Genomic DNA, 57,671 nt, shown 5'->3' with positions numbered 1-57,671 from the left:
GGTGACCATGTCCCCCGCCTCGGCCTTCACGCTGCCAAGCGGCGCCTGCAGCAGCAGGAAGTAAGCCACCGCCGAGCACAGCGCCACCACCGCACTGATCATGAACGCCGTGGTGAACGAGCCCGAATACTGGATGCTGAAGCCGGTCACGATCGGCGCGACAGAGCCGGCGATGTAACCGCCGAAGTTCTGGATCGAACCAAACGAGGCCACGCGCTGGCTGTCGACGATGGTGTTGACGATCATCCAGGCGGTTGCGCTGGCCATGTTGATGCTGAACAGCGCCAGGCACAGCAGGATGATGCAGCCGGTCAGGCCGGTGACGAACGACAGCGGCAAGGTGAACAGTGCTGCCAGCACCAGGCCGGTGATGACACTGAACTTGCGGCTGCCCAGCACACTCATGCCACGTTTTACCAGCCAGTCGCAGAAGCGGCCGGCAACGATAGTACCTGCCGCGCCAAAACCGTAGGCCAGCGACACGACCCAGGCGGTCTTGTACAGGTCCAGGCCGTGCTCACGCTCGAAGTAACCCGGCAACCAGGTCAAGTGCAGCCACAGCATGTAGATCACACCCATGAAGCCCAGTACCGCCCCCCAGGTGCTGCGGTGCTTGAACAGGTCGAGCCAGCCGGCAAAGTAAGAAGGCTTCGGCGCGTGCACCGAGGACGCGGGCGCCTGGTGCTCCCCCGGCAGCGGCTTGCCTTCGGCTGCCAGCTCGGCCAGGTATCGCGCCTTGCTTTTGTAGAAGCTCAGCCAGCACACCGCCAGTACCACGCCGATCACGCCTGTAATGATGAACATGCCGCGCCAGCCGAAGTTGACCATGAACAGCGTCAGCAACGGCGGTGCCAGACAGGGACCAAGGCAGGTCGACGACCACACCACGCCGGTTGGCGTGCCGCGTTCGTTGGCATCGAACCACTCCGACAAAGCCTTGGCGGCCGACGGGAACATCGGCGCCTCGCCAATCCCCAGCAATACCCGCAGGCCCATGAAACCGGCAAAACTGCTGACCATGCCGAACGCAGCCTGGGCAACCGACCAGCCCAGCAACGAGGCACCGAGGGCGATCTTGCTGCCCAGGCGGTCGATGATCATGCCCATCGGCAGTTGGGCAAAGGCATAGGCGATGGAAAACGCCGACAACAGAATGCCCATCTGCGAAGGGCTGATCATCATGTCTTTCTGGATGGAGGTGTTGGCGATCGACAGCGCACTGCGGTCCAGGTAGTTGACGATGCCGATCAGCAGCAGGAACACGACGGTGATGCGCTGGTACTTCTTCATAGGGTTCATGTGTCGACCTTTATTATTATTGTTGCCGCGCTGTCAGCGCCTTGGCGATCCCTCGTTGATGCTGCGCCCCTCCCTGGCGCAGCGTGTCGTTCAGGGCCTGCGTGCAGTGGCTGCAACCTCCAGCAAGCCACGCCGGCCGAGGTTGTCGATCAGCGCGCGCAGGCCGAACGCCCATTGCGGTGCCAGGTCGCTGGTGGTCACGCGGTTGCACAAGGTGCCCAGTTGCGGGTTGCTGATGCTCACCACATCGCCCGGCTTGTGGGTAAAGCCGTTGCCCGGCTGGTCGCGGTCCTGCTTGGGCGCGAACAGGGTGCCAAGGAACAGCACCAGGCCGTCGGGGTATTGATGGTTTTCGTTAAGCGTCTGCTGCACCAGGTCTTGGGGGTCGCGGCTGATCTGGCGCATGGAGCTGCGACCCGACAGGACGAAACCGTCTTCACCCTCCACCCGCAGGTCCACCTCGGCAGTGCGAACGTCGTCCAGCCCGAAGCTTTCGTCAAACAGCCGCAGCAGCGGCCCCAATGCAGTGGAGGCGTTGTTGTCCTTGGCTTTGGACAGCAGCAAGGCACTGCGCCCTTCGAAGTCGCGCAGGTTGACGTCGTTGCCGAGCATGGCGCCCTTGATACTGCCATCGCTCGACACCGCCAGCACCACTTCCGGCTCCGGGTTGTTCCAGCTGGACTTGGGGTGGATGCCGATGTCCGCGCCATGGCCAACCGCCGACAGCGGCTGGGCCTTGGTGAATACTTCGGCATCCGGGCCAATGCCCACTTCCAGATATTGCGACCACAGGCCCTGCTCCACCAGCACCTTGCGCAGCGCTTCGGCTTGAGCCGAACCCGGCACGATCTGCGAAAGGTCGGCGCCAATGCGGCTGGCCAAGGTGTCACGGATCGCATCGGCCTTGGCCGGGTCACCCTTGGCCTGCTCTTCCACCACACGCTCCAGCAGGCTGGTGGCGAAGGTCACACCCGCGGCCTTCACCGCCTGAAGGTCGATGGGTGCCAACAGCCATGGCTGGCGCGGGTCGCGCCGGGCGGGGTCGCTGTTGGCCAGTAACGCCGGTAGCGCAATGAGCGGCTCGGCCAACGGCAAGGCACGCAGGTATGCGGCCGGGTCATCCACTTCAAGCAGCGCCGAGACCGTCGCCACATGGCTGCTGATATCGTAGACGGCGCCAGCCTTCACCCGCACCACCGCCGGCCCCTGTTCCGGCAACCAGACGCGCCCTACCCAACTGCCACTGTCGAACACGCTGGCATCAAAACTTAGCGGTAGCGGTTGATGGGTGTTCGATCGATCATCAGTCATCTGTGTACCCTTACTGTGCATCATTGGGAAAATGTCGGCAGTTCCATCAGCCCGGCCAGGCGGTCGAGGTCGGCCATCAACTGCGGCGACAGGCTTACGCCCTGCGCCAGTGCCTGGCGACGCAGGGCAAGGCCGGCTTGCCCGGGCAGGCGTACCGGGCGTTCGGGATCGAGCGGGCGGCTTGCCAGAATCAGGCGGCCAAGGAAGCTGGTTTCGTGGGTGAACGCCTCCAGGCCACCGAAGAAGCGCGGGTCAATGACCACGGCAGTGGCCGAGGCGCCCCACTGGGTGGGTTCGTCCTTGCGTCCATGACCGGCCAGGCCCGAGGTCAGGGCTTCGACCAGCAGCGCCAAGGCGAAGCCTTTGTGACCAAAGGCCTGCCCCCCCAGAGGCAGGATGCTGCCTGGCGGGGTAGTGAAAAAATCGCGCGGGTCGTCACTCAGTTGCCCGTCGTTGCTCAACAGCACCGGGTGCGGCAGGCGGCTGCCGGCATCGCGGCATTGGCCCACCAACCCGAGGGTGACAGTGGACATGCTGACGTCCAGCAGTATCGGCTCGCCCTGGGTCGGTACACCGGCAGCAATCGGGTTGGGGGTGTACACGGGGTCGATACCGCCATGGGCGCAGACCAACGCCACAGACGGGTCCGACGAGTAGACCATGGCCACCAGGCCTTGGTCGGTATAGGGCTTCAGGTAGGCGGCCAGGCAACCTATGTGCGAAGCCCGGCGCACCACGGCGATACCGATGCCCTGCGCGGTTGCACCTTTGGCTGCGCAGTCCAGTGCACGGCTGACGCAGTATGGCCCCAGTACATAGTGGCCATCGAACACGCTGGAAATACCACTGTCCGACACGTGCTCCAGCGCCTGTGCGCGGGCCTTGACCTGCCCGCTGAGGATGCCATCGATGTAACGGCTGACCAGGTTCAGGCCATGGGTGCGGTGCCCGAGCAGTTCGCCTTCGAGCAGCACCCGGGTGACCACTTGGGCGACTTCGCTATCGGCACCGGCTTTTACGAACAGTTGCTCGACAAAGGCGGTTAGCGCTTGCACGTTGTAACGTGTGGGTTGGGTCATTACGGTTGCCTCGAAAATGGGACGGGAGCGGACGATCAGGTCACGGCGCCAATCTGCCAGGGCACGAATTCGTTCTGCCCATAGCCGTGCTGTTCGCTCTTGCTGCGCGCCCCGGAGGCAATGCGCAGCATCTGATCGAAGATGTACGCACCCCGCTCCTCGATGCTGGTGGAGCCATCGGCAATGCCACCGCAATTGACGTCCATGTCTTCTTGCTGGTGCTCGAACACCCGGTTGTTGGTAGCCAACTTGATCGACGGCGCGGGGGCACAGCCGTAAGCCGAGCCTCGACCGGTGGTGAAGGCGATCAGGTTGGCCCCGCCGGCCACCTGGCCGGTGGCCGAGACCGGGTCGTAGCCGGGGGTGTCCATGAACACCAGGCCTTGTGCGCGCACGGCTTCGGCATACTGATACACGTCGACCAGGTTGCTGGAACCCGCCTTGGCCACCGCGCCCAAGGATTTCTCGAGGATGGTGGTCAGCCCGCCTGCCTTGTTACCGGCCGAAGGGTTGTTGTTCAGTTCGGCGTTCATGCGCTGGCAGTAGTCTTCCCACCAGCGAATGCGCGCCACCAGCTTCTCACCCACCTCACGGCTGACTGCGCGGCGCGTCAGCAAGTGCTCGGCGCCGTAGATTTCCGGGGTTTCGGAAAGGATCGCGGTACCACCGGCGGCCACCAAGCGGTCAACCGCATTGCCCAGTGCGGGGTTGGCGGTAATCCCCGAGTAGCCATCGGAGCCGCCGCATTGCAGGCCGACTACCAGATGCTGTGCGCTGACCGGTTGACGCCTCACCTGGTTGGCCTCGGCCAGCAGGCTGCGAACCTGCTCGATGCCTGCCGCGATGGTTTTCGAGGTGCCACCGATGCCTTGGATCGTGAAGGCACGCAACTGTGCGCTGGCCTGCAGGCCCTGGGTTTCCAGCAGGCTTTCAATCTGGTTGGTTTCGCAGCCCAGGCCGATGATCAGCACGGCAGCGAAGTTGGGATGCACGGCGTACCCGGCCAGGGTTCGGCGCAGCAGGCCAAGGGCTTCGCCGCTGGGGTCCACGGCGCAGCCGGCACCGTGGGTCAGGGCCACCACCCCGTCGATGTTCGGGTAATCGGCAAGCGCTTCGGGGTGGATGTCGCGGCGGAAATGGTCGGCCACCGCCCGGGCTACCGTGGCCGAGCAGTTCACCGACGTGAGAATACCGATGTAGTTGCGGGTAGCGACCCGGCCATCGGCGCGCACAATGCCTTGGAACTGCGCTGCGCTGCCCGGCTGGCTGCGGGTATCGACACCGAAGGCATAGTCGCGGGCAAAGTCACCCATCTGGACGTTGTGCACATGCACATGGTCGCCGGCATCGATGGCCTGCGATGCAAAACCGATGATCTGGCCGTACCGGCGCAGCGGCTGGCCCTGCTCCACACGAACCGTGGCGAGCTTGTGGCCCGAGGGGATAGGCTGGCGCACGGTAATCGCCTCGGCCTCCAGGCGCAGGCCTTGCGGCAGCGGCTGACGGGCGATCAGTACATTGTCCAGCGGGTTCAGGCGGATGACGGCAGGGTCACCGGATTTGGCAATCAGTTGCATGGGACCTCTCAGGGCGGTGCGGCTGACTTCTTGTTATGGCTGTGGCCACTTTAAGAAGCCTTGCGTGGCATTCCCAATGAGATGATCCGATCAAGCGATAACCTGAGGTTATCGCAAGAGGATTTCAGCACCTGATTATCAATCACCTGTGAGGCCATGAGGGCTGCGCTACACGGCCTCGGGGCTATCTCTATAAGGCCCTGCGACGCTGCGCACCCTCCAGCAGGATCTCGACAAACGCCCCAGCCGAAGCGCTCAGCGGTTCCTCCTTACGGGTGACCACACCATACTCCAGCGCAGGTACATGCAAGGGGCTGCGCAGCTCCTTGAATTGCCCGCTGGCCAGCTGTGCGGCAACCATCGAGCGCGGCAACATGGCAATCATAGGTGCCGATTGCAGCAGCTGCAGGAACATCGGCATGGAGATGGTCTCGACACTGTCGGCAGGCGTGGCGATACCGGCCACCCGGAACGCCTGCTCCAGGCGGTTGCGGATCGGCGTGCCCACCGGGTACAGCACCCACGGCCAGTCGCCTAGCGCTTCAAGGGGTGTGCTGTCGAGCTGGTTGAGCGGGTGCTCGCTGTTCACTACCAGGCTGAAAGGTTCGGGCTCCAAGGGCTGGAAGTCGAACAGCTGGCTGAAGCGTTCCTCAGTAAAGCGGCCGATCATGATGTCCAGCTTGTTCTGCTCAAGCATGGCCAGCAGGTGATCGCTGGAGTGCTCCACCACTTCAATCGACAGTAACGGGCTGCGCGCCTTGATGGCGGCGATGGCCTGCGGCAGAACCAATGCAGTCGCGGCAAAGATACCGCCAACACGAATAAAGCCGTGCCCGCCGTTGCGCAGGCGGTTGACCTGGTCGACGAACTGCTGCGACTCGGCCAGCGCACCCTGAGCGTAACGCACCACGTACTCGCCCAGTTCGGTAGGTGGCATGCTGCGCGGCAAGCGCTCGAACAGGGCGAAGCCGAACTGCTCCTCAAGGTCGCGCAGCATCTTGCTCAGGGCCGGCTGGCTAAGGTTCATGCGGGTTGCGGTTGCATGCATGTTGCGCGTGCGCGCCAGGGTGTCGATCAGCACCAGGTGCTTGTAGCGAATCCAGTTGCAAAAGCTGGAATGGGTCATGTCCGGCGGCATAGACGCAGGGCCTCATGCTGGGTGAAGGTCATTGCGCCCGCAAGTAGCGCAGCAAAGTATCGAGGGCAACCGAGTGGGGCCGTGAACGCAAGGTGAGTACACCGAGGTTGGCCATGGCCAGCGGCAGTTCCACCGGCAGGATGGCGACCATCCCATAGCGGGCATAGTGCTCGGCTACGTCATTGGGCACCACTGCAATCATTTCAGAGGCTTCGAGCATGGCCGTGGTTGCCAGGATCGAGGCGGTTTCGACGATGTCCAGCGACTGCACCATGCCGCCGGCCTGCAGCGCGCTTTCGACGCGGCGGCGCATCGGGCTGCCGATGGGGTGCAGGATCCAGGTCAGGCTCACCAGGTCTGCCAGCTGCAACCCGGTGGCGCGGGCCAAGGGGTGGCCTGCGCGGGCAATCACGCGCATCTGCTCACCCCCTTCGAACAGCTCGATGTTCAGCGCCTGGCTGTCGCTCTGGTCCGGCAGGCGCCCCACCACCATGTCGAAGTCACCGCGCAGCAAGGCGGGCAGCAAGGTATCGCTGGTACCGACTTCCAGGGCGATGCGTACCTTGGGGTGGTCGTGCTTGTAAGCCAGTATCGCCTTGGTCAGCACGCCCGGCACCGGCCCCATGACGCTGCCCACGCGCACCAGGCCCAAGGCCCCGCGCGCCAGCTCGGCGATTTGCGCCTGGGCATGCTCGAACTCATGCAACGCGTTCTGTGCGTAGCGGATCATCACCTCGCCGTACAGCGTTGCTTGCATGCCCCTTGGCAAACGCTCGAACAACCGTACGCCAAGACGCTCCTCCAGTTGTTGCAGCAACAGGCTGGCCGCCGGTTGCGTGGTGTGCATCGCTGCCGCAGCGCGGCGCAGGTTGCCAAATTCGCCCAAGGCATTGAGCAGCGTGATCTGCCGGCTGGAGATTTTCAGTGCGCCAAGGCTGGCAGGCGCCTGGGCGTTATCGGGCGGCAAGCGAGACATATCGAATCCGGTATCGCTGATTAAGATTTGGCGATTATGCCTGTATCGCTCGACAACCTACAGTCAGCGCTCCCAGTGCTTGAACAGAACAAGAGCCGACCATGAGCATTCGTATTACCCACCTCAGCGTACGTGACATCCGTTTCCCCACTTCACTGTCGCTGGATGGCTCAGACGCCATGAACAGCGCCCCCGACTATTCTGCGGCCTATGTGGTGCTGCACACCGACGCCGAGGCCCTCGAAGGCCACGGCCTGACGTTCACCATCGGCCGAGGCAACGAGATATGCGCGGCCGCGGTGCAGTCACTGGCGCCCTTGATCGTCGGCCTCACCCTCGATGAAATCACCGCCGACATGGGTGGTTTCTGGCACCGCTTTACCGTCAGCGACAGCCAGCTGCGCTGGCTGGGCCCGGAAAAGGGCGTGATCCACCTGGCCACGGCCGCCATCATCAACGCCGTGTGGGACCTGTGGGCCAAGCACGAAGGCAAGCCCGTATGGAAACTGCTGGCCGACATGACGCCGGAGCAACTGGTGCGCTGCCTGGACTTCAGCTATGTCACCGACGTGCTCACCCCCGAAGAAGCCATTGCCCTGCTGCGCCGCCAGGCGCCAGGCAAAGCCCAGCGCGAGGCACAGATGCTGCGTGAAGGCTACCCCGGCTACACCACCGCGCCAGGCTGGTTGGGCTACAACGAAGAAAAAATGCGCAAACTGGCCCGCGAGGCCGTGGAAGATGGCTGGACCCACATCAAGCAGAAGATCGGCGCCGACCTGGAAGAAGACATTCGCCGTGCCACTATCCTGCGCGACGAAATCGGCTGGGAGCGCACCCTGATGATGGATGCCAACCAGGTGTGGGGGGTCGAGGAGTCGATCGCCAACATGCGCCGCCTGGCCGCCTTCGAACCGTTGTGGATCGAAGAACCGACCAGTCCGGACGACATTCTCGGCCACGCCACCATTCGCCAACGCATCGCGCCGATTGGCGTGGCCACCGGTGAACATTGCCACAACCGTGTCATGTTCAAGCAAATGTTCCAGGCCGGTGCGCTGGACTTCTGCCAGCTGGACGCTGCCCGCCTGGGCGGCCTGAACGAGGTGCTGATCGTGCTGCTGATGGCGGCCAAGTACGACGTACCGGTGTGCCCGCACGGGGGTGGCGTCGGGCTGTGCGAATATGTGCAGAACATCGCCCTGTTCGACTACATCGCAGTGTCTGCCTCGCTGCACAACCGGGTGCTGGAGTACGTCGACCACCTGCACGAGCACTTCATCGACCCGGTGGTGATCCGCCGCGGGCGCTACATGCCGCCACAACGCCCGGGCTACAGCATCGAAATGCACGCTGAAACCCTGGAGCGCTACCAGTACCCCAACGGCGCCGTGTGGCTCGACATCAACCGCTCCTGACCCACAGACCTTGGCGTGTCGCGGTTACGCGGCACGCCACCAGCACATTTCACGGGGAAAAAAACAATGACAACCCTCACCCGTGCAGCGGCTTCGGCCCCTGCCGCCACCACAGAGCAGCGCCTGAACGGCCTGCTGTTACGCAAATTGATGCCACTGCTCATCGTCGTCTATGTGATGAGCTTTCTTGACCGCACCAACATCGCCTTGGCGAAAGCCAGCATGGGCATCGACCTGGGCTTGTCGGCAGCGGCGTACGGCCTGGGTGCCGGCCTGTTCTTTCTCACCTATGCGCTGGCCGAAGTACCCAGCAACCTGATCATGCATCGGGTGGGCGCGCGCTTCTGGATCACCCGCATCATGATTACGTGGGGTTTGCTTTCGGCGGGCATGGCCTTCGTCCAGGGTGAAACCTCGTTCTACATCATGCGCCTGTTGCTGGGCGTAGCCGAAGCGGGCCTGTTCCCCGGAGTCATGTTGTACCTGACCTATTGGTTCGACCGCGAACAGCGCGCCCGTGCTACGGGGTATTTCCTGCTGGGCGTGTGCCTGGCCAATATCCTCAGCGGGCCACTGGGCGGTGCCCTGCTGGAAATGGACGGCGTACTCGGCTGGCACGGCTGGCAATGGCTGTTCGTGCTCGAGGGCCTGCCTGCCGTGGCCCTGGCCTTGGTGGTGTGGAAGAAGTTGCCGGACGGCCCCGCGTCGGCGCCCTGGCTGTCGGCCGCCGATGCCAACGATATCGAACGCCGCCTGGCTGCGGAGCGGGCTGCCGCGCCACAGCAAAGCAAGTTGGGGCAGATGTTCCGCGACCGGCAGATCTGGCTGGCGATCGTGGTGTACTTCGTGCACCAGATCACCATCTACACGGTGATTTTCTTCTTGCCGGGCATCATCGGCACATACGCTGCGCTATCGCCTTTCCAGGTCGGCCTGCTGACCGCGGTGCCATGGGTTGCCGCCGCCATCGGTGCCGCCACCTTCCCACGGCTGGCCACCTCACCACGCCGCTGCCGCACCTTGCTGTTCTTCGGCCTGCTGACCATGGCGGCCGGGCTGCTGCTGGCCTCGCTGGCCAACTCGTTCGTTGGCCTGATCGGGTTCTCCCTGACAGCGCTGATGCTGTTCGTGGTGCAATCGATCATCTTCGTCTTCCCCTCCAGCCGCCTGAGCGGCAATGCGCTGGCGGCCGGCCTGGCCTTCGTTACCACCTGTGGCCTGTTTGGCGGTTTCGTCGGGCCTTCGGTAATGGGGCTCATCGAGCAGACCACCGGCAGCACCCGCAATGGTTTGTGGATCATTGCTGCGTTGCTGGCAGTGGCGGCACTGGTCAGCACCCGCCTGCGCCAGGGGCAGGAGCAACACTGAGCAATACGCACGCTTGCACCGCCTGCAAGCGCAGCCTTGTGCTGCACTTGCAGGCACTTCGATCTCAATGTGAGAGGCGGACACGGCGCCGGCAGCCTTGCTCCAGCGCCCGCGCCAAACGCTCCACTGCTTGGCGCAGGTCGTCCGGCAGCCCGCCCGGCCACATCAACGCCAGGTATTGCGGGTAACGCCCCTGCAGGCAGAACTGCTCGCCCGGCAGTGCACGCAACGCTGAACCTGCCAAGGCTACGGCAACACGCTCCCATACCAGCGGCTGGCGAAAGCAAACCCACAGCATGTGCCCACCTTGCGGCATCTCAAACCTCACCTGTTGGCCAAATTGCAGCGCAAGCACATGCGCCAGGCCGTGAGTTCGCCTTTGCAGGTCTGTGCGCAGGTGTACCAGTTGTACGTCCATTTCCCCCTTGCCGAACATGTGCGCAAGCGCCTGCAGACGCAGTGGCGCGAGCCGAAACGCGCGTTCGGCAAACGCCTTGGCCAGCACGGTGTCTTTGCTCAACAAATAGGCATACGGTGCTTCGGCCCCGACCGTGGACTCGAACGCGCCCATCACCAGCAGCCAGCGCGGGTCGACCCAGTCGCGCAGGCGCTTTTTCGGTGGCCCGTTGTAACAGAGCTCACTGTCCAGATCGTTTTCCAACAACCAAACAGGGTGCTGGCCTAGCAACAGACCAAGCTGTTGCTGATAGTACGGTGAAACCAGCCGCCCTTGCGGCATGCCCAGGCACGATGGCATGACCAACATCTTTACAGGCTCGCTCCCTAGCAGCGTGGCCAAGGTGTGCAGGTCCGGATTACCACGGGCATCCGGTGGCACCTCCAGCACACGCATGCCTGCACGTGTCAGGGCGCGCAGCACTTGTCGGCAACAGGGTGAATGCACCAGCACGGTACCGCCCTGCAAGGCCAGCGCCGCCATCAGCGTCTCCAGCAACGCCGGCACATCAGGTGCCAGTTGCACGTCATCGCGACACCAGTACTGGCTGGAAGAACGGGTATAGCGTTCTGCCAATGCACTGCGCAGGCGGGTGCTGCCAAGCGCCCCCCAGGGCTCCACGCCGCGGTCACGCTGGCGGGCGAAACGCCGTTCGTGGCCAAACAGGGCACGCTCCAGCAGCGGTTGCACGGGGGGTGGCAGACAGGGCGTGGTCACGGCTTGCACTTTGCCAGCGTGTTGTACGTAATAACCTGACCTCGGCAAGCAGCGTACGCGGCCCTCCTCTTCCAGCAGGCTGTAGGCGCTCTGCACCGTTGCCAACGACACCCGCAGCCGTCGGGACAGTGTGCGCAGTGACGGTAAGCGGCATGGGCCACCGCTTGCCGCCTGATCGATCATGGCTTCCAGGTAGCGATATACCTGGCGATACGCGAACTCGCCGGGGGCCACTCGCCCCATCAGGACAACCCCGCAAAGCCGCGCCGCAGCCCCAACGCCTGCCGAGGCATCAACCTCAAGTGCACGTCGCGGCGAGCCAGGTTGTTCATCAGGCGCCAGGCGGTCAGCGGCAGTTGCCCACTATAAATCGCCCGCAACTGCACCAGCGGCAAGCCACTGGTGTTCACCAGCCAGGCTTTCACCGCATCAGGGCAGGGTTTGCCCTGCAACGCCCTGTGTAGGTACGGCAACGCCACCAACATATCGGCATGCCGGCATTGCAGGAAACGTTCGAGGTTCTTCCCTTGCCGGGCAAAAGGGCTGAATAGCAAGCACACCAGCTGCGTCTGATTGAGGCCGTAGGTTTTGCCGAGTTGCGACTGATGCATTTCGTGTTGCTTGCTACCACCCGACTGCCCGGCCAGGCGCAGCGCGGGGCGGCTGGACTGGGGGTCCAGGCTGCGTGCATGCAGCTCGTGCAACTGTGCCGTGGCTTGCGGATCGACGAATGCCGACAGTGGCCAGGCACCCGGGGCGTTCTCGATACTACAACCCAGCATGCTATCAAGCGGCTGTGCTTCGACTACGTACGGTAGCAGGTCATCGAGGGCTATCAGCCGCACCATCTCCCTTTCCGATGCGCCGCCCAATGCCGGCTGGCGATTGGGGGCGCCCCCGACAACCCCATGCAACCGGCCCAGACCTTGGGCCAGCAACGCCAGGCACTGGTACATCGCATACGGGCCGTGCTCGCCGGACAGGCGCAGGTTACGCCGGGCCCATGCCAGGTATCGGCGCCGCTGGGCACCGGGTATGGCGGTGACCAATGCATCGGCAGGTGCCTGTGCCTGCAGCGCAAAACCTATAGCCCCCGCCAGCTCCAGGTGCAGACGGCAACCCAGCAAGGCTTCAGGCCTGGCGTCGACCAAGTGGCCGAACATCAACAAAGCGTCTTTCGCCAGTGCCCAACGCTCGGGCCTGGCCGAGGGCTGGCGACGAAACGGCACCACTGCGTCACCCTCGATCATCTGCAACTGCACCCGGGGGTCATCCTGCATGAACAGTGCGCTGAAGCTACGCTCGTGCGCGTCCAGCCTGGCGCTGTCCGCAACCGGCAAGCTGACCACCAGCACCCGCAGCTGGAAGGTTACCGGCGCACGCAGGGCAATACTCAATTGTGCGGCACGCAGCATCGCCAACAGCCTGGCACTGTGGCGATCGCTGCCCTGCAACACCTGCAAGCGGAAGGTACCGATATACTCGAGCCCACCCGCCGCAACCACCAGCCGTTGTATCAACAGTTGCAAAGAAGCACGCTGCGCCTGTGACATGTGGTTCAGCAAGCGTTCAAGCACTTGTTCGTAGACGTAATGCATTGCCTGGTCGTGAATAGCTGTCACGAAATCACCTCGCCCACTTCATTCAGCCGACACATGCCGAGCCCACTGCATTGAGCTTGAACCTGCGCCAAACTTACCCAGAAGAAATTTCCTACAATCAAATGGAAGTAATGACGTAACCCTTCACTGTCGCCAAGCCATCGAGAAAAGCCCTCCACGACAATGACCTATCGCTAACACACATCGCCCTGGCCTAGGCATAGCCATGCTCATTTCACGCTCCTTGCGCAAACTACTACCGAGCCATTATCGAGGGATGCAGAGCGAATTGAAGATACAGATCGCGGTAAAAAAACCATTCACCAGAAGCACAAGCGCACATTGAAGCGCATGGCGAATGCGTTCAAGCCAGATTATTTGGCGGAATATTTCCGACAATTAGAAAACATCCCACTTAGATGTAGTAATTTTTATATTTATTTGTAGGAACGTTCCTATTTTTAATGTTTCAACCCCACCCCGCAGACACAAAAAAACCCGGGGCTCACCCGGGTTTTCCAGTAACGCATGCAACCGTCAGTGTTGTGCCATGTCCAGCACCACCCGCCCACCGCACGGGCATTGGTCCATGTAGCGATGCGCCTCTACCACCTGCTCGAACGGGTACACCTTGATGATCTGCGGTGTCAGCAACTGGTCGGCGGTAAACTGGTTGATGTCGCGCAAGGCGCGCTGCAATGCCACCTGGTCCTGGCTGATGCCAAGCTCTGGCTTGCCGGTGAAGTTGCCGATGCAATGCACATAGAACTGGATGTTCTTCTGGAAAGCCGCGCACGCCGGGAACGGCGTTTGATTACCGCCTTGCAGGCCATACAGCACCAGGCTGCCACGCGGTGCCAGCACGTCGCCCAGCAGCGACATCTGCGGGCCACCCATGCCATCGAGAACCATGTCTACGCCGCGACCTTCGGTATACTTGCCAACCTGCAGCAGCAAGTCCTGCTCTTCGGTGACAATCACTTTGTCGGCGCCCAGGCTCAGCAGGTACTCACGCTGTTCCGCTTCCTTGGTGGCCGCAAACACTTTCAGCCCCAACGCCTTGCCAAGCTGCACGAAGGCGGGGCCGGCGCAATGGCTGGCATCGGTGACCAGCGCAGTCTGCCCGGTCTTGGCCCGCGCCAGGTCGACGTAGGCAAAATAGGCGATCAACAGCGGCGTATAATGCACGCTGGCCTCGATCGGGGTGAGTACATCCGGGTAGCGGGTAATGGCTGAACGCGGGAGCACAATGACATCACCATACACCGGGTGGTCGTTGGCACTGGTAGCCGGGAAGCTGGCAACCCGATCACCGACGGCAATGTCTTCTACCCCTTCACCGATCGCCGTCACCACCCCGGCCATTTCGTGGCCGATCCCCGCAGGCAGCCGTGCCTGGGACGGCGCCAGGTTCTGGCGCCAAAGCACGTCATACCAGCTGACGCCAACCGCCTCGACGCGGATCTGAACCTCGTCGGCAGCGGGTGACGGTTCGGCCTGCTCCTCGCAACGGAGCACATCGGCAGCGCCGAACTTGTGGAAACGGATCATGCGGGACATCGCATACCTCGCCTTTGTGAACCTCTAATTACCACTGACTCTATCCGGGCTTTACCGGTTAGACCATCAGCGGTCATTAATAGTCGACATGCTTGTCATCGATTGGGCACCTCACTTTCCCTGCAATTGGTCCCCCTAAACCCGTGCAGGGTAACAGCCTTTGGCCTTAAGATTCACCCCTGCCCCACTTTAGGCGAAGCGCACCGATGAATCGAAACGACCTGCGTCGCGTAGACCTCAACCTGCTGATCGTGTTCGAAACGCTGATGCACGAGCGCAGCGTGACCCGTGCCGCGGAAAAACTGTTCCTCGGCCAACCGGCCATCAGCGCGGCCTTGTCGCGCCTGCGCAACCTGTTCGACGACCCGCTGTTCGTGCGCACCGGCCGCAGCATGGAACCCTCTGCGCGGGCGCACGAGATCTTCGCCCTGCTGTCGCCGGCGCTGGACTCCATTTCCACGGCGGTCAGCCGCGCAGCCGAGTTCGACCCCGCCACCAGCAATGCCGTCTTCCGCATCGGCCTGTCGGACGACGCCGAGTTCGCCCTGCTGCCACAGTTGCTCAAGCGCATTCGCGCGGAAGCGCCTGGTATCGTGCTGGTGGTGCGAAGGGTCAATTACCTGCTGATGCCTACGTTGCTGGCTTCGGGCGAGATTTCGGTGGGCGTCAGCTACACCAGCGAACTGCCGGCCAACGCCAAGCGAAAAGTACTGCGCCGCAGCATGCCGAAACTGCTGCGGGCCGACAGCGTGCCCGGCAGCATCACCCTGGACGACTTCTGTGCCCGACCGCATGCACTGGTGTCGTTTGCCGGTGACCTTTCCGGGTTTATCGACGAAGCGTTGGAAGAAATTGGTCGCAAGCGCCATGTGGTGCTGGCGGTGCCGCAGTTCAACGGGCTGGGGAGCTTGCTGGCGGGCACGGATATCGTGGCGACGGTGCCGGACTACACGGCCGATGCACTGACTGCGGCGGGAGGGTTGCGTGCCGAGGACTTGCCGATACCCGTGCGCAGTTTCGAACTGCACATGGCTTGGCGTGGAGCGCAGGATAATGACCCGGCGGAAAGGTGGTTGCGGTCGAGGATACAGATGTTCTTCGGGGATCCCGATAGCTTGTGACTGACTTCCATCTAGATCCGTAAATAGCAATAAAATCAGTGTCTTAACTTGATTTTACGTCCAAGGCCGTCCGTCGTATTCCGCTCCTTTCCAATGCACCTGCGGGTATATTTTTGGGTACTTTTCCTGTTTCGAAAAAAAGTACCCGCACATGACGACTTCCCTCCCCACACCTGCATTGCGGCGTAAGCTCAGCGACGCCTTCTTGCGTACCATTGCTGAACCCGGCAAGTACGCTGACGGCGAGGTACCCGGTCTTTACCTGCATGTTCAGGCCTCGCAGAAGTCGAACAAGCCTGCCGCAAAATACTGGCGGATGAGGTATCGCCTGAACGGCAAGGAAAACGTGTACGCGATCGGCCGTTATCCCGACATTGGCTTGAAAGACGCCCGCGACTTGGCCCGAGCCGCGCGCCAGAACGTAGCTCAACACGTCGCCCCGCTGAAGGCCAAACGCAAGAAAATCGCCGATCAGTTACTTAATGAAGAACGCACATTCAGTTACGTCGCCGAACAGTGGCTGGCCTTCAAGTCGCACGACCTCGTGAGCAAATCCCTCGCGGGCTTTCGCGGCGCTTTGAGCAATCACATCTTGCCCACGATCGGCAACATTCCCGTCAGCGAGATCAAACTGGACCACATCATCGAGATCATCGCTACCCTGCGCCGAGCACGCACACTGGCCATGGCCAAGCGCGTGCGTACCATCATCCGTGCCGTACTCGGTTTCGCTGAGGGTCGTGGCTGGGTGGAGCGTAACGTGGCCCTGAGCAACACCGAAGAGCTCAAGGTTCGCCATGTGGTGACCAGTAATCCAGCGATCGAACGACCAGCCGATTTGGGTCACCTTCTGCTTCGTCTGGATGAGCTCAGCCCCAGCAGTGTGAGCACTGCGATGCGCTTGCTGGTCATGCTGCCGGTTCGCCCCGGCGAGCTGGTGAAAATGCGTTGGGAAGACATCGATCTGGTCAGCGCCGACTGGCGCTATGTAGTAGGGAAAACACGCCATCTGGATAAGAGCAAACACATCGTGCCACTGCCGGAGCAAGCCCTTGTGCTGTTGCGTGAACTACATGAACGGCGGGTGGTGGATGAAGCGGGGAATGGCTGGGTCTTTGTATCGCCGGTCTACCCAGGCTATCCAGTTGACGCCACATCCCTGGCCAAGGCCTACCAGCGGATCTGGCCGGAATACCGCATCACTGCGCATGGTTTCCGCGCCACCTACCGTACTATCGCTCACGAGCATTTGGGTATCGATCCGATTGTGCTGGAGTTGTCGTTATCGCACCGCATGCCAGGTGCACTGGGTTCCGTGTATGCCCGCGCGCAATTGCTGCCGCAGCGTCGGGAGGCCGCACAGCATTGGGCGGACTACCTCGATCGGCTTCGAAAAAATTCCAAAGATACTGCAGCAGAATAGTTGTCGGAAAAGTACAGATCCTACTTGCACTTCCTTCTTGTCATGATCACAACAACTGCCTCTTCAGATAGGGCCAACTCAATATCGTGAACATGGCGGAGCACTCGATATCCGAACTCACGCGACTTAGCCAGCCGGTAAAAATAAAGTTATAACAATCAATAAGATAAAAATTGAGTTCGAAAGCAGCGAAGTCCGCCAAATAGCGCTCCAACGACTTCTGAATCGCCCCTGATTTCCTAGACACTCTCCAAGCTCTGAAAATAGCGTTTCTCATACTCTACTGGCGACAGCTGCATAGCACTGCCGTGTCGGCATTTAGGCTTATAAAACATCTCGATGTAATCGAAAATATCACTCCGGGCTTCGTCACGCGTTGCGTAGATCTTTCGTCGGATTCGCTCCCGCTTCAAAAGCTGGAAAAAGCTCTCGGCTATGGCATTGTCGTGGCAGTTTCCCCGTCGGCTCGTGCTGCTGACCACATTTTTGGCCTTAAGGAAGCTTTGCCAATCTGAGCTACTGAACTGACTGCCTTGGTCTGAGTGAATCATCACTTGCTGCTGTGGCTTGCGTCGCCAAACGGCCATCAACATCGCGTCGATAGCAAGGTCGCTGCACATCCTCGGCTTCATTGACCAACCAATCACTTGGCGAGAAAACAGATCCAGCACTACCGCCAGATACAGCCATCCTTCATAGGTGCGAATGTATATGATGTCTGTCACCCAGACCTTGTTCGGCTCGCTGACCTTGAACTGCCGGGCAAGGTGGTTGGGCGAGGCCAGGTTGGTTTTCCGCCATAAAACCTAGGACGACGGCGATAGCCCGTTTGCGAACGCAACCCCTCTGCCTGCATCAAACGACCGACTCGATTTCGCCCGCATGTCTCTCCCAGTTCACGCAGGTCACCATGAATTTTGCGGTAGCCGTACACACCTCCGCTTTCGAGCCAAGCCTGTTTGATCAAGCCAAGCAGACGATGATCTTCTTTTGCTCGGGTAGATTGAGGCTCGGCCAGCCAGGCGTAGTAGCCGCTGGGATGCACCTTGAGGGTTTGGCAAAGGCGCCGCACCGGGTAATCCGTCGAGTGCTTCTTGATGAAGGCGTACTTCAGCCGCACTCCTTGGCAAAGTACGCGGCGGCCTTCTTTAAGATGTCTCACTCTTCCGTCACGCGCTTGAGTTCAGCGCGCAGCTTACGCAGCTCAGCCTGCTGATCATCGTCTTGCTGACGCTGTTCTTGGGGTTTGCTGTATAGCTTGATCCAAGCGTAGAGGCTGTGAACGTTGTGAACGGACATGCCCGGGCGCTGGGCAACATCGGCGACAGGCTTGCCTTTCTCGGTCACTTGCTTGACCGCTTCGATCTTGAATTCTTCAGGGTAACGCTGACGACTCATGGCACCTCCTATTTGGGCCTCATTATGAGGCTTGGAGATGTCTAGGAAACCAAGGGCGATTCATAACGCAGTGACACCGAAACCTTTGACTGTCTCGATGCAAATGCGTGCGTCAAACAAGAGAACCCATCGGGCGTGCATCTGGGCCAACATTCAGCCTGCGGTTAGCACCTTTCTCAGCGACTGAGTACACAACTCTACCGGCTGGCTGATGCTTCGCTTTCGGCATTGAATGCAACCACTGCGATCTGTAGCGAAGGCTCGAAAGGTATCGCGACAAGGTTCGTACGTTCTACGCCAACAAGTGCAAACTCGTCTACGATCGTGACGCCCTGCCCTTGCTTCACCAAGTTGACGGCCAAGCTGTACCGATTGGTTTCCAACGCAGCAACCTTGGTGAGCAAGCAAGAAGGCTCGCCAGGATAATGGGTGGACAGGGCAGCGCCAACGTGTTTGGGGAAGCGGATAGCTTCAGCCTCACCGCAGCTGCGTTTGCCAATGCATTCATTATCAATGCACTCGATCATGATGACGGAGTGGAAAACGATGGGAAGGGCATGGGGCACCCCGGCGCCACGCTCATGGCCACCGCTATCGCAGCGTTGGACGCGAATCCCAAGCAGGTAACCGAGTCGGCTCTCTTGGCGGGACTGGTAGCAGGCTTCGAAGTCAACAACCGCTTGATCCATTCACTGCGCCCAGTGCAGATAGTTTCAATAAAGCGTACGGCGTCGCAAAACACCAAGCCATCGGTGCCGCTGTGGTGTATGGCCGAATCAGCGGTTTCGATGAGGAACTGATGCACCACGCAGCGGATGGTGGGCTCCGATAGATTCGATGCCGAGGTCCTGACCGCCAACCAGGCGCGATTGTGGAGATCGAGAATGACGCTGGAGTGTGCATCCGTCACGCCCTTGCAATGCCCTGCGGCAGCGCCTCACGCCCGATTTCAGATGCAACGATCATCGAGAAGGCACGCCGTAATCTTGAGGGAAACGCCGAAGACCCAGACAGGTTTTTAACTACTTTTTGAAGGGTATTCCGGAGGGCGACTACCCCCTGAGATCCAAGTCGCTAATTGGCTCTGCCTGCCGCCGCTGACCCAAAGCTCGCCTGGTAAAAACCATGAGGTGTTCAACTGCTTCTGCCCGCGTTTCGGGCAGAAGCGTACAGAGCACTAAACATGGAGGTGATGAAAAAACCAGCGACCGTGATTTACCCCCAAAAACTATTCGAACGACACCGAGCGTTTTTGATAGCCGGAATGACCCATCAAGTAAACAGCGCCACCCCTGGCGCTGCACTCAGGATACTGTGATAGGCGCGCCCTCTGACCCTGGAGCGCCGGAACCCTTGATAATTTTATACAACCCATCAACTCTCAACTGCTCAGCAGTATTTGAAGGGAACAGCAAGGTAATGCTGACGTACATGACGAAGTTAATGCCCAAGGCCACCACACCAGAAGTCAGCCCCTCTAACAGCGGCACTGAGACTGGGTAGTACCACTGCAACATGCCAGCGACTATAAAGCCCGTAATCATTGAGCAGACTGCAGCAGGGGCTGTCCCGCGCTTCCAGAAGATACCCAGGAACACAGTAGGCGCAAGTTGAACGATACCCTGGTAGGAAATCATCGCCAGGATAATAAGGTGGCTCGACTCAGTGGTGGCAACTGCAAAGGCCGCCGCGAGAAGGGTCAGTAACGCTACCGCCACCTGGCCAACGCGCTTGTTTTCAACCCGGTGCTGCCTGATTACACCTACGATGTCGTTGGCAGTTTGCGCACCAAGTGCTTGAAGATTCGCGCCTACGTTACCCATTGTCGCGGCAACCACACAGATGCCGGCCAACGTGACGACCAGCACGCCTCCAATTTTTGCAGCGATGAACCACACCGCATCCGGAGCCTCCTGAACACCTGGCAACGAAGACGCACAGAGGGCAAGCAAGGTAACGGAAGTACCGAAAATCAGCAGTATTGGCGCCGCCTGCATCGCGGAGCGCTGGATGGTATTTGTACTTCGTGAGGCAAAGAGCCGAACAAAAATGTCTGGCCAACACCAACCACCCAGTGCACCTGTTAAAATCAATGAAAACAAGTAGAGCGGCCCAAGATCGCTACCAGGCCCTGGGATGGTAAAAAGCCGAGTGCTGGACGCATCCAGGCCGTAACCATTTGTGACCAGCCAGACAAGAAGGCCCAGCGCAATCATCGTACCCACCAGGTAGGCAGCAATCCCCTGCACCATGTCACTGATGATGACACCTCGTGCCCCAAATCTGATTGTCCAAATTTGGCGAGCAGCAATCAGTCCGACACCGATGAATACTGCGGTCCCTGCCCCCACGGCACCGAATGACAAATGGGTGAATACCAAGGTCAAAGACTGCATCCCTAAAACAATCCAAGGGAATGAGGCAATGATACCGATAGTAGCAGCCACTACACGTACGGCCTTCGAGTTGTAGCGCAACCCCAGCAAATCGGCCTGTGTTCTCAAGTCGAATGCCTTACCCCACGTATGCACCGGCCTGGCGAGCAGAAACATCAAGACAACTGCCAATAGCGAATAGGGAACGTAGTAAAACCCCATGATCCCCGATGATGCCGAAAAACCCGCAAAAGAGATGAAAATCGTGCCTGGAAGCCAGGTATTCACAAAGGCCATCGTCGAATAGAAGCTCCCGAAAGAACGTCCCCCCGTCGCATAGTCACTAAAATTTCCCGCACCGGAAACTTTATGGCTGCGCTCTAGCGCATAGACAATTATCAAGAAAAACAGGAAAACCCCACCGTAGCCAATAAGCATTTGCATTTTATTGTGCCTCACGGTTTGAGCATGCCGATATCAACGGCAGGGACACGGCTACAAACAAGCTAGCCCCCAGAAAGTAGCCAAGCGCGTGCTCAGCCACCCCATCACCGAAATACCAGTGAAGCGGAGGTGCTAGAATAATCAAACCATCAATCAACACGATGACATTTAAAAGCGACTTTCGAGAAAATAACCGAGCGGTATCGAAGACGGATTGCAGCATGGCAGCACCATTTTTATTTGACTAGTTTACTCTGTCCGCAAAAACCAACGTGTAGAACTCAATCAGCCCCACAGACCTCAATAATATTGCGCAGCAAAAATCTTCTCACTTCAGCGATGTGCTCAAGCTGATAAGACTGAACCTCTTGACCAAAAAGACCTTTCATATCCTGGAGATTAGGATCCTCTAGCCCTGTCAGTCGCCCACTGAGCGTTTCAATCACTGCCAAGCCCATATAGGGAACAGTATTTTGCTCATAACCACCCTCATGGCACATCACGAGCCTCCCTTGACACTCTGCCTCGGCAACATCCATGACACGGCGGGTCAACTCACGGAAGCTGTCACTGTGGAGAAGCATGCGCCCCAAAGGATCGTAAGCACCTGCATCGAAGCCGCACGACACGATGATAAGCTGAGGACGAAATGCAATCAGTGCCGGAACAATGATCGTATCCATGGCTTCCATATAGGCACCGTGACCTGATCCAGGAAGCATCGGAATATTGAAATTGTACCCGCTCCCTTTACCCTCCCCCCTTTCTTTGTATCCACCTAATTCACTCGGATAGTTACCCTGCTGGTGAATGGACAGGGTCAACACCTCTGGCGATTCCCAGAAAATCTCCTGCGCGCCATTACCATGGTGTACATCCCAATCAACGATAGCCACACGCTCAAGGCCAAACTTCGTAATCGCATGGCGTGCTGCAAGAGCCCCGTTAGCTAATAAACAGAAGCCCATCGCAGCGTCGGCGACAGCATGGTGACCAGGCGGACGCACCAGCGCGTATGCATTTTTAACATCCGCCCTCAACACGGCATCAACGGCCTCTACTACACCACCTGCAGACATTGCCGCAATTTCGTAGCTTCCTGAACCCAGAGGGGTATTTGCACTGAATGCCCCCCCTCCGGAATCACTGAGCCCTTTGAGTTGATCCAAATATGCCCGAGTATGAACCCTCTCCAATTCATCTCGCCCAAGTGCTCTTGGCCGAATAGGGAACAACGCGTCTGTTATTCCGCTTACGTCCAACAGATTTTTGAATCGCCGTTTGGTTTCAGCTTCCTCGAAAGGTGTACCCGGCTGGATTGTCAACCCTGGTTTATATATCCCCGCGTGGCGGCCTGTCGAATGCCACATGAACAATTCATGCCAAACGAACCCAGTGCCCATAACCTACCTCTTGAGTCAAATCTGTTATTAGAGATGTAATCGATCTGTCTCATTAGCTTATGGGTTGAAGGTGAGCCTGAAAATGCCGCTATAGGGGTAGACGGCGAGGAGTAGGAGAGTCAGGACAAAGTGCTTGAAAGGCTCAAAATCGGTGGTTATAGGCAGGGAGCAACAGTGATGGCAGCCACCTGCCTCAGGTTGGCACAAGGGTCGGAGAAAGGGCCACCCTGCTGCCTCGCACCGTTCAATTCAAGGTAAGCAACTCAGTGCCTCGTGCGGGTGAAGAGCGTGCAAGAAAAAGGCTGCACAATTGTAGCTCAGTATTAATCCCAAGCTTTGAGTAGATATTACGGCGATGCACCTTTACCGTCTGAACACTAATCCCCAAGTACCTGGCAAGGTCTTTAGTACACCGACCTGAAATCATGAGATCAACGATCTCACGCTCCCTGGCTGTCAGCGTAGCGCCAACCTCACCTATAGCCGTACCCTGCCGAACAACAGCCGACCGCCCTTTGTCCAGTGAGTGCTTATAGTAATTACCAAGAACACCCTTGATAATCGCATAGACATTTTCCAACATGTGGATCTCTTCCCGGGACGCAATAGACCCCTTGCGCCCAATTGAGAGCACCAGGGACGCCCCATCCGTCAATGGAACAACGAAATCCACCTCATCACGCAAGGCCAACCCTCTATAATAGGAGCTGTAATAGTCGCTCCCTTTCAGAGCACAGGTCTCCGAGTTAATCTGCACAACCTTGGAGCCGCCTTGCATACCAAGATGCAACAACAACGGATCATACCTATAGGCGTCGGCCAAATACCTTTCAAAATAGGCCTCGTGACGACTCTGTGGAATATCGTGAGAGATTATAATCGGCAGTTCCGAGCCAGTATCATAGAGCTTCAAGATGAATGCCTCATGGCACACAACCTCCTTAAGCCACTCCGATATTCTGGTTGGCAAGTCTTGATCTGAACTGTGGTCATAGAGATCTGCTACCTGTTCATGCCACGGCAAGATCTCAGGATTCGACAGAAGGTTGTTGAGCCTCATGATTGCTTCCGGCTTTCAATATAAACGATAGGCTGTCGAAAGCAAAAAACATGCCATCAACTGAATTTCAGCTTCCTTTCCTCTATTGACGGCAAGTCTTCAGCACAAACGTCAAATATGCACGTTACCGCGCTGCTGCTCGTGATGCCCACCTACCTTTGCCGAGTACAGATTCTGTGCACGTTCCCTTACTACACGCGTCCAGGAGGTAGGTAACAAGCGTGGCCCCACAGCGATACTGACAGATACGAAGGCGGTTTAAAATTTATAGGTCATGTAAAACTGCCAGGCCGAAAAGTTTTTGCCACCAAAAACCTCTTTAGCTGCCGCCTGAGGTTTTACAAAATTATACGACAACGTTAAATATGTGTTCACCACTGGCGTCCAGTTTGCGAACAACGCAGTTTCATCGGCAAAGTCCTTGCTGCCAACAGGGGTTCCGTAATAATTCCCTTCATCCAGATCGAAATCATAGAATACCGCCCCTACGCTTAACGTCGACTGCACAGGAACCGCAACTTTCCACATACTCACCACCTCGTTGCTGTTATTCAACAAGTAGTTCCCTGTGATATCGCCGATCACCCAAGCCCCCCGGTCCATGTATCCTTTAGCCAAAGGATCCCAGCTTTTGCGCTTTTTATCTAACGGGTCGCTGTCACCGGAGAACTTCGCGTATCGATACGTAAGCTGAGGCGTAAAAGGTAGTTGAGAAAAATTGTAGGCCGCTTGTAAATACCACGCATCACTATCAAACTCGATCCCCTCCCCCTTACCACGCTGGATCGCATACTCGCCGTCCAGTAGCAGATCCGGCAACCCAGGCACTTTTGCGGAAAGCAGCCTGAGATCGTAAACACTCATACCGTTTTTGGGCGCCACGGCCTGGGTATCATTATCAACATTGCTTACATTGACGTATGTTGCCCCAGCCCGCCCCAACGAGAAGTCGTAATCCACATTCAACCCCGTAAGCCTTTGGTGCCCCAGGTACTTATCTGCAGAAACGGTGAATAGCTGACCGGACAATCCATTATCGCCCGCATACTTCAATATAACGGTCTCTTCGAATGCTCGACGAGGATCTGCCCAATATGCGCCATCACTGAGCATACCCAAGTGGCCGTCAGCAATTATAAAGCCATTGCCAACGACATAACTTTGCCTGCCACCACTCAGGCTCCATTCCCGATAAGTCACACCTACGTACAGATCCTCCCAACTGGTCCTGCCATCTCCTGAGCGTGTATAACCACCGGCATCTCCGTCGCCACCTGTATAAGCTGAAATAACTGAGCCCACCGCATACACATCAAAATCATCATCGACTTTGTATTTAGCCTCAAGCTTCGGCTTCACGAACGCCTCAAACCAGTCAGCGCTGTCTCCGTGGTTCCGGCCGTCTCGAAAGTCTATTTGACCAGCGCCAAAGTTAACGCCTTTCGTAGACAGTGCCGCCCCTCCCACTTCCAGGCTAGCCTCTACGCTCAGAGGACCGTCATTAAACTCAACATCGGCGCAAGCAAGCTGAGGAATCACAGCACCTGTGATTAAAACCGAAACAATCACCGAACAGCGTAAATCCGTCACCCTCAATTTATCAAGCTGATACATGGCGCCCTCTGCACTCATATTTTTATAGTATGTGGCACACCAAAAAGATAGCGTTGCAGCGCATCCAAAGCCTCAGCGCCTTAATAAGGTGTTACCGTTGCACAGGTCGCCATTCATCCTTGGGGACTGCGCCAGATCAGCATATCCAAGGCGGTGAAACGCAGACATACCCCGATGGGGGCATGATCACCAAGCCCACCAGGAGAGGTCTGAAAAACGTTGCAGCGTCGACTGAAAGCGTTGCAGTTGTCACTTAAGAGTAACTGGGGTCAGCGTAGCCCTGCGAGCCCCCACAACCAAACGCGCGCAACTATAAAAACTTGCACACGGGGCGGAAAGTTGCTGCTTTTCAACTCGGAGTAGACAAGAAGCCGGGATTGCCCTCAAGCGCAATTGCCATTGAGCGCAGTGCAATCCACAACGCCACGACCCCTTCGGTGTCGTCCAAGGATCGCCCAGTGATCTCCTCGATCCGACGCACTCGATAGATCAATGTTTGCTTGTGTACTTTCAGTATCTGCGCGGACTTTTGCCATGAGCGATCCTGCTCCAGGAATACCCGTAGGGTATGAACAAGCTGACTACCGTTCTGGCAATCGTAATCAACCAAACCGCCGATGACTCGACGATACATCCTGTTAGCTTGCGCCAGATCGCCAGGCAGCCAGAATGCTTCGTCCAAGGCATTGGCGTATTCGACGATCTGCCGGTCTGGCGTCGAATGGGCTAACGCCAGACGCGCCTCCCGCAACGCTTCCTGCGCTCTGAGCGCGGTGCCCAGCAAGGTACTTACGCCTAAGTTACACCCCAGCACCCCGAGAAGGGATTGGCACGCCTTTGGGTCGGCCAGCACGATCACCAGCTCATCACCCGCCTGGCGGGCTACCAGCATTGTGCCCTGCCGGCAAAGATCGCGCTGCCAGTTGATCGGTGCGGCATACTCCATCCGGGCCACAATCAAACAAGCAGAGCCTGGCGGGCACCCATGCTGCTCAAGCCGCTGTGAGGCTGCACGCTCTGTCAACCTCATGCTAAGCAGATCGTCAACAAGCTCCGAGCCTAAGCGCAGCATGCGTTCATGCTCGCTTTGGACGCGCTCCAACTCGATTGCCAGCACCGAGGCAATATGATGGAGAATGCCGTAATCCAGCAACTGACCACCTGTGGCAAGAATCGCGCACTCCGGCAATGCCGGCAGTGCCATGAAGTACGCTTCGCTCTCGCCGTCATGACAACGCGTAAGATCGTAAGTGAGACGCGGACGCGAGTGGAGTACCTGCTGCCATTGCCCAGGCAGGGGCTCCAGCCCCTCTTCCCACGGCTGTAAACTACGCGTGTCGAATAGATAAATCTCAGCGGCGACATCGTCGGCGAGCCTTCGCAGCAGCCCATTCAAACCCAGATGCCGAAGCCCGATCCTTGCGCTCTCATAGAGACGCACAACGGCACGTCGACGTTGATCTTCAGTTTGCTGCCGTGCATCCAAAATGGCTTTCGTGACCGCGGAGAATGGCACCGAGTAATGAGTGATCAGCACCGGAAAACCCAGCAGTGATGCTTGATCGCACAAACCAGACAGATCCGCCGGGGCCTGCATATTTTCACCGATCATCATGCCTGCCACCTTGGCCTCAGAGAGCCGAGCGACATAGGCTCTTTGCTGCTCGGGCTCAGGCGGTATGCCGATACCCGTGGTCATCAGCAGGTCACCCTCCCCCAGCCATTCGCTTGGATCAGGCAGTTCGCACACATGGGCCCACCGCAAGGTTCGCGGCATGCCCTCCATGCCGGTCAGCAGCCGAGTGCGTAACGATACGTTGTCGATAATGTCCTGAACGCTGAACGACATGATGATGAACTGCCTGGCTGGAGATGGAGAAACGCCCTGCTGCGTGGATGGCTAGGTACCACCCACGCCGCCGGACCCTGCTTCCACCCTAGCAGCGGCGTATATTGGACGTCGAGCCAGAACAGTGCTCGACGCGTTCAATCAGGTCGCCAGACTCAGCGACGCAGATTGTTGCAGAGATCGACCTTTAGTTTCCGGTGCCCAGGCCAAGCAGACGAAGAATGCCAGCAATGTAACAGCAGCACCAATCATCAGTGTCGCTTGCAAGCCAATGGACTCAATGCCAATCGGCGTCAGATAGGTACCCGTCGCTGCACCGATGCGGCTGAAACCCACAGCCACACCCACCGCTGTGGCTCGAACGGACGTAGGGAATAGTTCATTGGGATAGATCCATTCCAAAATGCTCGGTCCGCCCGACACGAACGCATAGAATGCGAATGCGCCGATGATAAACCAGGCGGGCGCATCAGCCCAAAGCCCCAAAACGAACAGTGGAATAGCCATCAACGCGAACGGGACTAGCACCATCGGGCGACGGCCCCAGCTTTCCACGAGTTTGAGCGCAGGAATCACACCAATGGCGAACAGCGTAGCGATCAGCAATTCACCCAACGTGGACGCGTTCACGCCTTTGATACCGGCGGAAATCAGGATCATGCCACCAAAGGTATAGAGCACGTACTGAGGGGTAATCTGAGCAAAGTAGAGCACGCCACACATGATCGTGCGCTTGAGATAGCCACCTGAGGAGATCATTTTCAGGTCGGCCAGCATGGAGCGTGGGCGCCCGCCGTCGTTAAGCTGGTCAATATCGTGTTTAGTAATTTTTACTGAGGTGCCGTAGACCTGACGGATAACTTCTTCCGCTTCCTGTACACGCCCCTTACTTGCAAGCCAGCGAGGCGATTCTGGAATGCCACGACGCATGATCACCACGATCAGGCCAACCACAGCCCCACTGAACAGCATCCAACGCCAAAGCGAATGATCGCCACTGAACTTGACGACCAAGTAACCCACCACAAAAGCCGTCATCGCTCCAACCGACCAGGCCAGCCCGGACAGGCCGATCATGAACCCGCGACGCTTGGAGGGAGTGAACTCGGTAAGCAACGAGGTGGCAATCGGATAGTCAGCCCCCACCGCCAGGCCAATGATGAAGCGAAGTACGATGAGCTGCCAAGCGTCAGTCACGAAAGCGCTCAAGCCGCAGGCAATGATGAGCACCGTCAAGTCCAATGCATACATGGTCTCCCGACCGATCCGATCAGTAAGGGCACCGAACACGGTCGCGCCGAAGAAAATGCCCATCAACGACGCGGCACCAATGAGGCCAGTCTCGATTGGCGATGCCGGAATGTCGTTGGCGAAGCCGATGAGGGCAATGCCAATCAAACTGAGGATGTAACCGTCCAAGAATGGGCCACCGCAGCACGCAAGCAGCAATTTACGGTGAAACTTGGAGACGGGCGAATTTTCGATGATATCGAACACGCTCATATAGCGACCTTTCTTATTGAAGTTATGGAAGGTACGAGGGCCAGTCAGCCGACGATGAAGTAGTGCTTGGTTACGGTTTCCTCAATCTCCCAGACACCCATTGTGTTTGGTGCGAAGTAAACGGCGTCTCCCGCCTGGAAATGGATGGCCTCGCCTTCGTCAGGCGTGAAAACACCCTTGCCACTGATGAAATAGCTGTACTCGGCCTGCAGCACCTGACGCCGCCAGACACCCGGCGTACACGTCCAAATCCCCAACGAAAAGCGCGGGTCTTTAACCACCTCATCAAGGGCAAGACGGGTTTGGGAAATAGCGTCGCCGAGTGGGTGGGCGACCGGTGTCGAGACGGAGAACACAGTATCTGCAGCAAGGCGTTTAACGATCGGGGTCATGTCGTTGGCTCCTGTATGGTCAGGCTTTGTCTTCAAGTCCGGCTGGGGCGAGCCCAGCCAGCATGCGGTCAATAGCGGACGGTCGGACGCCGCTCATTTCAGCGCGCTCCTTGCGGATCACGGCATTTCGAACGAGCGAGCCACCCAAGTAGCGCAATGGCTCTGGCGGAAAGGTCTTGCAGACGCGACCTACCAAAGGACAAGTACTCCACTTGTCCTCGCTACCGAGTACAAGGCTGGCAAGGATGCGACCGCCGAGACGGCTAGGGCCGACCCCGTTCCCGCTCCAGCCAATGCCGTAGTGAATGTTCTGGCTTCCGGCCAGGGTGCCGAATACCGGTAGGCTGTCGTAGGTACGATCAATCGGCCCCGACCAAGCGTTCGTGAGCTCGGTCGAAGATAAGTTGGGGTATGTGCGGCGGAAGTCTGCCTCAGTCAGCTCAATGCTCTTGTCATGCCGGCTGAAGGTGTCATCAATTCGCGAACCATAAGCCAAAGCACCCGTGCCTTTGCCGAACGCAATACGGCCATCGCGCGTGGTGCGGTAATAGTCCACCATCAACTGCGAGTCGGTTATGGACTCCTGGCCCGTCCAGCCCATCTGCTCCAGCTTCGACGGAATTGGCGCGGTGACAACGATAGAACTGTTCACCGGGACAACCAGCTTAGCCAACTCGGGAATAGAAGCGGCCCAGGCGTTACTTGCGAGCACCACGGCATTTGCATGGACGCGACCATGGGTGGACGTAAGACTGACCGTTCTGCCCGGTTCAATGCTCTGGACCGGAGTCTGTTCGAAGATACGAATCCCAGCCTCAATTGCGACGCGCCGCATTCCACGCACCAAAGCGCCAGGCTGGACGGTGGCGTTACTGCGCTCATAAACGCCAGCAAGGTGCACGTCGGAGCCTGTCATCCTGGCCACCGCGTCGGCCGTCAGGCGCTGGAATGGAGAGACACCCAGACGTTCACACACGTCAAGCGTACTGTTCCAACTATCAATGTGAGCTGGAGTGGTCGCCGTCCAGATCCAGCCTTTTCGAACATAGTGGGCGTCGATCTTATTCTGCTCGCAAAACTCGCCCAGCTCAGTAATGGCGTCTTCGGCTGCCTGGGACAGAAACAGAGCTTGCTCCTTGGAGCAGAAGCTCAGCAGCGACCCAATCTTCGGCCACCAGGACATGACGAAACCGCCATTGCGACCGGATGCCCCGCCACCGCAGATGTCCTGCTCCAGTACCACGACATTGATGTCCGGGCCACGCTCCTTAAGAGTGAGCGCCGTCCACAGCCCTACAAAACCGCCACCGACGATCGCAACATCGGCATTGTGTTCGCCCTCTAAGGGCGACGTGGACTGAAGATTGTCCTGCAGACTTTGTAGCCAGTAGCTACGCGTCAGAGGGCGAGAAGAGGCCAGGCGCATGGGATGGGTTCCACTGTGTTGTTTTTCACAGTTTCGCCCTCCACCACGCCACGCCACTATTGCACGTTATTAAGAAGTTAACCCACGGCATTCATACCATCGGACGAAGGCCGTTTCGACAATGCTACGCGGTTGGGTGTAAGTGCCCATATCCATGGAACTCCGACGCGACATACCCTTGCGCTTCTGCCTGCGCTCTCCCGTGTCAGCCATACCCAACAGTGCTCGTTTCATCAGCGTCAATGCGGGGCAGTGGGTAGCAACCCTCACTCACATTAACGTTACGCCTTCAAACCTCATCAAGAAAAGATGAGCCCTTTTCACGCAAGAGCTCAATCATGGCGACCGCAGCAGGCGGTAGATACCCTTCTGCTCTCACCAGAACCGCCACCGTGCGGTTCATAGTGGTTTCCGTTAACGGCACTTCTCGAAGCCTGGACATGCCTTGGCCGTATTCCAAGGTTTCACGGGCCAGAAAGCTCAACAGCCGGGTACGGGCGATTAGCCGAGGCAGCAGAGAGATAGAGTTTGTTTCAATCTGAACGCTTGGCGCAGGTAACTGCCTTTCGATGAACGCGTTGTCAATCCAACGCCTGGCCGACACGGTTGAGCCAGGTAGCACCCACCCATATTGACAAAGCGCATGCTGATCATAAGGAGACAAAAAAATCGGATGGTCTACGCTGGCGACCACCACCGCCTCGTCCTGCAACACTGGATAACTCTGAAAATCCGCATCATTGGCGATCAACGGGCAAATGATCGCATCCAACCTTCCTCCCCTTAGCGACTCTTTCAGCACGTCATCCTGGCCGATCGAAAGCTTGAGCGTCAGCTTGGGCGCCCTGCTCAGGAGAGCCTCGGTCAGTTGCGGCAACAAATAGTCGGCCATGCTCGCTGCGCACCCTAGCCTGATATTACCGACCAGGCCACTGGCATAGTCCCGGACTTCTCGCTCCGTCTCCGCAATGCTGAGGCGCAGCTGTTTACCCCGGGCAAGCAGAAATTCACCCACGCCTGTCAACTTGATCCGTCTACCGTCCCGTTGGAAGAGCCGCGCGCCTAAAGACGCCTCCAAACGCTGAATGCTCTTGCTCAGCGCCGGCTGGCTCCGGTTCAGCTTTTCGGCAGCTCGGCCCAGATGCCCCAGCTCTGCAATCGTTTCGAAATAGGCAAGGTCACGAAAGTCCATGATTCATGAATTTCAGTTATAGGTTAATCGAAAGTAGAAAATAGACTTCATCATTCCGGAGGTCGATAATTTTTTGCCGCCCTTAGGTCTGCTCAAGCTGAGCTATCGCCAGGAGATCCACTTCTTTGCAAACCACAGCACCTAAGTCTTTGCTTGCTCGAAAGACCTTCCGATGGATTGCCCTTGTCGGCATCGCAGGGCTGGCGGGGCAAGCGCTCCATGCGATAGCCGTTCCCGCTGGGTTGTTTCTAGGACCAATGCTGATCGCCATCGCATTCGGTGTATGTGGCGCAAATTTGAGCCTGCACCGGCATCTTTTCAAGTTTGGCCAAGGGTGTGTTGGCCTTCTCGTGGCTCACTCCGTAACCTGGTCTGTGCTCACATCGCTGGCTCAGTCATGGCACGTCATGCTTTTCGCGACACTGATCACTGTCGTACTCAGTGCAGTCGTCGGACTCGGCACTGTTCGCTTCGGCGGCATTCCAGGGAGCACCGCGGCATGGGGCACAGCACCTGGCGCAGCATCCGCCATGGTATCCATGGCCGAGGAATATGGTGCGGACTCTCGAGTCGTGGCCACCATGCAATACGTCAGGGTTGTATGTGTCGTTATGATTGGATCATTGGTCAGCCACTTGCACGGTGCCAGCAGTTTCTCACCGGAGGTTGCTCAAGCTAGCGCCGCCCTTCATGACACTACTGCATCAAACATCATCCTTAGCCTCGCCGTTATTCTGTTCGGTGTCGCGGCAGGCACCAAGATTCCTGCAGGCGCTCTGCTTATGCCTCTATTGATAGGTGGTACATTGCAGCTCAGTGGCCTGCTTGAAATTGCAATGCCAAACTGGCTGCTCGCAACCGCCTACGGAGCGATAGGTTGCTACATCGGACTTCGATTCGACCGAAACACCGTGCGTTACGTCATCAAGCATTTGCCCACGATGATCATAGGTACAGTGATTCTGATCCTACTGTGCGCGAGCTGTGCCTGGGCTCTCGCGCTTGCCACCGGCACTGAGTTTCTCTCAATGTATCTGGCGACCAGCCCAGGTGGGCTGGATGCCATGGCAATCATTGCAGTGGAGACGCACGCAGATGTCGGCATGGTCTTGGCTATGCAAACGTTGAGGCTTTTCGGCGTGATTCTGACCGGGGCCTATTTCGCCAAGCAGATCATTCGCCTCACACAAGCTTGATAGCCTGCCCCTTACGCATCCCTGCCCTGCCCCAAGGCTGCCAGTATCTCTCGGCCACTCCCCCCCAGCAGGCTGGTCGCTTGAGCTGCGCGCTTGAGCAATAGCAGGCGGGCCGCTTGCAACTGATCCTTGTTGAAACGCTCGGATGGGCCTGACAGCGTTAGAGCGCCTTTAAACTCATTGCCAACGCCGAATACAGGAGCCGAGATCGACGATGTATCTGGGTCACGCTCCCCAAATGACGTAGCCCAGAACTGCTCTCGCACCTCAGCCAAAGCGCGATCAGCTGGCGGGCCAAATGCCCGGAGGATTTTTCCGGAAGCCCCAGCATGTAGTGGGAATCGATCACCCTCATGGATGCTGAAGCGCACTGCGCGTTTGGGTTCGACCCGGAACAACACGACTCGGGTATCGTTTTCAATCACATAGAAAGAAGAGGTCTCCCCGCTTTCTTCAGTGAGAGCTTCCAACACTGGGTAGATCGTATCCCGTAGTCGGAACGAGGCCTGGTAAATCTGAGCCAAACGCAGAGGCTCGTGACCTACGCCGTACTGCCCATCCGCGAAACGCCTGATGAAACCCGCTCGCTCCAACGAACTCATCAAGCGAAGGATGGTGCTCTTGTACAAGCCTGTACGACGAGCAATTTCGGCCAATGGAAGACTGGTGCGATCAGGTTCGAATGCACTCAGGATGGCAAAAGCCCTATCGACTGCAGCCACTCCTCCGTCCGCATTACTCTTCGAATCGTTGACTACCACGGGGTCATTTTTTGGCGACATCAGACTTCTGCTCGGCGTCATCGTGAAAAAGCGGCCCCTTTGAAGGGGCCGTTGAGATGGGTATTACCTTACCTGTCAGTCAGGCTAGCAGCTAGTCCATTCGCCAGAACGCCGTTCTGATCAGCTTAGGCGTCACGCATGAACAATTTAAGAGACAGAGCCATAAGTGCGGCGAAGAAGAGGATGCACCCCATAACCATCAGACCTGCCGTGAACGACTGAGTGTAGTCCTTGAGGAAGCCCATCAGGTATGGCCCAACAAACCCACCGAATGCTCCGATGGAGTTAATGAGGGCAATGCCGCCAGCTGCCGCTTGGCCGCTGAGGAATTTAGCTGGCAAGGTGTAGAAAATGGTCTTCGCTGAGATGGTGCCCACCAACGCCAGTGTGATGCCGGCCAACGCTGGAATCAGTGCATTCATGTTCACCGCAAAGATCAATGCCAGACCAGCCAACAATAGCGCAGCGATCAAGTTGAGAATCCCTCGGCCAGTGCGGTCGACGTGCTTGGCCCAGAAAAGCAAACCAATGGTCGAGAAGAAGTAAGGAACTGCCGCGACCCACCCGATCAGGCTAATCTCGACACCCTGCGCCTTGAGCATTTGAGGCAGCCAGATTCCAATACCATAGGTGCCGATGGTGAAGCTGAAGGTGATGGAGCTCAGAATCCATACGCGAGGATCCTTGAGGGCTTGAGCAAAACCATGGCTTTTGTCTGACTTGGCTTTCTCTTTATCCAGCATTCCAGTCAGAGCATCCTTTTCCTCCTGAGAAAGCCACTTCGCTTCACTAGGACGGTTCGCAAGCACCTTCAAGGTAATCAAGCCCAGCACACACGCTGGCAGGCCCTCAATGATGAACATCCACTGCCAACCTGCAAGTCCCAGGGTGCCATGCATTTGCAGCAGCCAGATCGACAACGGCCCACCTACAAGGAAGGAAATTGGCGTCGCAACGGTAAACCATGCCAGAACCCGAGTTCGATACTGCGCAGGGAACCAGAGCGTAAGGAAGAAAATCACGCCTGGGAAGAACCCAGCTTCAGCCACGCCTAGCAGGAAGCGAATAATGTAGAAGCTGTAAGGGCCAATAACGAATGCTGTTGCAGCTGCCGCCAGGCCCCAAGTGATCATGATCCGCGCCATCCAGAGGCGCGCACCATAGTGATACATGGCCAGGTTGCTTGGCACTTCACATAGGCAGTAGCCGACGAACATGATGCCAGCACCAAGGCCAAACTGGGCAGCCGTGAGTCCTAGTTGATCAGTCATCTGCAACGCGGCGTAGCCTACGCTGGTGCGATCCAGGTAATTGAAGAAATAGGCCAGAGCAAGCAACGGAATCAGGCGCCACGCTGCCTTCTTCATAGCTTGCTGTTGCAAAGGGGTAATGACATCAGACTGTGGCATGGACAATGAAGTATCCGGGGTCGTGACGTTAGCCATGACTGTATCCTCGGTTTTGTTGTTATGAATACCGTGGCTGGATGGGCCAACGGTGGATGCAGGCATCCGATACGTCCTGCATCAGTGGTTCTGCTGATTTCACTCGAAAGTCGTATCGAGCTCGACGCTTGAACAATCGCCGAGAGCGAGCCCCTCAGAGGGACTCGTCACAGTTACGATCAGGCGGATTTGACCGTACCACTGGCCTCTAGCTGGGCTATCTGGTCGTTACCGTAGCCCAGCTCAGCCAACAGCTCTTTCGAGTGACTGCCAAGTTCAGGGACATTCAGTCGTGTCCCAAAACGCTGGCCGTCCATCTCGAACGGAAGCATGGGCACCTTGACCTGCTCTCCACTTGGGAGAGTCAGTTCGGCCATGCCACCCGATTGATTGAGATGCGCGTCTTCGAACATGTCTTCAGGGCGCTGGATAGGAGAGAACGGCAGGCCGGCGTTTTCACAGAGATCCATAACCGTCTGCTTGTCCATTCCGGACAAGCGCTCCCGCACCAACGGAATGATTCGGTCGCGAGCCTGAACACGCTGGTTGTTTCGACTCAGTTCAGCGTCCCCACCAAGCTCTGGGAAGTCGAACGCCTGGCAGAACGATACCCACTGAGAGTCACTGACGACGCCCATGAAAACTTGCTCACCTTCCTCGGCAGTCTCAAAGACGTCGTAGATCGCCCATGCCGAAATTCGACTTGGCATAGGCGCCGCCGCGTTGCCAGTCACAACCTTCTGCATCATGTGCTGCGCGACCAGGAAGGCCGAGTTTTCAAACAGACCGGTCTGCACGAATTGGCCACGCCCTGTCTCTTTACGTTGCAGCAAGGCAGCCAGAATCGACACAGTGCTGAACATGCCGCCCATCACGTCATTGACGGAGGCCCCGGCACGCAGAGGTCGGCCAACAGGCCCCGTCATGTAAGCCAGGCCGGTCATCATCTGGACAACCTCATCCAGCGCCGTGCGCTTTTCATAGGGGCCTGGCAAAAAGCCCTTCATCGAGCTGTAAATGATGTCCGGCTTGATTGCCTTTACTTGCTCGTAGCCCAGGCCCAGCTTCTCCATTGCGCCGGGGCGGAAGTTCTCAGTCACAACATCAGCCGTAGCAAGCAATTTTTTCACTGCTGCCATACCGTCTTCAGACTTGATGTCTACCGCAAAGCTCTTTTTGTTGCGGTTGTAGGTCATCCAGTAGCCAGCACCGGAGCCCATGAGACGCCGAGTGTTATCTCCTTCCGGCACAGGCTCCACTTTGATGACTTCAGCACCAAGGTCAGCGAGAAGAAGACCAGAGGTCGGGCCCATCACCATATGAACGAACTCGACGACTCGGATGCCAGCCAGTGGCAGAGACTTTTCTTCGTGCTGGCTCATACGGCCTCCTTCGCATAGGTGAAATTCTTGCCAACGCCAGCATCAGGGATAAAGCCGTATACAGGCTCTCCAGGGAGCCCACGGCGAAGCACTTCGCGAGCAGCAACCAGGCGATCAATGTCGACACCGGTTTTCAGCCCCATGGACTCCAGCAGATACACCAGGTCTTCTGTGACGATGTTGCCCGACGCACCTGGCGCGTATGGGCAGCCGCCCAGGCCGCCTTGGGATCCATCGAACGTCTTAACGCCCGCCTCCAAAGCAGCCACCACGTTGGCCAAGCCTTGGCCACGGGTATTGTGGAAATGTGCACTGCCAGCGAGAGAGCCGAGTTCCTGGAACAGCCGAGTGAAGAGGCGACGCACCTGGGTTGGATTGGCGTAACCAACGGTGTCGGACAGGCCGACCTCATCGATACCCAACTCTGCCATCTTCAGGGCAATTGCAATCGTCTCGTCATCAGTCACAACACCTTGAAGCGTGCATCCAAAAGCAGTCGACAACCCCGCCTCGATCTGAACATGCGGGAAGCGCTCATTGCGCAGAGCAACGACCGCTTGAACTTCATCGAAGACTTGAGCATGTGTCTTGCGGATGTTCGAAATAGAGTGCTGTTCGCTGACGGAAATGGGCAGGGTAATTTTGTGAATGCCGACGTTGAAAGCGGCTTCAGCACCTTTGAGATTCGGCACCAACGCAGTGACAAAAAGCTCTGGCAGGGTCAAGGCGTGCGCAACTACTTGAGCGGCATCAGCCATCTGGGGCAGCAGCTTCGGAGATACGAATGAGCCGACCTCGATTTCCCTCAATCCAGCGCCTGCCAAGGCTGAAATCCATTCCAGTTTCAGCTCGGTAGGCATGGTGCCCTTGACGCTTTGCAAGCCATCTCTAGGCCCGACTTCGCTTACCAGGATGTCGATTTCTGTCGCTTCTTTCACGGAGGTTCTCCTGTGGCGGTGGAGAGCCTGTCCGAACATTCATGCAGTGCAGCAACGAGGCGGAGCGCTGTTTTTATGATTGTTCTGTCAGGCAGAATCACGTTCTGTTTTAGTATCTACCCACAATTTCGTACCTGTCAATGAGAGCGACGATGAACGGTGGGGAAGCGACTGGGCGTGATGCAAGAGAACGGATTCGCCCGTCTTAGCAGACTTGACAGGATGAGAATTAGCTTAGAAAGTGTTCTACCAAGAGCACCAATGTTCCGTCAGATAGAACATTACTCGAAAAAACAAGATCCTGCTGGCGACATACACTGACAGTACGAACTCAAACACCTGCCGTTTGAGCGTTTTCGTTGGTGCGCCTGTTTTCACATGGAGATTTGCCATGAGCCTGTATGCCCCACCAGAAGAACGGCCAACAGAGGTCTTCAGCAGATTGCCAAAAGAGTTTTGGCGAGACGGCGATTCCGACTGGGTCAGAGCCAACAAACCAGGCCAGCAAGTTCCTAGCTTCCTGGAAGGGCCGTCCTTCGATCAGGCGGGCAACCTCTATGTCACGGACATTCCGTATGGCCGGATTTTCCGCGTCTCTCCAGAGGGCGACTGGGAGCTGGTGGTCGAGTATGACGGCTGGCCTAACGGCTTGAAGATTCATCGGGATGGTCGGATTTTCATTGCGGATTACAAGAACGGAATCCTCGTTCTCGACCCAATCAGCAAGCGAATCGAACCCTTTCTGACGCATCGTCGGAGTGAGAGCTTCAAGGGTGTAAATGACCTTTTCTTTGACCAACAAGGGCACCTCTACTTCACCGACCAAGGTCAGACAGGCATGCACGATCCAACGGGTCGTGTTTTCCGCTACGACCTGGCGCAGCAACGCCTGGATTGCTTGCTGGATAACGGCCCTAGCCCCAATGGTCTGGTGATGGACCTCCAGGAGAAAGCCCTTCTGGTAGCCATGACGCGCGGCAATGCAGTCTGGCGGCTCCCACTCCAACCCGACGGCACCACTTCCAAGGTCGGCATTTTCACAGCCATGGCCGGTGGCGTGAGCGGAGCCGACGGTATGGCCCTGGACGATTCAGGCAACCTTTACGTTTGCGATGCAGGCAATGGGTGTGTTTGGGCATTCGATGCCCATGCCGTGCCGCTATATCGTTTCAAATCATGCACCGAGGGTCGCACCCTGACCAACCTCGCCTTTGGTGGTGAAGATAATCGCGGCCTTTACATTACAGATTCATCGACAGGACACATTCTGAGGGCTGATCCGGGCCACTCTGGAAAGTACATGTTCTCTCACCAGCCAGCCTAGCGACCTTGCGCCAGCCCTGTGCATACGGCGCACGGGGTTCGTTCGGCTCGAAAAAAGCTGACCAATTTCACTACTCATACAAAACAGATAATAAGAGGGATACATGCTCACTCTCCTGAGCTACACAATGATTACGTGCTTCATGTACCTTGTCATGAGCAAGCGCCTGTCGCCACTGGTTGCACTGATTCTGGTGCCGGTTGCATTCGCAAGCCTGGGCGGATTTGCGACCCAGCTGGGGCCAATGATGTTCGATGGGGTGAAGATGCTGGCCCCAACGGGGATCATGCTGACCTTCGCGATCCTCTACTTCTGCATGATGACCGATGCGGGCCTCTTCAACCCACTGATCAAGCTGATCCTTAAATGCGTGAAAGGCGACCCCCTGAAAATCGTCATAGGAACCGCCATTCTTGGATTCTGTGTAGGATTGGATGGTGATGGGGCAACGACGTACATCATCACGACTGCGGCGCTTCTACCACTGTATCGACGCACAGGCATAAGCCTGCAAGTGCTGGCCACCGTGTTGCTACTGACTATCGGGGTGATGAACATTCTGCCGTGGGCCGGGCCGTTCTCGCGCGCCGCTAGCGCCATGCATGTCGACATCACAGAATTGTTCATGACAATGCTGCCCTTGATGATTGCAGGCGCTGCCTGGGTAATTTTTGTAGCGTTCTATTTGGGCAGCCGCGAGCGCCGTCGCCTAGGTATTGCTCAACTTGACCATGACGAGATCATGAGCCACTACACCGACTTCAAGCTGACGGATTGGCGCTTTCTGTTCAACGCGGTGCTCACCGTCACGCTGATTACTCTGATGATGATCAACGTACTGCCGCTTCCAATTCTGTTCATGCTCGCTTTCGGCCTGGGCATCCTGGTTAATTTCCCGGGCGTCAAAGACCAGAAGGAATTGATCGGCAAATACGCCGATAGCGTCATGGCAGTGACGCTGCTGATTTTCGCCGCAGGCATATTCGTGGGGATCATGTCCGGCACCGGCATGATCAAAGCTATCTCGGACAGCCTGATCCACATCATTCCAGAGTCTGCTGGCCATTTCATGTCCGTCATCACTGCATTCATCAGCATGCCGTTCACCTACGTGCTGACCAACGATGCCTTCTACTTCGGGATCCTCCCCATCCTGGCCGAGACTGCGAGCCACTACGGCATCGGAGCCAAAGAGATGGCAATCGCAGGCCTCATTGGTCAGCCCGTCCATCTACTCAGTCCGCTTGTTGCCTCCACCTACCTGCTTTGCGGGTTGCTTGATATCGACTACGGCGACAACCAGCGTGCATCCATCGGCTGGAGTATCGGCACATGCGTGGTGATGTTTGTCGCGGCAGTTGCGCTTGGAACCATTGACATCTTCAACTGAGGATCTTCCTCAACCTCGCAATGCTCAGGTGGCGCTGCCGCCTGCGCTTGAAGCATTCAGCTTTTTCAACGAAGCATGATTGCGACTCGGGCCTTTCAAAAGAGGGTCAGGGGATATCACGGTCATTTGACCATTTCTGGTGAGCTACTCGGAGCCACGAACGCCGAGCGTAAGTGAACCTTGGTGACGGGGGGAACCCCCCGGCTACCTATGCATTTTGGAGAGTGAAGTGCAGTGGCTTTTGAATCGATCACATGGTCTGCGCTGGTGCAAATTATCGCTATCGACATTCTCCTCGCTGGCGACAACGCGGTCATCATTGCTTTGGCGTGTCGGAATCTACCGCTAGAGTTGTGCAAAAAAGCCATTCGCGCCGGTATGGAGGTGTCAGTTTGGTCGCCGCCATCAAGACCATCATCCTTGCTGACGCGGTGATGTCGCTGGATAACGTACTAGCTCTAGCAGGAGCAGCTGGTGGCGATCTAATGCTCGTGTCCTTGGGCGTTCTAATAAGCATCCCCATCATCGTTTGGGGTAGCCGGCTGGTTCTTGCCCTGATGGATAAATCTCCTCAAGTCATCATCTTGGACGCAGGGCTACTCGGCTGGATCTCAGGCGGAATGCTGGTAAGTGACATCTGGCTCGAGCCAAGAATCCCTTTCCCAGCAGACGTCACTCACTACGTCGCGAGCGCTGTAGGAGCGATGCTGGTGGTGGCTATCGGCATCTTGCTAAAAAAACAGAAACCCGCATCAAACGATACCCGCACCGCCCAGTAGTAATACCGCGTAACTCCAACCAAAAAAATAATGTGGCTATTTCTGCGCGCTCATCTCCTGTGCGCGCAGACAACGCCTGGAGTAATCATGAAGGCACATAACGCAATCCCGGTCTGCACCTTGCTAGGTATTGGCAATCTTGCCACTCCCGCACTAGCGGAGGGTTTCATAGAGGATTCCAAGGCCTCTCTGCAAACGAAGAATTTCTATTTAAATCGAGACTTTCGAGATGGAGCAGGCCAGAACAAGCGCGATGAATGGGCCCAAGGTTTCATTCTCGATGCCAAGTCAGGCTTCACGCCTGGCCCTGTGGGCTTCGGTATTGACGCCATTGGGATGCTCGGCCTGAAGCTGGACTCCAGCCCCGACCGGACATCCATGCAAAACACGACAGTCCTAGCGATGGACATCCTCTAGCTCCACGGCCTTAAGGGCATCAATGACTGCTTTGACAGCCGGAAGTTTTGAAGCACCTTTCGGCACCGCTACAGAGATTCTTCGGAGTAGGATCGGCTTCACCGGTAGGCATACGAAATCAGGATCCCTGCGAACCGGGCCCAAAATCAAATTCGGTAGCACTGTAATGAGCGAGCTTGATCTTACGAGCTCAATCGTTGCAGCGGTATTCCGGCAGTTACTGGAAACGCGCGGTTCGAAACCTGCCGCTCGAAAAGCTCTCAATAGGAAGGACACGTAGGTTACAGCCGAGAGATTCAGAGCCCAGCGTTCGTTGGCCAGGTCGTTCAGATGGATGGATTTCAGTTCAGCCAAGCGGTTGCTTGAGGACATAACCAACATGAAATGGTCAGTGCATAGCGGTTCGAACTCGAGCTTGGACTCATGGGTTTCAATGCTCGTCATGTCGTCCACTACCGCCAGATCGACCTGATTAGCCGCTGCAGCTTTAAGCCCTTCTGTTGGCTCCATCTCAACCAACGAGACCGTGAGCTTGGGATGGGATTGCTCCAGAGCCCGGATCGCAAATGGCAAAATTCCAACGGCTACAGAACCAAAGGCGGCGACTCGAACCTCCCCTGTTACCTCCTGTTTACTCTGTGCGATCTCAGCTTCGATGTCATTGACCAGCTTGAAAAGCTCCACAGACCGGGATGCCAGCCGCTTCCCGACAGGCGTAAGTTCCACGCTTCGTCCGGAACGCTCGAAAAGAACGACATCAAGCTCTTGCTCTAGCAAAGCCAGCTGCTGCGAGATAGCGGGACGCGTCAGATGTACTGCTTCGGCTACTGCCGAGATCGTACCCAGTACTGAGAGCTCAGACAGCAATCGCAACCGGCTCAGGTTGAGCATAGTCCCTTACTCCTCTCCTCGATGATCACAGATCATATCGTAGAGCACTGCAGGTACGTTCAACTTAGCAGCATGGAACCCATATCTTCAGGCACGACCTCTTGTAGCGCATCGACAACAGCTGCAACGGAAGGCCTACGACTAGCCCCTTTAGGAACCACGGTAAAGATCCGACGCAACAGCACTGGGCGAATCGGCACCAAGGTGAAATCCGGGTCATTCATGATCTGCTTAAGCGACAATTGCGGAAGCACCGTGATGACCGAACTGGCCCTGACCAGCTCAAGCGTGGCCGCGCTATTTCTGCAGTTGCTCATCACGGTCGGCTCAAAGCCTGCCGCATGGAAAGCCCGCATTAGGAAGGAGTGGTAACTGATCGCGGCCAGGTTCAGCGCCCAGCGCTCATCTGATAGATCACTCAATTGAAGGTTCTTACGATCAGCCAGGCGATGCCGGGAAGACATTACGACAGTGAAGTAGTCAGGGCACAGCGGTAGAAAATCCAGTTTTTCTGCGAAAGGCTCTGCATCGACCATATCATCAACGATCGCAACATCCACCTGGTTTGCAGCGGCGGCCTTCAAGCCTTCAGCCGGCTCAAGTTCAATCAGCGAGACGGCCAATTGCGGATGGTTTTGCTCAATAAATTGGACGCACTTGGGCACCAGGCCAACTCCGGCAGAACCAAAGGAAGCGAGTCGGATGACACCTGAAATCTCTTGGCGACCTTGGGCGATTTCGGCCTCGATATCGTTCACAAGACGAAAGAGCTCAGACGACCGCGCCACCAATCGCCGCCCTGCTGGCGTCAGCTCTACATTACGACCTGACCGCTCCACCAATGCCACGTCCAGCTCGCGCTCCAGCAATCCTAACTGCTGCGAGACTGCTGGGCGGGTGAGGTGCACTGCCTCTGCCACGGCGGATACTGTTCCTAGCACCGACAATTCCGAGAGCAGTTTCAACCTACCTAGATTTAGCACGATACCTTCACCTCCCTAGTCGGCAATCCGTCTCAAGCACAAGCAAGGACTACTTGAGCAGGCCGCAGAAACTGCACCGAGAGAGGCTTGATCCAGCTCTACCTCGGGTCAATCCGCCCGGCCATAACACGCTTCCCCCCGAAAGGCGGTGGGCCAGGAACGCCCACTACCTAGCCTTTGGATCAACCACTAGAACAGAGGAATTGAATAGCTCACGTATAGACGGTTCTCATCGGTGTCGTTGGCGGCGCTGCCCCGCAGGGCCCCATTGAGCCATGTGACGCCGAGTCCTTTAAGAATTCCGGACTGGACGACATAAGACAGCGAGATATCGCGCTCCCACTCGTTCAGATCACCCCTCGCAGATTTGACATTGCCCCCTGACAGATACATGACCTTCGAGCTCAAGCCTGGTAACCCAGCCGCAGAGAAGTCGTATGCATATCCAGCCATCCATGTACGCTCACCGGCACGAGTAAAGTTCGTGATCTGGCTATTACTGGTCAAATAGACCGTAGACCCCGAACCCTGGTTGATGAAAGGCATATTGCTGTCACCATTGACGGTCTGGAAGCCACCAATGAACGAATGCCCAGCGACAACATATGTGAATGTTGCACCGAACGTGTCGTTATCGACCTCACCCTTCGTGATGCCACTCCCATAGTATCCAGTGCTGACATAACCCTCAGCACGACCGGAGGAGCTAGCGTTCTTCCCATCCGACTCACTATGGAAGTACCGCAGATCGGAAGTGAGCTTACCCGTTGCCAAGGGAAGCGTATGGACTAGCCCTGCAAAATTCTGGGAGTAGAAATCTTCGAGATTTGAAATGTAATACTGAGCGAGCAAATTAGGGCTGATTTTGTAATCAAAACCACCGAAATAGAATTTGTTGCTCCTTTGCCCTGCCAGTCCGCCTGCTCCTGCAATGGCCAAGCCGAGAGAGTCCGTAGAATTACGATCCTTGACTTTCTCCAATCCCCCAGCAGTGACGGTGAGGTTCTCGAATTCCTTGGAGGTTACCTGCACTCCCTTGAACCACTGCGGAATCAAACGGCCATCATTGTTCACCAAGATGGGCAATACGGGTTGGAGTGTGCCGTAGCGGGCTTCTGTACTGAAGATCTTGGCCTTAGCGGTGAGGCCTAGAGCACTGAATTCATCAACCGCCTTTTCGCCATCGCTAGGGAAAAATGCGCTGCCGTTGTGCCGACCCTCTCCAGAGTCGAGCTTGATGCCCAGTGCACCAATCGCATCAACGCCAAACCCAACTGTACCGTCCGTGAAGCCAGACTGGTATTTGAGCAAAAAACCCTGCCCCCATTCCTCCTGCTTCACCTGTTTGGTCTGTCGACTATCGTTATTGAAATAGAGATTTCGCATCGACAACGTAGCTTCAGAGTCCGAAATGAAGTCGGCCTGCACTACTCCACTAACACTAATCAGAATGACTAGCGAACTGGAGAAGAAGGACTTCACGAAGTCACGCTTAACCATGAACCACAACTCCAATTGCACTTTTGTTATTAGCGGTAAACCGCTGCTTTGGCAGATTGCGAGCTAAAGACAACGCTTAAATAAAAACACTATTCATAGAATGGAAGGCGCATCGATAGACTCCAATCAATGCGCCAATAGGCGCCAAGTCGAGATATTTCAGTGCAACCTCAATTTCGGTCGGGTTTTACGCTGCAGATACTCAGCAAGCGCTTTTAACAGCATTCGCGGCGTACCATAGAGCGCAGCTTGGTGCAATCTATAGAGGGAGGTATAAAGCGTCTTGGCAATAAGCCCTCGCGTTATTACTTCACCACTGAAAATTCCGCTCAGGCTGCCGATTGCGTCGAAGGAAGCCAACGAAATCAATGTACCCTTGTCTTCATATTTGAAGTCAAGAAGTGGCTCGCCGTCCAAGTGCCGCTCCAGATTCTTACACAGCAGCGCAGCCTGCTGGTTAGCAGCTTGGGCACGCGGCGGTACGAAACGTCCGCTGGTATCATCCAACGGGCAAGAAGAACAGTCACCTATTGCGAAGATCGAATCATCCAGAGTCGTCTGAAGCGTTCGCTTTACGTTTAACTGATTGATTCGGTTAGTTTCAAGACCATCCAGTGTCTTCAGAAACTCTGGTGCCTTGATGCCTGCCGCCCAAATTTTCAGATCGGCGTTAAGCGTTTCGCCGTCAGCGAGAACGACACCGTTCTCAGTGACTTCTTTGACCGCAGTGCCGACACGAACATTGATGCCCAGTTCATTAAGGCCATTGTGCACCGCCTGGCTGGCTTTTTCGTTAAGTACGGGCAAGACACGCGGGCCCGCTTCAAGCAGCGTAATATTCAGAGTGGATGGGCATGCGTGCTTGACACCGTACCCTTTGATTACACGTACAGCATGCTGGAGCTCGGCGCACAACTCTACACCAGTAGCCCCTGCCCCCACGATGGCAATCTCGAGTGGATGAGCCGTATCAGAGGCATGTGAGCGCATGTAGCGATTGAGCAGCACTCCATGGAGCCGCTCAGCCTGCGCTCTGCTATCCAGGAACTGGCAATGCTGCTGAACGCCTGGTGTTGCAAAATCATTGCAATGACTACCGACAGCCATTACCAGAGTGTCATACTCGATTTCCCGTTCCTGCCAAGAAGATCCACTCGGTGCAGTCAGGCGGACGGCCTTGCTGGTGCGATCAATTCCCGCCATGCGACCGTGTTGAAAGTGGAAGTGGTTCCATTTGGCTTGAGCAATATAATTAAGCTCGTCGACGCCAGGGTTCAGAGAGCCAGCGGCCACTTCATGAAAAAGCGGCTTCCAAATGTGGGTCAAGTTGGCATCAACCAACGTAATCGTAGCGTGATTTCGCCGACCGAGCGTTTTACCTAAGCGAGTAGCCAGTTCGATGCCGCCGGCGCCGCCACCAACAATTACAATTCTGTGTTTCATTACCAAACCCTGAAGGAAGGAGCATGACTTCCCCAACGCACAAACTTTGGTGATTAACCAATTAGCGGCATTTGAGGATGAAAATAAATTCGCTAGATCGCTGACAGCCTAGCTTGACCATCAAAAAACTAGCTTTATTTACAAGCCCGTTGGCAGCCTGTGCAAGACACTCAACAACCAACGGGCGAGGTCAAATCAGTTGTATCCTAGTACCGCGACAGCATCGATAAACTCCTCAACCTTACCTTGCGCAAGCCGAGGTTTAGCGACAACTGAAGGGAGAGGCTTACTTTTGCCTGATAGGCCAACTGTATAGCTCTGCTCAGGAAGCCGTTTTGATAAAATCGAAGAGTTTGTCTTGTTCATACTAGACCTTCAGGGCTGGCCTTATGATTGCGGTGACCATTTCGGCCAACGCCAAGTGACTGCTCAATGGGATGCCATCAACGTTTGCGTCTGTAATCCCTACTACAGAGTTGATCAGTCCTACATCAACGCCCCGACGAAGCAGATTGCCTTCCATTTCTGGGGTGTGGATCAGTCGCGAATCACCGGTGCGGATTGCCATCGCGGCAGCGATGGCGTAGCAGCCCCAGTTCGAACACGCCGCAGTGACCAGAACATCTGCTGGGGTAACAGCTCCAATACCGCCACCGCACCCACACGACCCTTCAGCACCAAACTTAACGTGGCCCTGGACAGAATCATTGACAAGGCCCATGCCTATTTCATTACCACCGTCACCCACTGCTATGGTTGGGATCTCACGGCGAATCGCTTCGTCGAAAACGAAATCGATGCGAGCACGCTCCATTCCGTAGTCGATGCCACGCATGCTGTAGTAAATGCCGTTGCGATTTCGGCCTACGCGTTCGGTGGAGAACAGCACTGAAGGTTGAAGCTCGTCCAGGAGCTTAGGCGCCGCGATGGCGGCCTCTTCATCTGTCACTGCGAAGCCTTGAACGCACACTGTCGCCAGGCTCTTGTCCTTGGCCGCTTTACGAGCCTGCTCATAAGGCAGAACCGTCAAGCCTGCAGTGGTCAGAATGGCTTCCATTGGACGACGCAGTGTTTCTTCGATCAGCACCACTGGAGTGACGTTACGCGCCAGTACCAATGCACGCACCACCGCTGCCAGACCAGCCGGGCCATCGTTTTCGCCGATTTCCGGAGACAACCAGGCACGAGATACCGAGCCGGTTGTCACAATGACGGTAGAACCCTCCGGAGCTGCCAGCAGCGCTTCAGCAGCAGCGCCCACCAGAGGCCGGCCTATGCGAGCGCGAGCCTCCTTATAAAGATGCTCGACACCACGACCACCGATGTCCAAGGAGATCAGTTGATCGAGACGATGATCGAAGGAAGTGTATTTAGAATCAGACATCATTTGCCCCCCAGGATCAGGTCGATCATTGCTGCGGAATCGTGAATGATGGCTGCGACTTTCGTCAGCGACTCGTCGAACGATTTTATGATTACTTCCTGACCACCGACGCGTCGAATTGCATCGCCGGAAGGTTTCAAGCGCACAGATACTCGTGCGCCTGGCTGACCATGGGTGTTGACGGTGAGTATCCCGTAATCACGCAGCAGGATCATGCCCAACGCAGAGGTCGCCTCACATGGCACCACCGGTGCTTTATCGGACTCTATGCCAGCACGCTTCAGAATGATTCGGAGGATATCGTCCTCATGAACCATTGGGCCCAAGTCGCTTACTTGTACGCAGTCACCCAGCAGCTTGATCAGATCCGCTGCGAGCGCCTTGCCGGCTTTGGCTTCATCAATCAAATGCTGAGGGTCGTAGCTCTGAAGCGAACGCATCACACCAGCGGAGATCGGTGCCCGTGCTTCCATTCCGTACTCAGCACCCTTTGCAGCAGCCGCCCCGATCATGTCCTTCGCACCAACCAGAATGCCGGCACGTGGCCCAGGAAGGCCGGCCTTGTCACAGTTGGTCACCGCCAAGTCTGCACCAGTCTTGAGGCTCTTAATGCCGCTATGCAGCACCGGACGCAGCCGTGCACCGTAAGCCTCGTCCAGAAACACACGAGAGCCAAACTGCTTAACGTAATCCACCACGCTTAAGGTGATGTTGTCGCTAAGCAGTTCCAGACTGCTGGTGACGGTAGTAACGACAACCAAGCGTGGCTCATTCGCCTGCAGAACACTTCGCCAATCAGCGGAACCTTGCACCTCGACCAGTGGAACACCCGCAAGCTTCGCACCGCGAACGACAGAAGCGTGCGAACGGCCACCAGGAGGAACGATCGATACAACCGTTCGACCGCCCGAGCACGATGCAATTACAGACACGATTGCAGCACTGGTGCGGTTGAAAATGGCGACGCTATCGGTTTCTTCGTCGCCACCCAGGTGCTCAATCGCCAGTTTGTTCAGGCGAGTGGAGCTCAGACCGGGGCCAACCCACTCTTCACAATAGGTGCCCAGGTCGGTTGCCTTCACCAGATAGTCCCGCTGATTGCCAGTGAAGATGCCGATCGATTCGGAACCATGTTCAATAACACGACTGGCTGCGACCGTTTGACCGTGGCGAAGGCGAGCGCCCTCATCGGTGCTGGAGCGAATAATGTTGCCGCGAGCGAAACCCACTACCGGATCAATTTCATTGCCAAATGAATCAGTCTTAACCGACACCTGTGCACCTTCGACATTGCTTTTGATGTTCATAATTACCGTTCCTGGTGGCGTGAAACGCCTACCGAGAGACTTTCACTATCGAATTCAACAACTGGACAAACGCGGCATGCCCATCGAGATCGATGCCGTCCACAGACGCCTGGTGCAGTCCATTTGCACCATCTCGTCCGCCGCCTCTCACACACGCCTCGACCATGTCACGCTCAAGTTCCGGCGAATGGATCAGATCCGGTTTGCCGGTCAAATAAGCCAGCGCGGCACAGATCGCGTAAGCACCCCAGTTCGATACCGAGGCCGCCACAACCACATCGGTAGCAGTGACGGTGATCACTCCCGAGGCGAAGCCTCCCTTGGAGATGGCGCCCAGCGGATGAACTGCTGTTACCGCAGCGCGGACATCACCGAACCCCACCTCATTGCCACCGTCACCTACACCGACGGTAAGTATGTTTTGCGCCTTGGCCAGATCGGCCAGTAGGTACACGTGACCCACAGCATCTGGCTCGCGGAAGTCACCACGGACGCCGTGGAAGTAGCCCTCGGCGTTAGGGCCATCGCGCTCCACAAAGACCACAGCGGTGGGGTTGTACTCTTGGAACAACCCTTTTGCTGCTTGGCGACCTGCTTCTAGGCCTTTTGGGAAGCTGACAACGGTAATCGAGCCTTGGCCATCAAGTGCTTGGCTGGCGACCTCTGCACAAGCCTCGACCGGTGCCAGGTGGATATCTTCCGTCACCAGTACCACGCGGCATCCAAATCCGCGCGCCAGAGCCCTTGCCAATACAGCAGCACCAGGCGGGCCATCCGTTTCGCCCAGCGGAAGAGCTGGTGCAACTCCAGCGCCGGTGGCAATGAACACAGTGTCACGAGGCTTGATTCGATTATGCAGATACTCCGCGGCCAGCATGCTCAATGGCGCGCCATAATACTTTCTGCAGATGTCATACAGCGGTTGGACATATCCCGATGGAAGCCCCCCCGTAAGGGGACGTATTTCCACAGTCATCAACCTATCAATTCTTTCGCCGACTAGGGCGTTGTAAATGTTAGTCATGTCATCACTCGTTAATGTCAATTCGATAAGTTTCTTTGGTCATCGAGATACAGATCAGAGTAATAACAGCCGCTGCCACTACGAACCACGACACCGCCATGGAGTTACCAGTGGTCGCTACAAGCCAAGCCGCGATGATCGGTGTTGGGGCACTGGAAACAATGCCGGAAAGTTGATACGCGACAGACGAACCACTGAAACGGTATTTGGTTTTGTATTGCTCAGCGTAAATCACGCCATGCAGAGAGCCAGTAGACGCGTGGCCGATACCCAAGCCCAACGCCAACGCCAAGGTGATGTAGTACGGATCAGCAGTATTCAGCAGGGCGAAGAACGGGAAGGCGTAGAGAGCAAAGAAGATTGCACCAAAGCCATAAACTTTCTTACGACCGTACTTATCAGACAGCCACCCAAACACAGGCTGCATGAACAGATCTACTGCAGCGCCTACCATCAATGCGTTAGAGGCGACGCTACGTGGCAGGCCCAAGGTTTGTGTAATGTAACTCAAGGCGTAAACGGTGATGAGGAAGTAGCCAACGTTAGCAGCCGTCTGGAAGAAGGCCATAACAATGGTTTTCTTCTTCTCGTACTTCCAGACGCTGAGCAGCGGAGCTTTCTCGATTTCACCTTTTTCCGCGACTTTCTCAAAGGCCGGAGGCTCAGACACCTGCAGACGGATATACATGCCGACTACCAGCAGTACTAGGCTGAAGATGAAAGGAAGGCGCCAGCCCCACGAGAAGAATTGCTCATCTGGAAGCATGGATACCAAGGCAAACGCACCCGCCGATACCAACAGGCCCGCAGGAACACCCATTTGCATGGTGGCACCCCACAATCCTCGCCGCCCTTCAGGCGCGTGCTCTACAGACATGAGCGCTGCACCGCCCCACTCACCGCCAAGAGCAAAACCCTGGATAATTCGAAGTACAATCAGTAAAGCAGGCCCCCATATACCGGCTTGAGCATATGAAGGGAGAAAGCCGATAGCTGCTGTGCAAAGACCCATCAGCATCAACGTAAAGACCAACAACTTCTTCCGGCCCATGCGGTCACCGAAGTGACCAATCACAATCCCTCCAATTGGTCGAACTACAAAGGCGACCGAGAACGAGATCATCGACATCAGCGTAGCCATTTCTGGCGACATATTGCTGAAGAATACCTTAGGAAACACGAGAGCAGCGGCAGTACCATAAATGAAGTAGTCGTACCACTCTACGGTGGTTCCGATGAAGGAGCCTAATGCAGCTTTGACGGAAGTCTTATTTGCGCCCTTACTTTCTTCTTGATGCTTGATAGCACCTGCTGTTTGCACGTTCATATGCCCTCTCGATGTCGCCAGTCGCCGGTGGTATCCCACCGGCTTATATTTATAAGTATGGGTTAGACGTTGATCGTTACGCTTTTACGCGACGTATAGCTTTCCAGCGCGCTTTCGATGGAATATTCGGCACCGATACCACTGCGCTTGGCACCACCGTAGGACATGCCTGGGATCTGGCCGCCTGCACGGTTAACCTGCAACCAGCCGGCGTCGATTTGCTCAGTGACACGTAGTGCCGTAGTCAGGTCATTGGTGAACACGTAGGCAGCAAGACCGTAAACGGTATCGTTTGCCCACTGGATAACCTCTTCTTCTTTTTCCCAAGGCAGAGCCACCAGGACTGGGCCGAAGACCTCTTCCTTGCAAACGCGCCAAGAATTATCCACGCCGGTCACAATCACCGGCTCTGGATAGAAGCCTTTGGCTGTTTCAGGCGAAGCTGGAACCGAGCCGGTCAGAACCTCGGCGCCCGAGTCGATCGCTTCCTTGATGAAGTTCCGGACTTCGGTGTAGCGCTCAATGTTGATGATTGCTCCGATGTCAGTGTTCTCATCCAAAGCGTCGCCGATTCGCAACTCGCGCACCTTGCCCACTACACGCGTCATCACCTCATCCCATACGCTCTTGTGAACGTACAGACGCGAACCAGCGGTGCAAGACTGGCCCTGACGTGCGAAACGCATGGCAGCAATGATGCCGTTGACGGTGGCATCAATGTGTTCAGGGGTAGCAGCGTCTGGATAGACGATGCATGGGCTCTTTCCGCCCAACTCCAGAGTTGCGCGACCGATCCGATCAGCTACCGCGTGAGCGATCAGCTTGCCTACTTCAAGCGACCCGGTGAACGAAACCTTAGCGACGTCTTCGTTAGTCGAAAGAGGCGCGCCTGCCTCGATACCCGAGCCGGTAACGATGTTGAAAACCCCAGCCGGGAAGATGTCAGCAGCGAGTTCAGCGATCTTCAGGACAGCGAGCGGAGCATCTTCAGCAGGCTTGAGGATCAGAGTGTTACCGGTACCCAGGGCCATACCGATCTTTACAGCAGCCAGAACCAGCGGGGAGTTCCACGGAATGATTGCGCCCACAACGCCCAGGGGTTCGCGGGTGGTGTAGCTGAACAGACCTGGGCCCAGCGGCAGGGTTTCACCTTTCTGCTCGGCAATGGTACCGCCATAGTAACGCAGGACTTCGGCAGCGCTCTGGGTTTCAGGACGGCTTTGAGTACGCAGAGCGTTACCAGTCTCTGCTGCCAATACGCGAGCGATCTCTTCCTGGTGTGCAGTGATACGGTTGCCCAGCTCGATCAACATCGCACCACGAGCACGTGCAGCGAGTCGGCGCCAGGTTGGGAAAGAAGCTTTGGCAGCGGCGACCGCGCTGTCGACATCATCCTTGTCGCTTGCACCGATGGTGGCCAGCGGAGAGCGGAAGCAAGGGTTTTCTACAACCATCGTCTTGCCGTTAGCAGGAGTGCGCCACTCGCCGTTTACGAATAGGCCAGTGATCCCGGCTGCTGGAAGTACAACAGAGTTATTTGCAGTAGACATCTTCATGGTTCCTTAAATGGCGAAGGATCAGTTGCCCGACAGGCTCAGGCGCACACCGAGCAGCTTTTCGTAGAGCTCGTTGACGCTGGTCGAATCCTTGCCACCCAGACCATTCAAACGAGCGGCGTTGTATGTTTGCAGAACCAGCTGACCCAGAGGCATGGAGTAGTTGCTGAACTCCTGCAAGCACAGGGAGATGTCCTTATGCATCAGGTCGATAGCGAAATTGGCTGGACGCTCTTCGGTGAACAGGGTCTTCGGCAGGTAATCCAGCATCTTGCTGCCGGCCAGACCAGCACCAAACACATCACAGAGAACCTGGAGATTTGCACCAGCCTTGACGCTGACAGACAGGACTTCACCCAGAGCAACAGTGTTGATCGCGGTCAGCAGGTTGTGGCTCAGCTTGGTCAGTTGACCTGCACCGACAGGGCCGCAATGAACGATGCGCGAAGCGAGGATTTCGAGTTCCGGACGAGCAGCGGCGATAACACTTTCATCACCACCGATCATCAGAACGAGGTTGCCCGAGGCCGCGCCTGCTACACCGCCGCTGACTGGGGAGTCGATGAACTTGACGTCTTTAGAGGAGCATTGAGCTGCGATGGCTTTAGCAGTAGCCGGGTCGACGGTGCTGAAATCGACGATGATTGCGCCAGGCTTCGCAGACTTCAGAACACCGCTTTCACCACTTACTGCATCCAGAAGAGTTCTCGGGCTCGGGAGGCTGAGCAGGATACGCTCTGCGGACTCGGCTGCGGCTTGTGGGCTCGAAGCTGCAATTGCACCTTTCGCAACCAGCTCGTTGACAGCGGTATTGTTGGGGTCAAAGACAGACACCTGATGGCCAGCTTCGATCAGCCTGGCAGCCATGCGGGAACCCATGCGGCCAACACCAATAAATCCAATTTTCATTTCAGACCTCTACCTTACCGTTAATTGTTCTACCAAGCGCCGCTCGGCTTTTTAGGCTGGTCATCGCTTGATTCGCTTAAGCGGCGCCTCGGAGTGGGCCTAATATAGGAAGGGCTTAAAGGAAAATAAAAGTTGTATATTTTAACGCTATAGGAAATTTTATCTTTCCAATAGACATGACACATAAGAGCAAAAGCATGCCCCATGAGAGCTCACCCTAAAGCCCCGTAATTGTTGGACTACGTACGCATGCAGCGAAGCGACGCACCAAATGAGTGCTAAATCGACTACTTTTCCGAGATATGGAAATAGTTTTAAGAAGAAAAAGTAATAAGCGCGGATGGATAGAGCCGGATTATTTAGCAGCTATTGCGCTTAGCAATAGCCTTCCTACTGAATCGCCCCTAGTTTCGTAGACACCTCCAAGCCTCAAAATGAGGCCCAAATAGGAGGTGCCATGAGTCGTCAGCGTTACCCTGAAGAATTCAAGATCGAAGCGGTCAAGCAAGTGACCGAGAAAGGCAAGCCTGTCGCTGATGTTGCCCAGCGCCTGGGCATGTCCGTTCACAGCCTTTACGCCTGGATCAAGGTCTACAGCAAGCCCCAAGAGCAGCGTCAGCAAGACGATGATCAGCAGGCCGAACTGCGCAAGCTGCGCGCTGAACTCAAGCGCGTGACGGAAGAGCGAGACATCTTAAAGAAGGCCGCCGCGTACTTTGCCAAGGAGTGCGGCTGAAGTACGCCTTCATCAAGAAGCACTCGACGGATTACCCGGTGCGGCGCCTTTGCCAAACCCTCAAGGTGCATCCCAGCGGCTACTACGCTTGGTTGGCGGAGCCTCAATCTGCCCGAGCAAAAGAAGATCATCGTCTGCTTGGTTTGATCAAACAGGCTTGGCTCGAAAGCGGAGGTGTGTACGGCTATCGCAAAATTCATGGTGACCTGCGTGAGCTGGGAGAGACATGCGGGCGAAATCGAGTCGGTCGTTTGATGCAAGCAGAGGGGTTGCGTTCGCAAACGGGTTATCGCCGTCGTCCTGGGTTTTATGGCGGAAAACCAACGGTGGCCTCGCCTAACCACCTTGCCCGGCAGTTCAAGGTCAGCGAGCCGAACAAGGTCTGGGTGACAGATATCACTTACATCCGCACCTATGAAGGATGGCTTTATCTGGCGGTAGTGCTGGATCTCTTCTCACGCCAAGTAATTGGTTGGTCAATGAAGCCAAGGATGTGCAGCGACCTTGCTATCGACGCGATGCTGATGGCCGTTTGGCGACGCAAGCCACAGCAGCAAGTGATGATTCACTCAGACCAAGGCAGTCAGTTCAGTAGCTCAGATTGGCAAAGCTTCCTTAAGGCTAACAATGTGGTCAGCAGCATGAGCCGACGGGGAAACTGCCACGACAATGCCGTAGCCGAGAGCTTTTTCCAGCTTTTGAAGCGGGAGCGGGTTCGACGAAAGATCTACGCGACGCGTGACGAAGCCCGGAGTGATATTTTCGATTACATCGAGATGTTCTATAACCCAAAACGTCGACACAGCAGTGCTATGCAGCTGTCTCCAGTAGAGTATGAGAAACGCTATTTCCTGAGCTTGGAGAGTGTCTAGGAAACCAGGGGCGATTCAAGTCTTGGTTAGAGGCCCCTAGGCAACTGGATCAATTCGACATCAGTGCCAACACTCTGGGACTAGCGATCTAACCGCACATGAAACTATGGCATTCGCTTCATATGTGCATCAAACCAATGGTTGCGCGAAATGTCGCACCCGTCTTTTAAGCGGTATGTGGCAGTTATGCGAATGAGGGTTTCATTATTGCTCGTGCAAACACCATCTATACGCTCTAGATTCGGATGAGAGCAAAGCCCATTAATAGTTTGTTCAAGATGGTCAAGACTTTGGCCTAAAACAGCATGTAATTCTTTATTGTTGGACGTTATCAAGTTCCTGTCGAAGCTGCCTGCCCCGGTTCGCTTGCACTCCTCTCGGGATATACCCTTCTGGATACAGTTGAACTTAACGTCATACCCGTGCACGGATCCTTCGTAGATTTCGACTGGGCGACCTTTCATCTTGTAAAGAATATTTTTTTTGGTCTTTAATGCAATGCGTGGGCCTAGGTAAATTCGTTTCAACGCTAGATCGGTATAATGCTGACGCCCCTCTCTGCCCCCGAGATACCTCCACTCTTTCTCATGTTGCCACTCCTGTCGCTTTTGCATTAACCTTTTGTTAACAACTTCCATTGGTTGAGAAATAGCAAGTAGTCCAAATGATACTGGTTCAGGAGCCACGGAATCGTAGACAACAGGTACCAATAAATGTTGGTGCAGATCACCAATTGCCAATTCTTGAGTGTCGAACTCCAGGCACATGCCTTCAAAATTGCTAGCGTAATATGCCCATAACGGATAGTCCAAATGGGTAGCCGACATCGAGATCAATCCTGATTTTTTTGCTGTCTCTGCTGCAGCTTTGATAACTTTTCTACCAGTCTCGACAATTTCTTTTGGTAGTAAAGCAGTATATAAATCATCAAAGGAGAGCTCGAACATTGCTTCCATTGGATCATTCATTTGCTCAAAACGCGGTGCGTATAGATAGTTATTAAGGATCGCATCGAGCTCTCGTTTCACGAGATCTGAATTTCCTAGCGGACGGTATCGATAGAGCGTTTTTGGCGGGGTAGTTTTAGTGTTAGATTCCACTGGAGGGTACCGGTTGCGAAAGCGTAAACCATGCCTTCACTCAGAGGCCATGGTTCTATGCGTGACTTAATGGAATGTGGTTGGGCTGCTATCGGCAGGGCTCCACGTTTTACAAAATTTCATGAACGGCTTGGAGACGCACTAAAGAAGCCAATGTGCCATCATGCACATCCATACGCAAGCCTCCATTCAGCGCAGGACCTTAAAGGTATTCGCTGCGTTGTGCTCACTAGCCTGTCGAACATATCAACCCTTACCGGACGTGTGTGTATTCGCGACAACCGACAGATCTGCCGTGCAGGGTAGAGACGAATGAGCGATGGAGAGGCTCAGGCTGTCAGGCCTGAATCTCTTTTAGTACTTGGGCAAACGTCGCCGGGTTCTCAAGGAAGTCGTAGAAACCCTTCGCATAAACCGCTGCCTTGGTATCGCCGTTGATCGTCCAGCCTGGATAGGCCTCGAACCGCATCTTGTCTCTACTACCAATATCGATTCGCAGGTCATGGACCATAGCTATGGTCTGGTCAGTTATCTCGCCCCTCAAAGCTTCCCGCAGATCCCCACCCTTCCACCAACCTACGTAGATGATTGGGGTTGGTGGGTGAGTTCTTCGCGCCTGTAAGAGGCAAGAGTTGAGGTGTAGATCTCCTAACCCGCTCCCCAACACAATTATTAGATCAGCCTCAATGGCTTCACGCGTTAACCCTCCATAGTAGGAGAGATAGGGCGCTTGCTGCAGTCGGCCGAGCTTATCTAAACCGGTGATGATCGCGCTTCTTTCCAGTTGTGTGCCATCCAAGCGTGAACTACCTGACCCGCCGCCACGCGCGTGCCTTATCGCCTCCTCCTTGCTTTCGTACCATCCTAGATCACCTATTCCAACGTCAGGATCTCGCTTGATGCTCAGGGGGAAACCAAAGTGAACTGAACCGTGAAGATGGAAAAGCCCAGGTGTATCCCACTGCTCCCAATAGTCCTTGGGGCTGAAGAGGCTGTATTCGTCCCTTTTATTTGTGAATCCGGTGAACAATCCTGGACAAGCCTGCGAGAAAAAATCGTCGTAGTTTGTCGTGTATATCCTGGGCACCCCGTGATTCTTTAGTTTTTCAATAAAGGCGCTGAGTGGTGCCAGACTGAGCTTTGGAGTGTTGGATGATGTAGACGCGATTTTGTAAATGGCCTCCAGCATTGCGTTAGCTGCAGCTCGTAGGGCCTCGTTTGTATGGTCGTGCTGCGGTCTCAAAAAGGGGTAGAGGACAGGCTTGTACTTCGGCACGGCTCCATCGAT

The 57,671-nt window shown here is 56.4% G+C and carries 44 protein-coding genes and 3 pseudogenes (2 of these 47 only partly in view); 11 read left to right on the top strand and 36 right to left on the bottom strand.

What is annotated here, in order from left to right; all coding sequences use genetic code 11:
• The 6 genes from B9A31_RS20710 to B9A31_RS20685 all read right to left on the bottom strand — a co-directional run.
• Positions 1-1,290, bottom strand: partial view of an MFS transporter gene (locus tag B9A31_RS20710; RefSeq protein WP_019098283.1) — the 5' portion only. The gene continues 12 nt to the left of window position 1, outside the view; the window shows 1,290 of its 1,302 coding nt (coding positions 1-1,290); it begins with the start codon at positions 1,288-1,290; the stop codon falls past the left edge of the window.
• Positions 1,291-1,389: 99 nt separating this feature from the next.
• Positions 1,390-2,634, bottom strand: a complete 1,245-nt coding sequence (locus B9A31_RS20705) for a fumarylacetoacetate hydrolase family protein (protein WP_371257718.1) — start codon at positions 2,632-2,634, stop codon at positions 1,390-1,392.
• Positions 2,631-3,689, bottom strand: coding sequence for an Ldh family oxidoreductase (locus B9A31_RS20700; RefSeq protein WP_084297320.1), 1,059 nt, complete (start codon positions 3,687-3,689; stop codon positions 2,631-2,633). The genes B9A31_RS20705 and B9A31_RS20700 overlap by 4 nt, the downstream gene beginning before the upstream one ends.
• A 35-nt stretch (positions 3,690-3,724) precedes the next feature.
• A complete protein-coding gene (locus tag B9A31_RS20695) occupies positions 3,725-5,266 on the bottom strand; it encodes a UxaA family hydrolase (RefSeq protein ID WP_016714163.1) in 1,542 nt (513 codons plus the stop codon).
• Positions 5,267-5,456: 190 nt separating this feature from the next.
• Positions 5,457-6,404 carry a LysR family transcriptional regulator gene (locus tag B9A31_RS20690; RefSeq protein ID WP_084297319.1) on the bottom strand — a complete coding sequence of 316 codons (948 nt, stop codon included), beginning with the start codon at positions 6,402-6,404 and terminating at the stop codon, positions 5,457-5,459.
• 28 nt (positions 6,405-6,432) lie between these two features.
• Positions 6,433-7,380, bottom strand: a complete 948-nt coding sequence (locus B9A31_RS20685) for a LysR family transcriptional regulator (protein WP_016714165.1) — start codon at positions 7,378-7,380, stop codon at positions 6,433-6,435.
• A gap of 101 nt (positions 7,381-7,481) precedes the next feature.
• On the opposite strand from B9A31_RS20685, the gene B9A31_RS20680 reads away from it, so the two are divergent.
• Entirely contained in the window at positions 7,482-8,795 is a 1,314-nt protein-coding gene (locus tag B9A31_RS20680; protein ID WP_019098281.1) for an L-fuconate dehydratase, read from the top strand.
• A 66-nt stretch (positions 8,796-8,861) separates the two neighbouring features.
• A complete protein-coding gene (locus tag B9A31_RS20675) occupies positions 8,862-10,163 on the top strand; it encodes an MFS transporter (protein WP_025753044.1) in 1,302 nt (433 codons plus the stop codon).
• A gap of 64 nt (positions 10,164-10,227) precedes the next feature.
• On the opposite strand, the gene B9A31_RS20670 is transcribed toward B9A31_RS20675, so the two are convergent.
• From B9A31_RS20670 to B9A31_RS20655, 3 genes are all read right to left on the bottom strand, one after another.
• Positions 10,228-11,580 (bottom strand): GntR family transcriptional regulator, encoded by a 1,353-nt coding sequence (locus B9A31_RS20670; protein WP_026020423.1) that lies wholly within the window; start codon positions 11,578-11,580, stop codon positions 10,228-10,230.
• Positions 11,580-12,959: a hypothetical protein gene (locus B9A31_RS20665; protein ID WP_019098278.1), complete on the bottom strand. Its 1,380-nt coding sequence runs from the start codon at positions 12,957-12,959 to the stop codon at positions 11,580-11,582. The genes B9A31_RS20670 and B9A31_RS20665 overlap by 1 nt, the downstream gene beginning before the upstream one ends.
• Positions 12,960-13,475: 516 nt before the next feature.
• Positions 13,476-14,498 (bottom strand): zinc-dependent alcohol dehydrogenase family protein, encoded by a 1,023-nt coding sequence (locus B9A31_RS20655; RefSeq protein WP_019098277.1) that lies wholly within the window; start codon positions 14,496-14,498, stop codon positions 13,476-13,478.
• Positions 14,499-14,704: 206 nt separating this feature from the next.
• On the opposite strand from B9A31_RS20655, the gene B9A31_RS20650 reads away from it, so the two are divergent.
• A complete protein-coding gene (locus tag B9A31_RS20650; protein ID WP_003253946.1) occupies positions 14,705-15,619 on the top strand; it encodes a LysR family transcriptional regulator in 915 nt (304 codons plus the stop codon).
• A 151-nt stretch (positions 15,620-15,770) separates the two neighbouring features.
• Positions 15,771-17,042, top strand: a complete 1,272-nt coding sequence (locus B9A31_RS20645) for a tyrosine-type recombinase/integrase (RefSeq protein ID WP_084297318.1) — start codon at positions 15,771-15,773, stop codon at positions 17,040-17,042.
• A gap of 239 nt (positions 17,043-17,281) precedes the next feature.
• On the opposite strand, the pseudogene B9A31_RS20635 reads toward B9A31_RS20645, so the two are convergent.
• Positions 17,282-18,440: pseudogene (locus B9A31_RS20635) on the bottom strand (IS3 family transposase).
• A gap of 338 nt (positions 18,441-18,778) precedes the next feature.
• Here B9A31_RS20635 and B9A31_RS20625 point away from each other — a divergent pair.
• Entirely contained in the window at positions 18,779-19,240 is a 462-nt protein-coding gene (locus B9A31_RS20625) for an MmgE/PrpD family protein (protein WP_201296092.1), read from the top strand.
• A gap of 504 nt (positions 19,241-19,744) precedes the next feature.
• Here B9A31_RS20625 and B9A31_RS20620 read toward each other — a convergent pair.
• The 10 genes from B9A31_RS20620 to B9A31_RS20575 all read right to left on the bottom strand — a co-directional run bounded on the left by B9A31_RS20620 (position 19,745) and on the right by B9A31_RS20575 (position 31,698).
• Positions 19,745-21,259 (bottom strand): sodium:solute symporter family transporter, encoded by a 1,515-nt coding sequence (locus B9A31_RS20620; protein ID WP_084297315.1) that lies wholly within the window; start codon positions 21,257-21,259, stop codon positions 19,745-19,747.
• Between the two features lies 1 nt (position 21,260).
• Entirely contained in the window at positions 21,261-21,482 is a 222-nt protein-coding gene (locus B9A31_RS20615; protein ID WP_033693166.1) for a hypothetical protein, read from the bottom strand.
• Between the two features lie 58 nt (positions 21,483-21,540).
• A complete protein-coding gene (locus B9A31_RS20610; RefSeq protein ID WP_143512076.1) occupies positions 21,541-22,629 on the bottom strand; it encodes a class II histone deacetylase in 1,089 nt (362 codons plus the stop codon).
• Positions 22,630-22,906: 277 nt separating this feature from the next.
• Positions 22,907-23,722: a LuxR C-terminal-related transcriptional regulator gene (locus B9A31_RS20605; protein ID WP_027608939.1), complete on the bottom strand. Its 816-nt coding sequence runs from the start codon at positions 23,720-23,722 to the stop codon at positions 22,907-22,909.
• Between the two features lie 258 nt (positions 23,723-23,980).
• Positions 23,981-25,336: an alginate export family protein gene (locus B9A31_RS20600; protein WP_050580644.1), complete on the bottom strand. Its 1,356-nt coding sequence runs from the start codon at positions 25,334-25,336 to the stop codon at positions 23,981-23,983.
• Positions 25,337-25,685: 349 nt separating this feature from the next.
• Positions 25,686-27,185: a PucR family transcriptional regulator gene (locus B9A31_RS20595; protein ID WP_027608941.1), complete on the bottom strand. Its 1,500-nt coding sequence runs from the start codon at positions 27,183-27,185 to the stop codon at positions 25,686-25,688.
• A 141-nt stretch (positions 27,186-27,326) separates the two neighbouring features.
• Positions 27,327-28,688, bottom strand: a complete 1,362-nt coding sequence (locus B9A31_RS20590) for an MFS transporter (protein ID WP_027608942.1) — start codon at positions 28,686-28,688, stop codon at positions 27,327-27,329.
• A gap of 44 nt (positions 28,689-28,732) precedes the next feature.
• Positions 28,733-29,080, bottom strand: a complete 348-nt coding sequence (locus B9A31_RS20585; RefSeq protein WP_084297313.1) for a cupin domain-containing protein — start codon at positions 29,078-29,080, stop codon at positions 28,733-28,735.
• A 19-nt stretch (positions 29,081-29,099) separates the two neighbouring features.
• Positions 29,100-30,506, bottom strand: a complete 1,407-nt coding sequence (locus tag B9A31_RS20580; protein WP_084297312.1) for an NAD(P)/FAD-dependent oxidoreductase — start codon at positions 30,504-30,506, stop codon at positions 29,100-29,102.
• A 289-nt stretch (positions 30,507-30,795) separates the two neighbouring features.
• The gene (locus B9A31_RS20575) at positions 30,796-31,698 is read right to left on the bottom strand and encodes a LysR family transcriptional regulator (protein WP_027608945.1); all 903 of its coding nucleotides are present in this window, start codon (positions 31,696-31,698) and stop codon (positions 30,796-30,798) included.
• A 125-nt stretch (positions 31,699-31,823) separates the two neighbouring features.
• Between B9A31_RS20575 and B9A31_RS20570 the strand changes: the two genes are divergently transcribed.
• Positions 31,824-32,894: an AbrB family transcriptional regulator gene (locus B9A31_RS20570; RefSeq protein WP_050580645.1), complete on the top strand. Its 1,071-nt coding sequence runs from the start codon at positions 31,824-31,826 to the stop codon at positions 32,892-32,894.
• Positions 32,895-32,905: 11 nt separating this feature from the next.
• Here B9A31_RS20570 and B9A31_RS20565 read toward each other — a convergent pair whose 3' ends face one another.
• From B9A31_RS20565 to B9A31_RS20550, 4 genes are all read right to left on the bottom strand, one after another.
• On the bottom strand, positions 32,906-33,616 hold the full coding sequence (locus tag B9A31_RS20565; RefSeq protein WP_256576266.1) for an IclR family transcriptional regulator: 711 nt from the start codon (positions 33,614-33,616) through the stop codon (positions 32,906-32,908).
• Between the two features lie 185 nt (positions 33,617-33,801).
• Entirely contained in the window at positions 33,802-35,187 is a 1,386-nt protein-coding gene (locus tag B9A31_RS20560; RefSeq protein WP_233454337.1) for an MFS transporter, read from the bottom strand.
• A gap of 113 nt (positions 35,188-35,300) precedes the next feature.
• Positions 35,301-36,503, bottom strand: a complete 1,203-nt coding sequence (locus B9A31_RS20555; RefSeq protein WP_027608948.1) for a CaiB/BaiF CoA transferase family protein — start codon at positions 36,501-36,503, stop codon at positions 35,301-35,303.
• A complete protein-coding gene (locus B9A31_RS20550; RefSeq protein WP_027594724.1) occupies positions 36,500-37,441 on the bottom strand; it encodes a hydroxymethylglutaryl-CoA lyase in 942 nt (313 codons plus the stop codon). The genes B9A31_RS20555 and B9A31_RS20550 overlap by 4 nt, the downstream gene beginning before the upstream one ends.
• Before the next feature lie 391 nt (positions 37,442-37,832).
• Here B9A31_RS20550 and B9A31_RS20545 point away from each other — a divergent pair, with 391 nt between their 5' ends.
• The 4 genes and pseudogenes from B9A31_RS20545 to B9A31_RS20530 form a co-directional block, all read left to right on the top strand.
• On the top strand, positions 37,833-38,765 hold the full coding sequence (locus B9A31_RS20545) for an SMP-30/gluconolactonase/LRE family protein (RefSeq protein WP_027594723.1): 933 nt from the start codon (positions 37,833-37,835) through the stop codon (positions 38,763-38,765).
• Positions 38,766-38,868: 103 nt separating this feature from the next.
• Positions 38,869-40,155 carry a CitMHS family transporter gene (locus tag B9A31_RS20540; protein ID WP_084297311.1) on the top strand — a complete coding sequence of 429 codons (1,287 nt, stop codon included), beginning with the start codon at positions 38,869-38,871 and terminating at the stop codon, positions 40,153-40,155.
• A 234-nt stretch (positions 40,156-40,389) separates the two neighbouring features.
• A pseudogene (locus tag B9A31_RS20535) lies at positions 40,390-40,934 on the top strand (TerC family protein).
• Positions 40,935-41,021: 87 nt separating this feature from the next.
• Positions 41,022-41,309 (top strand): annotated as a pseudogene (locus B9A31_RS20530) (OprD family outer membrane porin); the annotation flags it as partial.
• Positions 41,310-41,330: 21 nt separating this feature from the next.
• On the opposite strand, the gene B9A31_RS20525 reads toward B9A31_RS20530, so the two are convergent.
• The 10 genes from B9A31_RS20525 to B9A31_RS20480 form a co-directional block, all read right to left on the bottom strand.
• Complete coding sequence (locus B9A31_RS20525; RefSeq protein ID WP_027594720.1) at positions 41,331-42,242, bottom strand: LysR family transcriptional regulator; 912 nt, start codon at positions 42,240-42,242, stop codon at positions 41,331-41,333.
• 59 nt (positions 42,243-42,301) lie between these two features.
• A complete protein-coding gene (locus B9A31_RS20520; RefSeq protein ID WP_081717237.1) occupies positions 42,302-43,225 on the bottom strand; it encodes a LysR family transcriptional regulator in 924 nt (307 codons plus the stop codon).
• A 189-nt stretch (positions 43,226-43,414) separates the two neighbouring features.
• Complete coding sequence (locus tag B9A31_RS20515; protein ID WP_050580650.1) at positions 43,415-44,725, bottom strand: OprD family porin; 1,311 nt, start codon at positions 44,723-44,725, stop codon at positions 43,415-43,417.
• Positions 44,726-44,884: 159 nt separating this feature from the next.
• The gene (locus B9A31_RS20510; protein WP_027608951.1) at positions 44,885-46,168 is read right to left on the bottom strand and encodes an NAD(P)/FAD-dependent oxidoreductase; all 1,284 of its coding nucleotides are present in this window, start codon (positions 46,166-46,168) and stop codon (positions 44,885-44,887) included.
• Positions 46,169-46,535: 367 nt separating this feature from the next.
• A complete protein-coding gene (locus tag B9A31_RS20505; RefSeq protein ID WP_027608952.1) occupies positions 46,536-47,552 on the bottom strand; it encodes a glutamate cyclase domain-containing protein in 1,017 nt (338 codons plus the stop codon).
• The gene (locus B9A31_RS20500) at positions 47,552-48,859 is read right to left on the bottom strand and encodes a PLP-dependent aminotransferase family protein (protein ID WP_027608953.1); all 1,308 of its coding nucleotides are present in this window, start codon (positions 48,857-48,859) and stop codon (positions 47,552-47,554) included. Before B9A31_RS20500 ends, B9A31_RS20505 begins: the two co-directional genes overlap by 1 nt.
• 28 nt (positions 48,860-48,887) lie before the next feature.
• A complete protein-coding gene (locus B9A31_RS20495; RefSeq protein ID WP_050580651.1) occupies positions 48,888-49,883 on the bottom strand; it encodes a glutamate cyclase domain-containing protein in 996 nt (331 codons plus the stop codon).
• 4 nt (positions 49,884-49,887) lie between these two features.
• On the bottom strand, positions 49,888-51,210 hold the full coding sequence (locus tag B9A31_RS20490) for an MFS transporter (protein WP_081717238.1): 1,323 nt from the start codon (positions 51,208-51,210) through the stop codon (positions 49,888-49,890).
• A 62-nt stretch (positions 51,211-51,272) separates the two neighbouring features.
• A complete protein-coding gene (locus B9A31_RS20485; RefSeq protein ID WP_027608954.1) occupies positions 51,273-52,760 on the bottom strand; it encodes an aldehyde dehydrogenase family protein in 1,488 nt (495 codons plus the stop codon).
• Positions 52,761-52,787: 27 nt separating this feature from the next.
• Positions 52,788-53,675, bottom strand: a complete 888-nt coding sequence (locus B9A31_RS20480) for an NAD(P)-dependent oxidoreductase (RefSeq protein WP_084297310.1) — start codon at positions 53,673-53,675, stop codon at positions 52,788-52,790.
• A gap of 457 nt (positions 53,676-54,132) precedes the next feature.
• Here B9A31_RS20480 and B9A31_RS20475 point away from each other — a divergent pair.
• A protein-coding gene (locus B9A31_RS20475; protein WP_143512074.1) for an IS3 family transposase occupies positions 54,133-55,283 on the top strand; the annotation gives its coding sequence in 2 pieces (ribosomal slippage) (positions 54,133-54,376 and positions 54,376-55,283; 1,152 coding nt in all).
• A 104-nt stretch (positions 55,284-55,387) separates the two neighbouring features.
• Here B9A31_RS20475 and B9A31_RS20470 read toward each other — a convergent pair.
• Positions 55,388-56,311 (bottom strand): DUF2971 domain-containing protein, encoded by a 924-nt coding sequence (locus B9A31_RS20470; RefSeq protein ID WP_256576265.1) that lies wholly within the window; start codon positions 56,309-56,311, stop codon positions 55,388-55,390.
• 409 nt (positions 56,312-56,720) lie between these two features.
• Positions 56,721-57,671, bottom strand: the 3' portion of a protein-coding gene (locus B9A31_RS20465; RefSeq protein ID WP_084297308.1) for an SIR2 family protein. It continues 261 nt past the right edge of the window; only the last 951 of its 1,212 coding nucleotides appear in the window; its start codon lies beyond the right edge, outside the window; it ends in the stop codon at positions 56,721-56,723.

The organism is Pseudomonas sp. URIL14HWK12:I5, assembly GCF_900176445.1.
GTDB lineage: Bacteria > Pseudomonadota > Gammaproteobacteria > Pseudomonadales > Pseudomonadaceae > Aquipseudomonas > Aquipseudomonas monteilii.
The sequence above is the reverse complement of the archived record's forward strand: the minus strand, read 5'-3'. Positions and strand labels throughout refer to the sequence as shown.

Excerpts from the sequence above, each read along its gene's own strand:
- B9A31_RS20505 (WP_027608952.1), bottom strand. The coding sequence starts at position 47,552 with ATGTCTGATTCTAAATACACTTCCTTCGATCATCGTCTCGATCAACTG.
- B9A31_RS20575 (WP_027608945.1), bottom strand. The coding sequence starts at position 31,698 with ATGGACTTTCGTGACCTTGCCTATTTCGAAACGATTGCAGAGCTGGGG.
- B9A31_RS20610 (WP_143512076.1), bottom strand. The coding sequence starts at position 22,629 with ATGTGGCATTCGACAGGCCGCCACGCGGGGATATATAAACCAGGGTTG.
- B9A31_RS20690 (WP_084297319.1), bottom strand. The coding sequence starts at position 6,404 with ATGCCGCCGGACATGACCCATTCCAGCTTTTGCAACTGGATTCGCTAC.
- B9A31_RS20590 (WP_027608942.1), bottom strand. The coding sequence starts at position 28,688 with ATGAGCGTGTTCGATATCATCGAAAATTCGCCCGTCTCCAAGTTTCAC.
- B9A31_RS20490 (WP_081717238.1), bottom strand. The coding sequence starts at position 51,210 with ATGAACGTGCAAACAGCAGGTGCTATCAAGCATCAAGAAGAAAGTAAG.
- B9A31_RS20615 (WP_033693166.1), bottom strand. The coding sequence starts at position 21,482 with ATGCTGCAATCCGTCTTCGATACCGCTCGGTTATTTTCTCGAAAGTCG.
- B9A31_RS20540 (WP_084297311.1), top strand. The coding sequence starts at position 38,869 with ATGCTCACTCTCCTGAGCTACACAATGATTACGTGCTTCATGTACCTT.
- B9A31_RS20655 (WP_019098277.1), bottom strand. The coding sequence starts at position 14,498 with ATGTCCCGCATGATCCGTTTCCACAAGTTCGGCGCTGCCGATGTGCTC.
- B9A31_RS20580 (WP_084297312.1), bottom strand. The coding sequence starts at position 30,506 with ATGCGCCTGGCCTCTTCTCGCCCTCTGACGCGTAGCTACTGGCTACAA.
- B9A31_RS20600 (WP_050580644.1), bottom strand. The coding sequence starts at position 25,336 with ATGTATCAGCTTGATAAATTGAGGGTGACGGATTTACGCTGTTCGGTG.
- B9A31_RS20585 (WP_084297313.1), bottom strand. The coding sequence starts at position 29,080 with ATGACCCCGATCGTTAAACGCCTTGCTGCAGATACTGTGTTCTCCGTC.
- B9A31_RS20645 (WP_084297318.1), top strand. The coding sequence starts at position 15,771 with ATGACGACTTCCCTCCCCACACCTGCATTGCGGCGTAAGCTCAGCGAC.
- B9A31_RS20705 (WP_371257718.1), bottom strand. The coding sequence starts at position 2,634 with ATGATGCACAGTAAGGGTACACAGATGACTGATGATCGATCGAACACC.
- B9A31_RS20695 (WP_016714163.1), bottom strand. The coding sequence starts at position 5,266 with ATGCAACTGATTGCCAAATCCGGTGACCCTGCCGTCATCCGCCTGAAC.
- B9A31_RS20495 (WP_050580651.1), bottom strand. The coding sequence starts at position 49,883 with ATGACTAACATTTACAACGCCCTAGTCGGCGAAAGAATTGATAGGTTG.
- B9A31_RS20685 (WP_016714165.1), bottom strand. The coding sequence starts at position 7,380 with ATGTCTCGCTTGCCGCCCGATAACGCCCAGGCGCCTGCCAGCCTTGGC.
- B9A31_RS20510 (WP_027608951.1), bottom strand. The coding sequence starts at position 46,168 with ATGAAACACAGAATTGTAATTGTTGGTGGCGGCGCCGGCGGCATCGAA.
- B9A31_RS20650 (WP_003253946.1), top strand. The coding sequence starts at position 14,705 with ATGAATCGAAACGACCTGCGTCGCGTAGACCTCAACCTGCTGATCGTG.
- B9A31_RS20555 (WP_027608948.1), bottom strand. The coding sequence starts at position 36,503 with ATGAGCCAGCACGAAGAAAAGTCTCTGCCACTGGCTGGCATCCGAGTC.
- B9A31_RS20525 (WP_027594720.1), bottom strand. The coding sequence starts at position 42,242 with ATGCTCAACCTGAGCCGGTTGCGATTGCTGTCTGAGCTCTCAGTACTG.
- B9A31_RS20500 (WP_027608953.1), bottom strand. The coding sequence starts at position 48,859 with ATGAACATCAAAAGCAATGTCGAAGGTGCACAGGTGTCGGTTAAGACT.
- B9A31_RS20485 (WP_027608954.1), bottom strand. The coding sequence starts at position 52,760 with ATGTCTACTGCAAATAACTCTGTTGTACTTCCAGCAGCCGGGATCACT.
- B9A31_RS20700 (WP_084297320.1), bottom strand. The coding sequence starts at position 3,689 with ATGACCCAACCCACACGTTACAACGTGCAAGCGCTAACCGCCTTTGTC.
- B9A31_RS20675 (WP_025753044.1), top strand. The coding sequence starts at position 8,862 with ATGACAACCCTCACCCGTGCAGCGGCTTCGGCCCCTGCCGCCACCACA.
- B9A31_RS20620 (WP_084297315.1), bottom strand. The coding sequence starts at position 21,259 with ATGCAAATGCTTATTGGCTACGGTGGGGTTTTCCTGTTTTTCTTGATA.
- B9A31_RS20480 (WP_084297310.1), bottom strand. The coding sequence starts at position 53,675 with ATGAAAATTGGATTTATTGGTGTTGGCCGCATGGGTTCCCGCATGGCT.
- B9A31_RS20595 (WP_027608941.1), bottom strand. The coding sequence starts at position 27,185 with ATGTCGTTCAGCGTTCAGGACATTATCGACAACGTATCGTTACGCACT.
- B9A31_RS20680 (WP_019098281.1), top strand. The coding sequence starts at position 7,482 with ATGAGCATTCGTATTACCCACCTCAGCGTACGTGACATCCGTTTCCCC.
- B9A31_RS20605 (WP_027608939.1), bottom strand. The coding sequence starts at position 23,722 with ATGAGGCTCAACAACCTTCTGTCGAATCCTGAGATCTTGCCGTGGCAT.
- B9A31_RS20545 (WP_027594723.1), top strand. The coding sequence starts at position 37,833 with ATGAGCCTGTATGCCCCACCAGAAGAACGGCCAACAGAGGTCTTCAGC.
- B9A31_RS20515 (WP_050580650.1), bottom strand. The coding sequence starts at position 44,725 with ATGGTTAAGCGTGACTTCGTGAAGTCCTTCTTCTCCAGTTCGCTAGTC.
- B9A31_RS20670 (WP_026020423.1), bottom strand. The coding sequence starts at position 11,580 with ATGGGGCGAGTGGCCCCCGGCGAGTTCGCGTATCGCCAGGTATATCGC.
- B9A31_RS20560 (WP_233454337.1), bottom strand. The coding sequence starts at position 35,187 with ATGCCTGCATCCACCGTTGGCCCATCCAGCCACGGTATTCATAACAAC.